Consider the following 56,527-nt stretch of genomic DNA (forward strand, 5'->3'; position numbering starts at 1 on the left):
AGATCCTCGGGGTGGACGAGGGGCGCAGGCTGGATCTGCTGTTCAACATGAAGGCTCCCGGGGTGGGGCGGCTGGAGTTCAACATCTTGCCGGAGGAGTCCGGCCTGACCCGGCTCAAGGTGACCGCCCACTGGCATCCGCAGGGCGCCTGGGGGCTGGCCTACTGGCTCGCCATGCTGCCGTTCCACCTGTTCATCTTCCAGGGGATGACGGAGGCCATCGCCCGTCAGGCGGAGGCGCGGGCCGGCATACCCGTGATGGACTGAAACCATATCTATAACTAAATGGGTATTTGTAGTTGGTGTGACATGCTAGTAACTGGCATGTCAGTGGCTCGTGGCAATATTTTCTACTGTGAAAGCCCGCTGGTTTTCTTTATGATCCCCAGCCCTCGCCGTCGGCGAGCCATGCACCACTACATTCATTTCCGTATCGGGGTCCCCCATGTCCGATCTGCGTCAGCAAGCGCTCGATTACCACGCCCAGCCCGTTCCCGGCAAGATTGCCATCGCCCTCACCAAGCCTGCCGAAACCGCCCATGATCTGGCGCTGGCCTACAGCCCGGGCGTCGCCGAGCCGGTGCGCGAGATCGCCGCCAACCCGGAAGATGCCTACCGCTACACCGGCAAGGGCAATCTGGTGGCCGTCATCTCCAACGGCACCGCCATCCTGGGGCTGGGCAATCTGGGCCCGCTGGCCTCCAAGCCGGTGATGGAGGGCAAGGCCCTGCTGTTCAAGCGCTTCGCCGGCATCGACGCCATCGACATCGAGGTCAAGCACGAGACCAGCGCGCAGTTCATCGACACTGTGGCTGCCATCGCCGACACCTTCGGCGGCATCAACCTGGAAGACATCAAGGCGCCGGAGTGCTTCGAGATCGAGCAGGCGCTGATCGCCCGTTGCGACATCCCGGTGTTCCACGATGATCAACACGGCACCGCCATCGTCACCGCCGCCGGCCTGCTCAACGCGCTGGAAGTGCAGGGCAAGCGCATCGAGCAGAGCCGCATCGTCTGCATGGGCGCCGGCGCGGCCGCCACCGCCTGCATGGATCTGCTGATCAAGTGCGGCGCCCGCCCCGAGCACATCTTCATGCTGGATCGGCAGGGGGTGATCCACAGTGGTCGCACCGATCTGAACCAGTACAAGCAACGTTTCGCCAACGACACCCCACTGCGCACCCTGATGGAGGCGATCGAGGGGGCCGATGTGTTCGTCGGCGTCTCGGGCCCGGACGTGCTGCCGGCCGAGGCGGTGGCCCTGATGGCGCCGCGCCCGGTGATCTTCGCCTGCTCCAACCCGGATCCCGAGATCAAGCCGTCGCTGGCGCACTCGGTGCGCGATGACCTCATCATGGGCACGGGCCGCTCCGATTATCCGAACCAGATCAACAACGTGCTCTGCTTCCCCTTCATCTTCCGCGGCGCGCTGGACGCCCGCGCCAGCCGCATCAACGACGCCATGAAGATCGCCGCGGTGGAGGCCATTCGCGGCCTGGTCAAGGAGCCGGTGCCGGCCGAGGTGCTGACTGCCGCCGGGGTGAGCGAGCTGTGCTTCGGCAAGGATTACGTCATTCCCAAGCCGATGGATGCCCGCCTGTTGCCGCGGGTGGCCCGCGCCGTGGCGCTGGCCGCGGTCGAGTCGGGGGTGGCGCGCGTCGCGCTGCCGGCGGACTACATGCTGGACTGAATCGCGAAGCGGGCCCCAGGCTCGCCAGCGGTAACAACAGAAGGGGCCCCGTATTGGGGCCCCTTCTCGTTAAGGCAAAGCCGAACTGTTGTTATCAGGCCTTGGGTGCAGCAGCAGTGGGTTTGGCCTTGGCGGTAGGTGCGACGGCGGTGTGGGCTGCCTTGTGGTGGTGTTTTTTCACGACCTTGGTCTGAGTCGCATGGGTGGCCGGCGTCGCCGGGGTGGCGGTGGCGGCCATGGTGAAGCCGGAGGTCAGGGCGAAGACAGCGGCCAGACTCAGGGGGATCAGCTTGTTCATATTCCAGTTCCTCGTTCGGGTTGATGGTATGGAGCTTTTCTCCATGGCTTCATCCTAGGGCTGTTCCCGATCCGCTTCAGTGAGTGGCTGGTGACGGTTTGTATCCAAATGTACCGGCAGCCGCAGGCAGAAGCAGGTGCCGCTCGCCGCAGGCAACAGCTGCACCTCGCCGCCGTGGTGGCGGGCTATGCTGCGCACTATGGCGAGCCCGAGCCCGGCCCCGCCGGTGCGCCTGTCCCGGCTCTGATCCAGTCGCACGAAGGGCTCGAAGATCTGGGGCGCGAGCGCGGGCTCTATGCCGGGGCCGTCGTCGCTCACCATCAGCAGATAGTCATCCTGTTGCCGCGCCATGCTCAGGCTCACCCGGCCGGCCGCGTGGCGCAGGGCATTGCCGATGAGGTTCTCCAGCGCCCGCTCCAGCAGCCTGGCATCCCCCCGCCAGGGCAGTGGCCCCGGGGGGATAGCGAAGTCGAGTCGCTTGTCCGGCCGCAGGGCCTGCCAGTCCCCCAGCCGCTCCCGGGCCCAGCCACCCAGCTCCAGCGCGCTGCACTGCAGCGGCAGGGACGGGCGATCGAGGCGGGCGTAGGTGAGCATCTCCTCGATGAGGGAGTCCAGCGCCCCGAGGTCGCGCTCCAGCCCCTGCCGATCCACCTCGCTCGGCGGTGGCTCCAGCATGGCGAGCCGGTAGCGCAGCCTGACCAGGGGGGTGCGCAGCTCGTGGGCGATGGCGTCGGTCAGCTGCTTGCGGCTGGCCAGCATGGCCTGCAACTGCTCGGCCATCTGATCGAAGGTGCGACCGACCCTGGCCAGGCTGCTGCCGGCGGACAGACCGGTGCGGCTGGAGAGATCGCCGTCGCCGACCCGGCGCGCGGTCTGCTCCAGCTGCTGCAGGCCGCGCCAGTGGGGCCGCAGCCAGAGCAGGATGGGCAGGCCGAGGGAGAGGCCGATGAGCAGCAGCAGGCCTACATCGACCCAGTGCAGCTCGTGCAGGTAGGAGAGGTAGGGCACCGGGCCGACGATCAGCACCTGATCGGTCTTGGGAATGCGCTGCAGGAAGGTGTCGTCCTCCTCGACGATGACGATGTTGCCCGCCTCGAGGAAGGCCTGATCGTCGCTGGCCAGCGGCTGGTTGGCGAGGGGGCCTATCTGCAGCGGCAGGTTGAGCTGACGGCTCTGCTCCGCCATGCGGGCGGGCCAGTGCTCGGCCGGCAGCCGTGCCAGCTCGCCGGTGAGCAGGCCAAGGGAGCCTTGCATCATGTGTTCAAGATAGCGGTCACCGGCCCGCTCGGCGCTGACCTGATAGACCAGGCCGATCAGCAGGATGGCGAGGCCGAAGCAGCCGATCAGCAACAGGTAGAACTGGATAAACAGGCGACGCATTGGCGCTCTCCCTGTGGGCAGAAGTGGGGGCTGGCCGTCGGCACTGGGCCGCCAGGCGCTCGATCAGTCCCAGGCCTGGGGGACCAGCAGATAACCCTTCTGGCGCACCGTCTTGATCCGGGTCGGGTTGTTGGGGTCATCCCCCAGCCGGCGCCGCAGGCGGGAGATGGCGACGTCCATGCTGCGATCCTGACCGTCGTAGTCGCGCCCTCGCAGGCTGCGAAACAGCGCCTCCCGCCCCAGGATCTGGCCGGCGTGGCAGGCCAGCTCCCACAGCAGATCGAAGTCGGCGGTGGAGAGCGGGATGCTGTCGCCAGCCAGCCGCACGTCCCGGCCCGGGCCGTCGATCTGCAGGCGGCCGAACTGCAGGCGCTGGGGCGGCGCGCTGGGCACGGCCGCGGCTGGCGCCCCCTGCTGGCGGAACTGGACCCGCAGCCGGGCCAGCAGCACGGGCGGTGGCGTGGTCTTGAGGATGTAGTCGTTGGCCCCCAGCTCCAGGCTGAGGATCTGGTTCATGTCGCTGTCGAGCGAAGTGAGCATGACGATGGGGCCCTGGAAGCGCGGCCGCAGATCCCGGCACAGGGAGAGCCCGTCCTGACCTGGCAGCATGATGTCGAGCAGCACCAGATCCGGCTGCTCGGCCAGGACTCTGGCCAGCGCCAGATCGCCTCGGGTCTCCAGCAGGACCTCGATATCGTGGCGGCCCAGCCAGCTGCTGATGAGCTGGCCTATCTCGGGATCATCTTCAACAAAGAGAACGCGTGGCATGGTGGCGTGACACCCCGGCAATGGCGCGGATGCGCGTGCCGCCAGCATAACGGCTCCCCCCGCTCTCTGCACCGGGATAAATAATCAAACAGGGCCCTTGGGCCCTGTCGTCATATTGGTTGCTGCCGCCTGCGTTAGCTCGCCTTGCGGCGCAGGTAGACCCCGGCTTCCATATGGTGGGTCCAGGGGGTCGGCTTGAACCGGGCGAAGCGGCCTGCCAACGGGATTAGCTCGCCTTGCGCTTCAAGTAGACCCCGGCTTCCATATGGTGAGTCCAGGGGAACTGGTCGAACAGCGCGAAGCGGGCGATCTCGTGGGTCTCGCCGAGGACCTGCATGTTGGCCTGCAGGGTCTCGGGGTTGCAGGAGATGTAGAGGATGTTGTCGTACTCCTGCACCAGCTTGACCGTGGCGTCGTCGAGCCCGGCACGGGGCGGGTCGACGAAGATGGTGTTGCACTGGTAGCTCGCGAGATCGACCCCCTTGAGGCGGTTGAACTCCCGCTCGCCGCGCATCGCCATGGTGAACTCCTCCGCCGACATGCGCAGTATGATGACGTTGTCCACCCCGTTGGCGGCGATGTTGAACTGGGCGGAATCCACGCTCGGCTTGGCGATCTCGGTGGCCAGCACCTTGCGGAAGTTCTGGGCCAGGGCGATGGAGAAGTTGCCGTTGCCGCAGTAGAGCTCCAGCAGGTCACCCTCGCTCCCCCTGGTCACGTCCAGCGCCCAGCCCAGCATCTGCTGGTTAATCTCGGCGTTGGGCTGGGTGAAGCTGTTCTCCACCTGCTGGTAGATGAGTTGGCGGCCCTGCACCGTCAGCTGCTCGATGACGAACTCCTCCCCCAGGCAGATCTTCTGCTTGTGGGCGCGGCCGATCAGTCGCAGATCGAAGCCCTTGGCGCGCAGCTCGGCCTGCAGCGCCGCGGCGGCCGGTTGCCACTCCGCCTCGAGCCGACGGTGATAGAGCAGGCTGACGCACAGCTGGCCGGAGAGGGTGGAGAGGTAATCGATCTGGAACAGCTTCTTGCGCAGCACCGGGTGCGGGCGCAGGCCCTCGAGCAGCACCGGCATCAGCTGGTTGATGAGGCGGCTGGCGGTGGGGAACTGCTCGACCCGGATGATCTCCTTGGTGGCCGGGGCATACATGCAGTGGAAGAGGTCATCTCCCTCGTGCCAGATGCGGAACTCGGCGCGCATCCGGTAGTGCTCGGCGGGCGAGGCATGCACCTCCAGCGCGGGCGGATTGCAAGCGGCGAACAGCTCGGTGAGGCGGGCGCTCTTCTCGTCGAGCTGGGCCTGGTAGTCGGCGGGAGTCCGCTGGGATTGGGTCATTGATACCTCGCATGCACCGGGCAGGGCCGGACAGAAACCGGGGGAAGGCCAGAGGCCATCCAAAGGGGCCAGATTGTAAAAGCCAGCCGCAGATTCTCCAAGTTTTTATGGTCAAGAAGTGTGCAGTCAGGCCGATAACCGATCCACCACCATGGCGGGAGGAAGGATTATGCAGATAGATGGCGTGGGCGCGGCCCAACCCAAGGGAGTGGGGGCCTCCCCCAAGGCACCTCAGCAGGCGGCGGCAAAGCAGGTGGAGGAGGGGGAGGCGGTCACCCTGAACCGGCCGCCCAAGTGGGCGCAGGTGCTGATCCAGCAGGCGCTGCAGTTCACGCTTGAGCTGCATGGCCAGCGCTATCAGGCGCCCAAGAATCAGGAGTTCAAGCTGAGCCCGCCGGAGCCGATCACCCCGGAGACCCTGTTCGACTTCCAGTCGGTGGCGGACAACGTGCTGCAATTTGTCAGCGGGCGGCTGGGGGCGGCGCGCTCGGATGGCAAGAGCGATGACGAGCTGGCCGAGATGATGGCGCAGGCGCGCAAGGGAGTCGACATGGGCTTCAGCGGCGCCAGGGAGCAGCTCGGCGACTGGGCCACCGACAACGAGGAGATCAAGAGCGGCATCGATAAGAGCTACAAGCTGATCCAGGATGGGCTGGAGTCCTTCGAGCAGGAGTTCTTCGGCGAGGTCTCGACCACGGATCTGGGGGCGGCCAAGATGGCCAGCCGGCAGCAGGCCTTCCTCGAGATAGAGACCCGGGACGGGGACCAGCTGATGCTGCGCTTCAGCGACAGCTGGCAGTTCAAGTCCCGCCGTGAGGAGGGCTTCAGCCTGAAGTCGAGCCAGAGCTTCGACTTCTCGCTGCAAGGGGCGCTCGGCGGCGACGAGATGGAGGCCATCGGCAAGCTGGTCAAGGGGCTGGACGATCTGGCCGGCCAGTTCTTCGGCGGGGATGACAAGACGCTGGCGGACAGGCTGAACGCGCTGCAGCTGGATGACAGCCAGCTGGCCTCTTACTCGCTCAAGTTCAAGCAGAGCAGCAAGCTGAGCCAGGCCTATCAGGGGGCACACTCGCTGCAGGAGAGCCTGAAGCCGCTGGCGGACTATCTGCCCCTGCTGAGCCAGTGGCAGCGAGGGGCCGATGCCGCGCTGCCGGCTTCCTCCCAGCAGGCGCTGACGCCGGCGGTGCTGGCGGCGCGGGGTCAGGTCGATCCGGCCCAGAGCGCGGGCTTTCTCGGCTTCAACCAGCGGATGCTGGAGGCCATGAGGCTGCTCGGCCAGCAGATGACGACGAGCTAGCCTGGCGCCGTCGCCCCTGCCGACCCTGGGTACGGGTCGTTTGCCAGTCCGGGCCCGGGCTGGCAAACTGCCCTTTTCCCCAGCCAGAAGATGCCATGAACCCCAAGAAACCGAGAGACAAGCGCGAGCTCTGCTACCCCTTCATCTTCGAGACCCAGTTCCAGTGCGACTACGAGATCGCCACCGACGAGCTCTGCTGTCAGGTGGGGGCCGTGCTGGCGCAGCTGGCACCCAAGGCCGATACCGAGGCCATGCTGGCCGATCTGGGGGCCCTGCAGCGGCTCATCTACAACCTCAACGGCTCGGTGCGCGGCAAGCTGGGGATCTTCGAGGCGGATCTGGACTGGTTGAAGGGGCGTTACGATCACTACAACGAGGCGAGTCGTGGCCGGGTCACCGGCTTCGTGCTGCCCCAGGGGCCGCAACCCATCCCCACCCTGCACCTGTGCCGTTGCGGCAGCAAGAAGGTGGTGCGGCTGCTGGTGCGCCTGGAGGAGAGCGGCGTGCGCTTCGATCCCATCCTCTACCGCTTCGCCAACCTGCTCGCGAACTTCTTCTTCGTGCTGACCGTCTACCTCAAGCAGGCCTGGGACGTGCCGGAAGTGCCCTACGTCAGCATCAACTACTGAGCCTGAGCGCCAACAAAAACCGGAGCATCTGCTCCGGTTTTTTTATCTCAGCTCGAGAGCAGCACCCTGGCCGAGTTGGCCGGGATGGTGAGTTGCAGCTGGCCCTGCACCACCTCGAACTTGTCGCCGTTGAAGGCGTCGGTGAAGCGGCTGGCGGGGCTGGCGGTCTGCCACAGGGGCAGGCTGATGGTACGCGGCTCGGTGGGGTGGCGGTTGCAGGCCACCACCACCTGATCGCTCTGCAGGGTGCGGGCGAACACATAGCTGTGGGGGCCGGCGTAGAGGGTCTGGATGTCACCCCGGCGCAGGGCGGGCCGCTGCTTGCGCAGCTGGATCAGGCGCCGATAGTGATCGTGCAGCACATGATCCCAGTCGGTGGTCTCCCAGGGGAAGCAGCGACGGCAGTCCGGATCGTTGCCGCCGGAGAGCCCCACCTCGTCGCCGTAGTAGATGGACGGTACGCCTATGTAGGTGAGCAGCAGGGTGGCAGCCAGCCGCATGCGCTGCTTGTCCTCCCCCAGCAGGTAGAGGAAACGGGCGGTGTCGTGGCTGTCCAGCAGGTTGAACTGGGCCAGCTGGTTCTTGAACGGGATGTGGGCCCGCGCCAGCTTGAGCCAGCTGTCCAGCTCCTCGGCGCTGATCCTGATGGGGTGGTAGGCGATGTCTTGCCCCGCCAGGAAGGCGCGCACCGGGTGGGCGAAGCCGTAGTAGTTCATGGCGCCGTCTTCCTGATCCCCCTGCAGCCACTGGCTCGCCTCGAAGAAGTGCTCGCCGAGCACGTAAGCATCCGGGTTCTCCTGCTTCACCGCGCCGCGAATGGCGCGCACGTGGCCGCTGTTACCCATGGCTGTGCCACGCTCCCCCAGCATGTGGATGACGTCGAAGCGCCAGCCGTCGATCTGGTAGGGGGCGCGCATCCAGTAGCGCAGAATGGCGTTGTCTGCGCGATAGACGGCGTCCTGCACCTTGGCGCTGGCGAAGTCGAGCTTGGGCAGGCTGCGGATCCCCTTCCAGCTGACGTAATCCCCCTCCTGATCGAAGGTGTAGAAGCTGCGCCAGGGGGAATCCGGGTTGCTCTTGGCCCCCTGCGGCGGGCAGAACCAGGGGTGCTCGGTCGAGGTGTGGTTGACCACGGCATCCAGGATGATCCTCATGCCGCGCTGGTGCAGGTTGCGGGTCAGCTCGGCGAACTGCTCATTGCTGCCGAGGTGCGGGTCGACGCCGTAGTAATCCTGGGTGTCGTACTTGTGGTTGCTCGGCGAGTCGAAGATGGGGTTGAGGTAGAGCGCCGTGATGCCGAGGGACTGCAGGTAGTGCAGCTTGGCATCGATTCCCGCCAGATCGCCGCCGTAGAATTCACAGGCGGCATGGCCCTCCTCGTGCCGGCTGACCGGCTCTCCCCAGGCCTTGCTGATGACGGCCTTGCCCCGGTATTCGTACTCGTGATGACGCACGCTGAGGGAGGGATCGCCGTTGCAGAAGCGGTCGGGGAAGATCTGGTAGAACACCTGATCCTGTACCCAGGCCGGCGGCTGATGCAGGCTGTTGAAGCGGAAATGCTGCTCGCGCGGCGGCATGGCGGCGCTGACACCGGCCCCGTGCAGCCACCACTGCTGCTCATCGGTGAGGCACTTGAAGCAGTAGAGGTGGATGTCCTGCCCCCTGGCCAGCGGCAGCTCGACCTGCCAGACCTGTAGCCGGTCCCGGGTCGAGACCGGGGTCATGGCCAGCAGGTACTCCTCGTTGTCCGGCTCGTGGCGCAGCCACACCTCCCGGATCGGGCTGTCCAGCTCGCTGAACAGGGTGAGCAACAGGGCATCGGCACGCTCTTTGAACCAGGGTGCCACCTGGGGGTGAAACAGGAAGGGAGGAGTCATGATGTCTACTGCGTCAGAAGGTCGGCGAGGGCCATATTACTACCCTGTTCGTGAAGTTGTGGGTGTTGACCGACCAGAGTGAGGCGGGGATCGGACCCGCTCTGGTCGGCCACCGTGGATCTACTGGGTCAGCAGCTCGGCGAGGGCATTGCCCTGTTCATGGAGCTGTTCGAGCTGGTCCGCCAGGGTGCTGGGATCCAGCCCGAGCTGGTCGGCGAGCGGCGTGGGGAAGCGGGCTATGATGGCCTGGGCCGGCACCCCGGCATGCCAGGCGAAGGAGACGAAGACGGCGAGCCGGATCAGCACCGCCTCCTTGCTGACCGGCTGATAGGAGAGCGGGTCCAACTGCTGGGAGATGGCATCGACGAAGGATTCCGACAGGTTCCAGCGCCGCGCCAGCTCGGCGCCGAGCTGGGCGTAGTCGTAGCCCAGCATCTCCCGCTGGGCCTCGACCCGGCTGCTGCCCTTCTCGATGGCCAGGCTGATGAGCTCGGCCTCCTCCGGCAGGGTGCTCTGGATGAGCAGCTCGCCGATGTTGTGGATCAGCGCGCAGGTGAAGGCGGTCTCCGCATCCACCACCTTGGTCTGCAGGGCCAGGGTGCGGGCTATGGTGGCCACCTGGAAGGTCTGGGTCCAGAAGCGGTGCTTGTCGAAGCTGGGGGGAGCCTTGAAGCTGCTGATGATGCCGGAGGCGACCACCACGGAGCGCAGCCGGTTGAAGCCGAGCCGGATCACCGCCTGCTCGATGGAGGTGACCTCGTTGCCCCGGCGCAGGGCGGCCGAGTTGGCCATCCGCAGCACCTTGACGCTGATGACCTGGTCCATGGCGATCTTGGCCGCGATCTCGTCGATGCGGGCATTCTCGTCGCTGAAACTCAGCATCAGTTCGTGCAGTAGCTGCGGGATTGTGGGCAGTTGCTTGATCTTGCCAAACAGGCGATCCATCGACATGGCTGAGGCAGCCTCCATTGCGAACAGTGCCTCATAGTGTGCCACAGGCTGGCCAGTTGTTCCTGTCGGCGAGTGGTTTTGTGAGCCCTAGTACACCCAATCGCGCAGCTGGTATTCCAAACGGTGCCGTTTCCCCTGCAGGATCAGGGTCTGGGGAGTCCCGCTCAGGCTGGCTCCCTCCATCAGGGTAACGATGACCGCCTGTTCTATGCTGTCGAGCTGGGGCTGGCAGGCCATGGCCGTGCTGCCGAGGCTGGTGACCCAGAATCTGTTGCCCTCGAGGTGGCCCTGGCCGAAGTAGCGGTTGCAACCGGCGATGCCGTTGACGGTGAAGTGCTCACCTATCTCGATATCGGGCGGATTGACGCGGGCGCTGGCGATGGGCTGACCATCCAGCTTGTCGAGCACCCAGTGGTGGTGCTGCAGATCTTGCTGGACGAAGACGGGAGTACTGCTGCAGGCGCTGAGCAGAAGCAGGGCGAGCAGCAGTAGCAGAAATCTGGGCATCGAAGGGGCTCCGGTGATGGGAGCGACAAGCATACCCTCGGCGCCGCCTGCGGGGCAGGGCGGCGAAGGGGGAGCCCGACTGCTTCTGTCGCCCTCATGGCCGGGGGGGTGTCGGCAAATGGCAACACCCGGTCCCGCTGAGCCTCGAATTCGGCAGCAGGGGCCCCAGCGGGCCCTCAGTCGGCGAACAGCCGCTCGGCATGACGGGCGAGGCCCGCGACCACAGAGCCGACGTCTCCCCCTTCCAGCGCGTATGACAGGCAACTGCTGGAGGGCAGACTCGTTAGTTGGCGAACAGCCGCTCGGCGTAACGGGCTAGCCCCGCGGCCACCGAGCCGAAGTCATCCCCCCCTTCCAGCGGGATAGTGGGCAACTTCTGGCGGATGAAGGCGGCGATCAGCGGCGAACGGGCGCTGCCGCCGGTGACGAAGATCCGATCCGGCTGCACGCCGGCGGCGGCAATGGCCTGATCCATCAGCTCGCCGATCTTCTCCAGCAAGGGTGCCGAGGCGCTGGCCAGCTGCTCGCGGCTGAGTTCCGCTTCCAGCCCCTTCTCCAGCTCGCTCAGGGATTGCCGATTGAGCTCGTGGTCGGACAGCGCGATCTTGCCCTGCTCGGCGCGCCACACCAGCTGGTGGCTCAGCTTGTGGGCGCGCAGGCAGGCGAGCCGCGCCAGCTTGCTGCCGGGCTGGCTGTCGAGCTGCAAGTCCTGCAGCTGGCGGGCGGTATCCAGGCTGTAGAAGCGGCTCTGGGCGCTGACGTCGTTGATGGCGGCCGCATCCCAGAACAGCGGATGGGGCAGCGGCTTGCCGGTCTTGAGGGTCTCGTGCATGCCGAGCAGCGGCATCATGCCCTCCACCGTCAGGCGGATGTCGAAGTCGTTGCCACCGACCCGCTGGCCGCTGTGGCCGAGCAGGTCGCCGCTGCGATCCAGCCGATCGCGATGGCTGGGGCCCATGCGCAGCATGGAGCAGTCGGTGGTGCCGCCGCCGATGTCCACCACCAGCACCACGGCATCCTCGCTGAGGCGGGCCTCGAACTCGAAGCCGGCCGCCACCGGCTCATAGAGAAACTCCACCTGCTCGAAGCCGGCCAGCCGGGCCGCCTCGGTCAGGATGGCGATGGCCTGGCGGTTGCTCTCCTCCCCCGCCAGCCCCTGGAAGTTGACCGGGCGGCCGATCACGGCGCCGCGCACCGGTTGACCGAGCTGCTGCTCCGCCTCCTCGCGGACCCGCAGCATCATGGCACAGACGATGTCCTCGAACAGGGCGATCTGGGGGGCCTTGAGGCCGTAGGCGCCGAGGAAGGACTTGGGCGACTTGATGTAGTAACCGTCGTCCGGCTCCTCCAGGTAGCGCTCCAGCGCCGCATTGCCGAAGCTGAGCTCGTCGATGAGCCCCTCCTCGCGCATCTGGCGCCGCACCGCCTGGGCCCGGGTCACCACGGGGCCGCGCAGCTTGAGGTACTCGGTCTGCCGGGCAGGGGTCAGCCGTTCGGCCAACAGGCCGGCGATGGCATCCCTGTGGGGGGCGTGCAGGGTGGAGGGGAGGTAGCGGGAGCCTGACAGGGTCAGCAGCCGGGGGCTGCCTTGTTCCATCACGGCGACGGCGCAGTTGGAGGTACCGTAATCAAATCCGATAAACATGGGCGGCCAGGCTCCTGCATAAAAAAGGGCTGGTAGCCTACCCGAAGGCGCCGGGTCTCACAACCCGGCGCGCCTGAATGACGGACTAAATGCGAGGAATGCTTACTCCACCTCGTTGTCGCTGCGGCCCTGCTGCTCGATGGCCTGGATGTTGCTGAGGGTGGTATCGGCGATGGCGTGCAGCGCCTCCCGGGTCAGGAAGGCCTGGTGACCGGTGAACAGCACGTTGTGGCAGGCGGAGAGGCGGCGGAACACATCGTCGGTGATCACCTCGTTGGACTTGTCGGAGAAGAAGAGATCTTCCTCCTCCTCGTACACGTCCAGCCCCAGGGCGCCGATGCGGGCGGTCTTGAGCGCCTCGATGGCGGCGTTGGAGTCGAGCAGGCCGCCGCGGCTGGTGTTGATGATCATCACCCCGTCCTTCATCTTGGCGAAGGCCTCCTTGTTCAGCAGGTGATAGTTCTCCTTGAACAGCGGGCAGTGCAGGCTGATGACGTCGGACTGGCGGAACAGGGTGTCGAGATCCACGTACTCGGCGCCGAGATCCAGCGCGGCCTGGTTCGGATAGGGGTCGCTCACCAGCAGGCGCATGCCGAAGCCCTTGAGGATGCGCAGGGTGGCGATGCCTATCTTGCCGGTGCCGACGATGCCGGCGGTGCGGCCGTGCATGTTGAAACCGACCAGCCCTTCCAGCGAGAAGTTGGCGTCGCGGGTGCGCTGGTAGGCCTTATGGATGCGGCGGTTGAGGGTCATCATCAGGCCGACCGCGTGCTCGGCCACCGCCTCCGGGGAGTAGGCGGGCACCCGCACCACCTTGAGCCCCAGCTCCTTGGCGGCGACCAGATCCACGTTGTTGTAACCGGCGCAGCGCAGGGCGATCACCCTGGTGCCGTTGGCGGCCAGTTCGGTCAGCACCGCCCGGTCGGCGTCATCGTTGACGAACAGGCAGACCACGGGGAAGTGGTGGGCGAGGCGGGCGGTCTTGGCTTCCAGCCGTACGTCGAAGAACTCCAGCTCGAAGCCGTACTGGCTGTTGGCCTGATTGAAGTGTTCCTTGTCATAGCTCTTGGTACTGAAAACGGCGACTTTCATGATGCGCTCTCCGCAGATATCGATGTAGTTAAATTACAACAGCTTGAGGTGTTGAGCACGGGATAAATGGTGGGGGATCAGCCCCAGGGCATGATGGGAACCGCACTCACCGCGCTCTTGTAAGAACCATCTACCAATTTGGTGCTGTAAGTCAGGTAGACCAGGGCGTTGCGCTTTTTGTCGTAAAAACGCACCACTTTCTGCTCCTTGAACACCAGGGAGGTGCTGACATCGAACACCTCTTCCCCCGCCTTCAACTTGGCGGGCAGGGTGATGGGGCCAATCTGGTGGCAGGAGAGGGAGGCATGGGAGGGATCCTCCGCCAGCCCCAGCCCGCCCTTGACGCCGCCGGTCTTGGGGCGCGCCAGATAGCAGGCGACGCCATCGATGCGGGGATCGTCGAACGCCTCCACCAGGATCTTGTGGTTGGGGCCGACCAGCTTGAAGGCGGTGCTCACCTCGCCGACGGGATCGGCCTTGTCCGCGAGGGCGGGGCCGGCGAGCAGGGCGACGAGCAGCAGCAGGGGACGACGGTACGACATTGAGACTCCTCCCGGCCTATCGGTAAGACAGGCCCAAACGACTGTAGAGACTGGCCAGCACCCAGGCGGGGCCGATCAGCAAGAATTGCAGGTCGGCGAGGAAGGAGGGGCGCTTGCCCTCGATCCTGTGGCCGACAAACTGGGCTATCCAGAGCAGCACGAACGCGACCAGCGCCGGCAGCAGCAGGGGCCCCTGCCACAAGGCGCAGGCCACCAGCCCCAGGGCGGTGAACCCCGCCATGCCCCAGAACAGCGGGCGTGACAGGCGCAGGTAGAACAGCAGCACCGGGATGGCCGCCAGTATTGCCCAGTTGAGCCCGAATGGCAGGGGCCCCCTCGGCAGGCACCACAGCAGGGCGAGCCCGCACAGGTAGATGCCGGGGACCGCCACCTTGTGGATCGCCACATTGGTGGGGTGGCGGTGGCTCTGACCATAGTCGCCGAACCAGTCATCGAGTCGTTTCATGGCACCTCCCTGGTGCTGTAAGTGAAACTCATGGCCCGCCTCTCCCTGGCGGGCACCAGATCTGTAGTGGCCTCATGGGGCCCCAGGCTGTGATCGTGCTGCCTTACTGCCCTTGCCGGGGCGGATATTCCCAATATTGGGCCGGGATGCTCCTGAGCAAGGGGGTCATGTCCGGATTGACCAGCGGAATGGTCAGGCGTTGCTCCAGGTTCGCGCTGGCCAGGGCCTCGCGGACCTTGGGATTCTCCCGGAAGAACTGCATGAAGCTGCCGTCGGCGTAGGCGCGCTCCAACCCGGTCTGGATCGCCTTGGCCAGCTTGGGGGACTCGGGGCTGACAAAGAAGAACTCGGCGAAGGGGTAGCGCAGCAACAGGTGTTGCTCGATGGTGAGGTTGGGGTATTGGGCCAGCAGCTCATGGCTCTCGGCGAAGACCTCCACCAGGCCGCGGGGGAAGAAGTCGAGCTTGTCGCCGTCGTTGATGAGGCGGAACAGGTTGCTGTAACGGCCCGCGTAGGTCGGGATGCCCGCCAGCTCCAGGATCTTGTTGTCTGCCCAGCCGACGCCCTGAGCCGCCTTCATGACCTTGAGGTCGGCCAGCGAGCCCACCTGATTGAACTTCTCCTGGGCATCGCGATGGATGAAGGCGATCCTCAACCCTTCCAGGCCACGGAACAGCGGGATGGGGATGGGGATGAGGGCGGATTCGAGGGTGCTGGAGGTACCCATCCAGAACACGTTGATGGTTTTGCCCTTGCGTAGCTCTTGCTGCAGGCTGTACTGATTGAGATTGAGTTCGACCCGCTCCAGCTTGAACGGCTGACCGGCGTGGTTGAGTGCCAGTTCCAGCAGCTTGAGCTGGTATTCGTTATCGAGGTCGTTGATCGGCCGGCTGGGGACCTTGACGGTGAGAGTCTGTGCTTGTGCCAGCAACGGCAGGCACAAACACAGCTTGATGAGCCATTTCACTCTCTGCTCTCCTGATAGATTCCGGGACTTGCCCGGAGTCTATCAGAAGAATCAGGCGACGCGACGGAACACGTGGGTATCGTTGAATTCCTTGGTGCTCTGGCATTCGACGCAGAAACGGGACTCAGGACGAGCCTGCAGTCGCTTGAGGGAAATTTCGTCACCGCAGGATTCGCAGTAGCCAAATTCCCCTTCATTGATGCGTTTCAACGCCCCTTTCAGCTTGCGCAGATGCAACTTGTCGTGCTCGATGCGGTTCAGCTCCAGACGGCGGGCTTCCTCGATGCTGGCACGGTCAATTTCATCAGCCATCTCGTTGGTATCGGTGGCGATGGCCTGGCTGGCTTGGGAGTTGAGACGATCTTCGAGTTCGACGATTTGTCGCTCGATCTGACCCTTGTAAAAGGCCAGTTGGTCTTCAGTCATGAAATCACACATAGCGTTTACTACCAGTCAGTTTCCCAATTTTCCCTATTTATGGGGGCTGTCTGCTTGCAGACCAAGCCCCTGTATCCCGATTTGCACCAAATCCATGCAGGAGAGTGCAAATCAGGGCGGGCCTTGTACCAAAAAAATGCAGGCATGCAAAGCAGATTGGATAAGGACTGTGCGCCCTTGCAAGAAAATGACCCTTTTCGGACAGGCCCTGACGGAGCCTGGCCCCCTGAGCGACCCGCCGTTGGCACTGGGCTTGCAGTGAGCTGATGGTGATACAAGGTGTTTAGTATTTGGTGCCGGCCTGGTCATTATATAGGCCATTAATTATAGTTTTTTAAACACCACCGCTTGACAAAGGCCATTATCACGGGCTTTTATGGTGCTGTTGATTACATTTTTTTAACATGGGTGTTCCATATATTAGACACCCTTGCCAATGACAACCGTAGAGTCGGGGTTTAACATGGACAGTATCAAGGGCTGGATGGAGAGTAATCGCATCACGGAAGTGGAGTGCCTGTTTCCGGACTTCACCGGCAATGCCCGAGGCAAAATCATTCCAGCCAATAAATTTCTGCGCGAGGGGGGCATGCGGCTACCCGAGATCATCTTCACCCAGACGGTGACCGGCGAGTATCCGGATGACGACAGCATGATAGACCCGCTGGAGCGGGACATGCAGCTCTACCCCGATCCCAACACCATTCGTTTCGTGCCCTGGGCGCTGGAGCCCACCGCTCAGGTGATCCACGATTGCTTCGATATCAATGGCAAGCTGATCGACATCGCGCCGCGCTCCGTGCTGCGCCGGGTCCTGTCATTCTATGAGAAGCAGGGCTGGAAGCCGGTGGTGGCCCCCGAGCTCGAATTCTACCTGGTCAAGCGCAACGAAGACCCCGACTATCCGCTGGTGCCGCCCGTGGGTCGCAACGGCCGCCCCGAGACTGCCCGCCAGTCGTTCAGTATCGATGCGGTCAACGAATTCGACCCCATCTTCGAGGACATGTACGACTACTGCGAGGCGCAGGAGCTGGAGGTGGACACCCTGATCCACGAGTCCGGTGCCGCCCAGATGGAGATCAACTTCCTGCACGGTGACGCCATCGACCTGGCGGATCAGGTGTTCCTGTTCAAGCGCACCATGCGTGAGGCGGCGCACAAGCACGGCATCTACGCCACCTTCATGGCCAAGCCCATGAGTGAAGAGCCGGGCTCCGCCATGCACATCCACCAGAGCCTGGAGGATGCCGAGGGGCGCAACCTGTTCGGCACGGACAATGGCGGCAACACCGAGCTGTTCATGCACTTCATCGCCGGACTGCAGAAATATACCCCGGCCGTGACCGCGCTGCTGGCGCCGAACGTCAACTCCTACCGCCGCCTCACCTTCGGTGAGAGTGCGCCGCGCAACGTGCAGTGGGGCGTGGAGAACCGCACCTGCGGCCTGCGGGTGCCCTTCTCCGAGGCCAGCGCGCGTCGGGTGGAGAACCGCTTCGCCGGCGCCGATGCCAACCCCTATCTGGCACTGGCCGCGACCCTGGCCTGTGGCTACCTCGGCATGATGGAGAAGCTGGAGCCGATGCAGGAGATGAAGGCGAGCGCCTACGACCTGCCCTACAGCCTGCCCCGCTCGCTGGAGGAGTCGCTGAGCCACCTGGAACAGTGCGAGCCCATCAAGGAGATGCTGGGCGAGCGTTTCATCCGCGCCTTCGTCGCGGTCAAGCGCAAGGAATACGAGACCTACTTCGGGGTCATCAGTCGTTGGGAACGGGAATTCCTGCTGCTGAACGTGTGATGTCGGTGCGTGCAAGGCGCACGCAACCCCGACAGGGGGAGGTCGATGCCGGCCTCTCCCGCCGAGAGTGAAAGCACCAAACAGCAACAAACCGGGTCGCACGCTGCTCATTATGAGTGGCAGTGCAGGGCGACGAGTACCCGCCGCTCCCGTATGGCGATAGTACCAAGCAGCAGCAAACTGGGTCGCACATCACTCGAGGGTGGTAGTGCATGGAGGCTGATACCGGCCTTTCCCGCTCATATCGAAGGAACCGAGGAGCAAGCAATGCAGCACACCACTCGTGAGTGGCAACAACTGGATGCCAGCCATCACCTGCATCCCTTTACCGATTTTCAGGCGCTGAACAACAAGGGCAGCCGCATCATCACCAAGGCCGAGGGGGTCTATCTGGAAGACTCCGACGGGCGCCGCATCCTGGACGGGATGGCGGGCCTGTGGTGCGTCAACATGGGTTACGGTCGCCAGGAGCTGGTGGATGCCGCCACCAAACAGATGCAACAACTGCCCTATTACAACCTCTTCTTCCAGACCAGCCATCCGCCCGCTGCCGAGCTGGCGACCCTGCTGGCCGAGATCACGCCGTCTCATCTCAACCATGTCTTCTTCACCGGCTCGGGTTCAGAGTGCAACGACACCGTGCTGCGCATGGTGCGCCACTACTGGGCCAGCAAGGGGCAGCCGGACAAGCAGGTGATCATCAGCCGCCACAACGCCTACCACGGTTCCACCGTGGCGGGGGCCAGCCTGGGTGGGATGAAAGGCATGCACGCCCAGGGCGGGCTGCCGATCCCCGGCATAGTCCACATCGATCAGCCTTACCACTTCGGTGAGGGGCAGGGGGTGAGCGCCCATGAGTTCGGGCTGGAGCGCGCCCGTCAGCTGGAGCTGAAGATCCTGGAGCTGGGGGTGGACAAGGTCGCCGCCTTCATCGGCGAGCCCATCCAGGGGGCCGGCGGCGTCATCATCCCGCCCGACAGCTACTGGCCCGAGATCCAGCGCATCTGTGACAAGTACGGCATCCTGCTGATCGCCGACGAGGTGATCTGCGGTTTCGGTCGCACCGGCCACTGGTTCGCCAGCGAAGACTTTGGCATCAAGCCGGACCTGATGTGCCTGGCCAAGGGCATCACCTCGGGCTATCTGCCGATGGGGGCCGTGATGGTCGGCGACAGAGTCGCCAAGGTGCTGGTGGAAGAGGGGGGCGAGTTCAACCACGGCTTCACCTATTCCGGTCACCCGGTGGCCTGCGCCGTGGCCATCGCCAACATCCAGCTTATGCAGAGGGAGAGCATAGTTAAGCGAATTCATGATAGCATTGGCCCCTATTTGCAACGTCGCTGGAGCGAGCTGGCCGATCACCCGCTGGTGGGAGAAACCCGGGGTAAAGGCCTGGTCGCCGCGTTGGAAATAGTCCAGGACAAGCAGACCAAGCGTCGCTTCCCAGCCCAGCAGCAGGCGGGGATGACCTGTCGGGAGTTCTGCTTTAACAATGGCTTGGTGATGAGGGCGGTCGGCGATACCATGATCATATCGCCCCCCTTGGTGATCACCGAGGAACAGGTAGATGAATTGGTCAAACTGGCCAGGCTCAGTCTGGATCTGACGGCTGCGAAGCTGCAGGAATAGGCTGTACCCGAGCAGGTTGGCTTACGCATACAATTTGCTTAGGAGACAAGGACTATGTCTTTTAAAACGGGAATGCTGGCCGCCTCAGTGGCGCTGGTCATGGTCAGTACTGGGGCGATGGCCGATGACAAGGTACTGCACGTCTACAACTGGAGCGACTATATCGCGCCAAATACCCTGGAAGATTTCCAGAAAGAGACGGGCATCAAGGTCATCTATGACGTGTTCGACAGCAACGAGGTGCTGGAAGCCAAGTTGCTGGCAGGGAGTTCGGGCTATGACATCGTCGTGCCGTCCAACCCCTTCCTGGCCAAGCAGATCAAGGCCGGGGTGTTCCAGAAGCTGGACCGCGCCAAGCTGTCGAACTGGAAGAACCTGGACACTACCTTGCTCAAGGCGCTCGAGCCGAGTGACCCGGGCAACTTGTACTCCATCCCCTACCTGTGGGGCACCATCGGCTACGCCTACAACATCGACAAGGTGAAGGCGGTGCTGGGTGCCGATGCGCCGGTGAACTCCTGGGATCTGGTGTTCAAGCCGGAAAATATGGCCAAGTTGAAGGAGTGCGGTGTCTCCTTCCTCGACTCACCGACCGAAATGCTGCCGGCGGCCCTGCAATATCTGGGCTTCAAACCGGATAGCCAGAAGCCGGATGAGTTGAAGAAGGCGGAGGAGTTGTTCCTCTCCATCCGTCCCTATACCGCCTATTTCCACTCTTCGAAATACATTTCGGATCTGGCCAACGGCAACCTGTGCGTGGCGGTCGGTTACTCCGGGGACTTGCAGCAATCCAAGTCCAGGGCGATCGAGGCCAAGAATGGTGTCAATCTGACCTATGTGATCCCGAAAGAGGGGGCAGGCAGCTTCTTCGACATGCTGGCCATCCCGGCCGATGCGAAGAACGTGGAAGAGGCCCATGTCTTCCTCAACTATCTGATGAAGCCTGAGGTGATTGCCAAGATCTCGGATGCGGTCAGCTATCCGAGCGGGAACAAGGCCTCGGTGCCGCTGGTCTCGGAGGCGATCCGCAACGACCCGGGTATCTACCCGAGCGATGAGGTCCTGGCGAAGCTGTACGTCTTCCCGGATCTGCCGGCCAAGGTGCAGCGTCTGATGACCCGCAGCTGGACCAAGATCAAATCAGGCAAGTAAGTGACGAGTGCCCCTCCCGGTCCGCAGTTCGGCCGGGAGGGTAGTGACCACCCGAACAGGTTGGACGGCGTGTATGGATGCGCGACTGGCAAAATCACAATATGAGGACTGATCAAAGTGCACATGACCAAGATAGCAACGCTGGCCCTGACCCTGGGGTTTGCAAATCTGACCCAGGCCGCCCCTGTGGTTCATTTTTACAACTGGTCCGATTATATCGGCGAGACCACCCTCAGTGACTTTCAGCAGAAGACCGGGATCAAGACCGTCTACGACGTGTTCGATTCCAATGAGACGCTAGAGGGCAAGCTGCTGACCGGGCGTACCGGTTATGATCTGGTCGTGCCTTCCAACAATTTCCTGGCCAAGCAGATCCAGGCGGGGGCATTCCAGAAGCTGGATCCCGCCCTGCTGCCCAACATGGTCAACCTGGATCCCCTGCTGCTCAAGCAGCTCGACAAGGTGGATCCCGGCCATCAGTACGCCGTGCCCTACCTGTGGGGTACCAACGGCATCGGTTACAACGTCGACAAGGTCAAGGCGGTGCTGGGGGTCGACAAGATCGATTCCTGGGCGATCATCTTCGAGCCGGGCAACATGGAGAAGCTGTCCCATTGTGGCGTCGCCTTCCTCGATTCGGCCGATGAGATGATCCCGGCCGCCCTGAACTACCTCGGCCTCAACCCCAACAGCCATGATCCGGCCGATCTCAAGCGTGCCGAGGAGCAGCTGCTGAAGGTGCGCCCCTATGTGGCCTACTTCCACTCCTCCAAGTACATCGGCGATCTGGCCAACGGCGACATCTGCGTGGCGGCCGGCTTCTCCGGTGACATCCTGCAGGCGGCGGCCCGGGCCAACGAGGCAGGCAAGGGGATCAATATTGCCTACAGCATCCCCAAGGAAGGCGGCAATCTCTGGTTCGACATGATGGCGATCCCGGCCGATGCCACCAATGTCAAAGAGGCACACGCCCTGATCAACTATATTCTCGAGCCGCAGGTGATCGCCAAGGTGAGCGACTATGTGGGGTATGCGAACCCCAACACCAAGGCGGGAGAGTACATGGAGAAGCGCGTGCGCGATGACGAATCCGTCTATCCCCCCCAGGCGGTGCTGGAGCGGTTGTATGTGCAGGAGTCACATCCCCGTTCGGTACAGCGCCTGATCACCCGGAGTTGGACCAAGATCAAGTCCGGAACCTAACCTTGGCGCCCACCCCGGGGCGCCAGATTGTCTTTATGGATCGGCCCCGGCCGGTATCACGTGTGGGAGTTTGGTAATGGCGATAGCCTCCAGTGCCTATAAAAAAGCCCTCGAGGGCAGCCAGCAGCGTAAAGAAGTGCTGGTCAAAATAGATCGGGTAAGCAAGCAGTTCGACGAAACGCTGGCGGTCGATAACGTGTCTCTCAACATCCATAAAGGCGAGATCTTCGCCTTGCTGGGTGGCTCCGGCTCCGGCAAGTCGACCCTGCTGCGGATGCTGGCCGGGTTCGAGCGCCCCACCGAGGGACGGCTGTTCCTGGATGGCGTCGACATTACCGACATGCCGCCCTATGAACGTCCGATCAACATGATGTTTCAGTCCTACGCCCTGTTTCCCCATATGACGGTGGCGCAGAACATCGCCTTCGGCCTCAAGCAGGACGGTCTGCCCAAGGCAGAGGTCGATGCCCAGGTCGAGGAGATGCTCAAGCTGGTGCAGATGACCCAGTATGCCCGTCGCAAGCCCCATCAGCTCTCCGGTGGCCAGCGTCAGCGGGTGGCCCTGGCCCGTTCCCTGGCCAAGCGTCCCAAGTTGCTGTTGCTGGACGAACCCATGGGGGCGCTGGACAAGAAGCTGCGCTCGCGGATGCAGCTCGAGCTGGTGGAGATCATCGAGCGGGTCGGCGTGACCTGCGTCATGGTGACCCACGATCAGGAAGAAGCCATGACCATGGCCGAGCGGATCGCCATCATGCACCTGGGCTGCATCGAGCAGATCGGCAGCCCGATGGATATCTACGAGACCCCGGCCAGCCGGCTGGTGTGCGAGTTCATCGGCAACGTCAACCTGTTTGACGGCCTGCTGGTGGAGGACGAACAGGACCACGCCACCATCGCCTGTGCGGATCTGGAGCAGCCCATCTACGTGGGTCACGGCATCAGCTCTCGCGCCGAGAACAAGAAGGTGAGTTATGCCCTGCGGCCGGAGAAGCTGCTGATGAGCACTCAGAAGCCGAGCGATCTGGAGCACCCCGACTTCAACTGGACCAAGGGGCTGGTCTACGACATCGCCTATCTGGGCGGCCACTCCGTTTATCACATCCAGCTGCCCTCGGGCAAAATCGTTCAGGCTTTCATCGCCAACGCCGAACGCCACGGCAAGCGGCCAACCTGGGATGACCAGGTGTTCCTCTACTGGGAAGATGACAGCGGCGTGGTGTTGCAATCATGAAGGCATTGAGACGACTGAAGCGACTGGGCGGGCGCCAGCTGGTGATCGGCATCCCGTTCTTCTGGCTGTTCCTGTTCTTCCTGCTGCCCTTCATCATAGTGGTGAAGATCAGCTTCGCCGAAGCGGACGTGGCCATCCCGCCCTACACCGACGTGGTGAGCTGGGCCGATGACCAGCTCACCATCCTGCTCCACCTGGGCAACTACCTGCTGCTGCAGGAGGATGATCTCTACATCGCGGCCTATCTGGGCTCCCTCAAGATGGCCCTCATCAGCACCATTCTCTGCCTGCTGATCGGTTATCCCATGGCCTATTCCATCGCCCGGGCCAACAAGGAGACCCAGACCGTTCTGCTGCTGCTCATCATGATGCCGACCTGGACCGCAATCCTGATCCGGGTCTACGCCTGGATGGGGATCCTCAGCAACAACGGCCTGCTCAACAGCCTGCTGATGGGCATAGGCCTGGTCGACGAGCCGGTGCAGATCCTCAACACCAACCTGGCGGTCTATATCGGCATCGTTTACTCCTACCTGCCGTTCATGGTGCTGCCGCTCTATGCCAACCTGGTCAAACATGATCAGAGCCTGCTGGAGGCGGCCTCGGATCTCGGTGCCCGCAACCTGACCCGGTTCTGGCGGATCACGGTGCCGCTCTCCAAGAACGGCATCATCGCCGGCTGCATGCTGGTGTTCATTCCCGTGGTGGGCGAGTTCGTCATCCCCGAGCTGCTCGGCGGCCCCGAGACCCTGATGATCGGCAAGGTGCTGTGGCAGGAGTTCTTCAACAACCGCGACTGGCCGGTGGCCTCCGCCCTGGCGGTGGTGATGCTGGCGGTGCTGATCGTGCCGATCATTCTGTTCAACCGTAACCAGGCCAAGGAATTGGAGGGGAAAGTATGAAGCGCTTCGGTTTTGCCAAGCTGATGCTGTGGCTGGGGCTGCTGTTCATCTACCTGCCCATGGTCATCATGGTGATCTACTCCTTCAACGCCTCCAAGCTGGTGACGGTGTGGGGAGGCTGGTCGCTGAAGTGGTACTTCGGCCTGCTCGAGAACAAGCAGCTGATAGGCTCGGTGCTGCGCTCCCTGGAGATCGCCTGCTACACCGCCATCGCCGCGGTGGCGCTGGGGACCACGGCCGCCTTCGTGCTGACCCGGATACCGCACTTCCGTGGCCGGACCCTGTTCGGTGGCCTGGTGACGGCGCCCCTGGTCATGCCGGAGGTGATCACCGGTCTGTCGCTGCTGCTGCTGTTCGTGGCCATGGCCCAGCTGATTGGCTGGCCGGCCGAGCGGGGCATGCTGACCATCTGGATAGCCCACACCACCTTCTGTACCGCCTATGTGGCGATAGTGGTGTCGGCCCGGCTGCGGGAGCTGGATCTCTCCATCGAGGAGGCGGCCATGGATCTGGGGGCCAAGCCCTGGAAGGTGTTCTTCCTGATCACCATCCCGATGATTGCGCCTTCGCTGGCGGCGGGCGGCATGATGTCGTTCGCCCTGTCGCTGGATGATCTGGTGCTGGCGAGCTTTGTCTCAGGCCCGGGCTCAACCACCCTGCCGATGGAGGTGTTCTCGGCGGTGCGACTCGGCGTGAAACCCGAGATCAACGCGGTGGCCAGCCTGATCCTGCTGTCGGTGTCGCTGTTTACCTTCGGCAGCTGGTATCTGATGGCCAAGGCGGAGAAACGCCGTCGTGCCGAGATTGCAATGACCACCCAGATGCAGGCAGTCGCCTGACGTCATTTGATGCAGCAACGCGGCTTGCGCCACAGCATCGACAGCCCCTAAGATCCGCATTCTCTCATCCAGCAGGAGGACAGAATGCGGATCTCCCTCTTTATCGGCCAGAGTGCCGAGTTGAACGCCGAACTGGTTCCCGGCCTGGTATCGGCCATCCACAAGCAAGCAGCGGACAGACCCCTGTGGTGCAGCTTCTCGGGTCTGGACGGTGATGAACAGAGCGACCAGCGCCATCACGGTGGCCCGGATCGGGCGCTGCATTACTATCCCGCCGATCACTATCCCTGGTGGCAGACCTGGCAAACCGCGCTGGGCTTGCCCGCACCCCGTACCCCCTGGCAACCGGCGGCCTTTGGCGAGAACCTCTCCGGCCTCGGCCTGACCGAGGCGCAGGCCTGCATCGGCGATGTCTACCGGCTCGGCGAGGCGCTTGTTCAGGTAAGCCAACCGAGATCCCCCTGTTTCAAGCTGAACCAGCGTTTTGGCTATCCGCACCTCTCGCTGGTGATGCAACTCAACGGCCGCTGCGGCTGGTTGCTCAGGGTGCTGGAGGAGGGGTGGGTTGCCCAGGACGAGGAGCTACTGCTGGTCGACCGGCCCTATCCCGAGCTGACGGTGAAGCGCACCGCCGACATCCTGTTCAACCAGGTCCGCAACGAGGGGGAGCTGCAGCTGTTGCTGGACAATCCGGCCCTCTCCCCCAACTGGCGCCAGCATGCGGCCCACTGGCTGGAGCACGGGGTGGTGGCCGATTGGCGAAAACGGCTGCTGGGGCCGGTCGAATTCCAGCTGCCGACGAAAGGGGTATGACACCGCGCCATGTGGCGCCGCTTGCCACGTTTTGCGCAAAGCGCTGCATTGTTGAGCGGAAAGCGGCTTTTTTTCATCAGAAACAAAAAAAGGCTTGTGTCATGTCGGGGCTTTCGGTAAATTCTCGCCCCGCAGACATCGGTGTGTAGCGCAGCTTGGTAGCGCACTTCGTTCGGGACGAAGGGGTCGGAGGTTCGAATCCTCTCACACCGACCACATTAGAAAAGGCCGCTCCATGAGCGGCCTTTTCGCATTTGATATACCCCGGTTCTGTGGGGCATCTCTTCTGGATAGCCTCTTCAAATTGCCCTCCCTCTCTCAGTGCATTCCCCCTCATGCAACGACATATCCCTCGGGATGGTCACGGGCATCTGGTCCCATCCCCTTGCGCCAGGCACTCTGCTCTTCCACGGCCTTCGCCAGCGCCAGACCCTCGTCGGCGGTCTGCTGGACCTTTCACTGGGCGTCCGCATCATAGCTTCGACCCACATCGACCTAGACGCTGCCATCGAGGTGGGCGATTCCGCGAGGCGCCGTATGACCGCCTGATTTCTATGGCCTGCCAGTCGACGATACTGGCCAGCTCGAAATTCCGCGCACCGGCCGCTCGACGAGCGGCATGGGGCAGACTCGCAAGCCGAATCTAGGGCCGGTGCCGCCTCAGGCACCGGAACCCGCTGTACCAATAGCGAGACAGTGTGCGCCAGGCTCGGTTGGTTCAGTTATCAACGACTTGCGGTCAGCCACGACCAGTCGGGCGTGTCAGCTGTCTCATCCCTGTGACAGGTCCTCGTTTCAGTGGCTCGTAAGTCCTTGTTTTTACACACCACACCCATCGGCACAGGGCTTGCTATCAAGGTCTCGTCATGACGACCGGCGGTTGCAGATGATCGTGTCGATCGGCGCCACCCGGCCACACAAGGAAAGACGTCAAAGGAGACATCGATATGTTAGTCAATAAACGATGGATGACGACGCTGGGAGCCCTGCTCACGCTAGGGCTGCTCGGCGCGACGCCGGTGCAAGCCGCTGACCCCGTTGGGGTGCAGACCACCTTGGAGGGATGCCGCAAAGACGCGGGCTTCACCTTCCCCGATGGCGGTCCCTACATTTGCCCCGACACTGACTACACCACCGGCAACCTCGGCAAGACGTGGAACGAACTCGACCTCGTTCCTTACCGCATCACGCTGCAGGCCGGCAACTCAGCCCCTGCCAACCAGACATACACCCTTGGCGTGGTGCTGGACAACGAGGATGCAAGCCGCCCCGGATATGACATCCTGTCGACCCCGGTGCTGAACCTGGCCAAGTCGAGCGCGTCCTGCCAAGCCGTCCAGTCGACGGCGCAAACACCTAAGGTGCCCGGCGTCGGTGGAACCGACGTCTCCATTTACCGGCTGATCACGGTCACACAGGCGGAAAACACCACCTGCGTCTACGACTACTACGGCCGACTGGCCCTGGGTTCGCATCTGTTCCCGGGCTCGTCGCTGCACGCCAACCTCCTGGCCGAAGACCTCGGTACGGGCGGCGCTGGCGCACGGGACGTTTCGATCCCCGTCAAGGAGATCGAGCCGCAGGAAATCTCCAAGACGATGACCGCGCACCAGGGGTCGGAGCAGACCTGGAATATCTCCAAGGGAACCGAAGATACGTTGGACTTCGGCAACGTCTGCCGCAGTGACGCGCCAGAGTCTCTTCCCGTCCAGATCACTGTCACCTGGACCAAGGCGGAGGTCATCGGCGGTAAGGTTGCGGTCAACATAGTGCTGAACGCGAAGAATCCGGCCGCACGTACCATCACCATCGACTTGACGGACAAGCTGTACAAGGGCTCGAACAACTCTGGAGCCTTGCTCGGCACCTTCAACAAGGGTCCGTTCGATCTCGCTGCCGGCTTCAACGGCATGGTCGCCGAATTCACAGAGGAATTCGATGCGGCGACGGCGGGCAAGGTCGGTGACTGGCTGCACAACGAGGTGTCAGGGACCTATACGGATAAGGCAACTGGCATCCCGGTCCCGGGCACGACGACGGCGGTTGCGGACGCACAGATCCAGCAGGGTGCGGTCACTAATGCCTCGACGACCATCAAGGACGTGGAGGACATCGACGGCGTGGGCCTGATGTATGCAGTCGGGGCTCCGTCGTTTGGCGGCTTCCTGGATGGCTACCTCGCGGATACGCAGACTGACGGCGTGGTCACCTGGGAGGCGACCGGCCTGACAGACGGTGGCTCCATCACCTTCGACAAGGAGGTTTACCTCGACGATCCGAAGCGCGTCACGACGGGCATGCTGAGCGATATCGCCTATCTGTCCGCCTCGGACGGGTTCATTGCCCAGACCGATCAATTGCAGATACCCATCGCCTCGTCGGTGAAGGCCAAGCTCACTATCCAGAAGAGCATCCCGAGCTTCCTGGATACGGGCGAAAAACTCGAGGTGACGTTCCACATCACCCGCGCGGATGATCCGACGTTCAGCAAGACGAAGGTCATCACCTTTACCGGTGGTGGCGCGACGACAGAGTCCGTCACGGCGTGGGGCCTGGTGCCCGATCTCTACTACGTCGAGGAGCAGGGCAACATGTTCTTCGCCGCAGGCAGCGACACGGGTGAGCCCGCCAATCTGGTCGACAAGCGCGATCCAGCCGTGTACCCGAACCCCAGGCCGGTAGATCTCCGTCTCGAGGAGGGCATTGCCACGCATTGCGCGGCGACTGCCGACTTCCAGAATGAACCAGGGGATCGCCTTGCCTTGGCGCAGGTGCAGAAGACCACCGAGCCGCTACTCGAAAGCTCGGACGACGACTATGACTGGACCTTCAGTCTGTACGGTCCGGGCGGTGGCTTGCTGAGCACGCAAGTGGTTGGCGCCGGTGCAGGCTACGGCATGTTCCAGGGGGCGGGCGGCGACTTGGAGCTGCTGGCCGAGGGCACCTACACAGTCGTGGAGACGACCAAGACGGGTTGGGACCTGATCTCGGCCGATCCGGACTCGGTTCCGAAGGACCAGATCTGCGACTTTACGGTTGACTACCCCGAGGATATTGGCAAGACGTTTTCTTGCTCTTTCCTGAACCGCAAGCTCGGCAGGGCGCAGGTCCTCAAGACCATGAACGGCCTCCCCGACCTGGGCAGCTACTCGTTCATCTTCGTGCTGCGGCAGGGTGCCACACCCTCGGTTAACGGCCTGACCCTCGAGTCTATGTCGGCCAATACCGGGAACGGCGGCACTCTGGCGTTTACAACGGCGCTCGTCCCGAACCAGATCTATCAGATCTGCGAGATCATGCTGCCGGGGTGGCTCAGCAACTTCGGGACCTTCGTTCCGAATGCGTTCATGCCGCCGGATGGAGTGGTCATCAACCCGAATGTCGACAACAGTATTCTCTGTGGCAATTTCTCGGTTGGCCCGGGCGAGACGAAGGTGTTCACGATCGACAACACCCAGCCCCCGGGTGGCCGCGCGTTGACCATCGGCTACTGGAGGAACTGGGCGTCCTGTTCCAAATCCAACGGCAAGCAAGAACCCGTGCTCGATCAGACGCTGGCATCCTTTGCCGGTGGTGGCGTCTACATCGGCAAGCTGTTCGTGGATACCTGCCAGGAAGCGGTACGCATCCTGAGCAAGCAGGACGTCGGGACCGGCAAGCAGAAATCGAGTGATCCGGCGTTCAACATGGCAGCGCAACTGCTTGCAGCCAAGCTGAACGTGCAAGCCGGGGCCGGCCAGTGCCCGAACGCGGTCACGGCTATGGTCGCGGGCCAGGCCATTCTCGATGGACCGCCGCCTAGCTATGCGGTGAACTTCACCGGGACGGGTGATTATCCGAAGAAGGGCCAGTTCGCGACCGAGGCGAACAACCTCGGCACGACGTTGGATCAGTACAACAACAACTACCTGTGCACAGGACCGTAACGGCGTAACACCGTTGCATCCAACTGAAGGGCCCGGCGCAAGCCGGGCCCTCTTCTTATGTCTGCCGACGTGGAATCCTCAGCGAAGGTCACTTGCGCTTGGCTGCAAAGCCGGCGGTGACTCAGCCGCTCGCACTCGAGTCATTGCCCACCCTGTCCACCGCACTAGTCGGCATGGACCAGCGAGTCAGCCACGCCTGCGTAGGTGGCAGCCGTGGTGCCAATCAGCACACAGTCGCACTCCGGGGTGCAGTATTCCAGTGGTAGCCACCTTGAATGGTGTTCCCTGATTTTTGCGGTCATGCTGCTCTCTTCTGTTCACTGCCTGTGTCGTTGTTAGTTCAGTGAGTCGGCTCTTCCCGCTTGCGACGGGCTGTTCCCGTCAACAGCCATCCTCGTTTGGCCATTGGCAGGGGTGTTACCTTGTTACCGGCAAAGAGAGAGCTGATGCTTTTCACCCACAGGGCCATGGCTGGGCGGATCCTGGCTAGCTAGTCGTAGCGGGCCTGGACCCCGCATACTGCTGATGCCCCGACACCCCGATGCTGATGGTGTGGCTGGTGGCAAGCTCTGCGACGTGCTAGTCCGAAGGCAAGCATTGGCGTCATGGCGGTGCGGTGCAGATCGTGCGGAGTCCAATGGGGGATGATGTAGTCGTCACGCCAGGACTCGTGCAGGTTTTGTTCGGGACTGAGAGGACTAAGGTGCGGATACTCTCACACCGACCAGATTAGAGAAGGCCGCTCCATAAGCGGCCTTTTCGTATCTGAAGTTTGCCTGATGCCTTCGGCAGGATGGGGGCTCAGGCCCTGAACGCCGGCCATTAAAAGGGCCACCGCTCGGTGGCCCAGGGGTGGAGTCTGATCCTGACTCCGGCACTCTAGATTGTGGCAATCTCGTTGTGGGTCTTGTCGATGCTGCCCTCCTTGCGCCCGGGGCGCTTAATCAGATATGCCAGTGTTGATGGCGCAATGCCTTGAAGCCGTGCTGAGTTTGCAGAGCCGCATGCTTGGGGTACTCACTAATGAAATGTTCGATTCCCTCCATCAGTTGTAGACGCAACGAAGACACGGGCTCATGCCAGGCTTGCAGGCAGAGATGGCCGGGGATCAACTGCTCTTGATACTCTTCCAGCAGTTGTTCTGGCCAAGGTTCGATACCGGAATCGTGTCGCAGTAGATAATGGGCGGCGGGCTCACGGGCATAGATGAACTGAACTTGGGCCAAGTCGCGTTGGCTTAGCGTTTGACTGCCGATGTGGCAAGTCAGATATTTTCCCGTCTTCAGATCCAAGAAGTGACCGCGTTGCCGACAGGCTATGATGCGATACCAAGGCAAGGGCGAACAGAGAGAATACCCTTCCAGCTCCTGTTCCAACCAGTGGCGACACTCGGGCGTATGTACCTCGTCGAGCAGGAGCTCGATCTGTGTCAGCAAGGCTCTGGATGGTTTGGTAGCCAGCATCGCGCTCATCGTCTGCACTCCTCCCTCTGCACACAATCCCGACTTTCAGTATGGACCCTGGGTGGCGGCGGGGGTAACAATTCTAATGATTAAAATCGGCTTAGAAGTGCAGTTTTTATGCAATAACGGCCATTAGCCGACCAGGTAGGTGCCGGTGCCAAAGGCGATGTGGGTGCCTTCCTCGTTGTGCAGCTCCATGCGGGCAACGGCCACCTTGCTGCCGGCGCGGATGATGTGGGCGGTGGCGATGAACTCGTTGCCGCGGCCGGGCCGCAGATAGTCGACCCGCAGATCTATGGTGCCGAGACGGGAGAAGCGCTCCTTGAGGTAGCTGGGGGAGAAGTCTTCCAGTTCGTCGATGCAGGAGGCCGCGACTATCATGCCACCCGCCACGTCCAGCAGGCTGGCGGTGACGCCGCCGTGCAAGATGTTGTGGAAGGGGTTGCCGATCAGTTTGTCCTCCATCTTGATGCGCAGCTCCACCTTGTCGAAGTCGTAGTGGGTCACCTGCATGCCGATCAGCTTGTTGAAGGGCATCCGTTCGGCGAACAGGTTGGCGATACCACTGAGCGCCATCTTCTTCAGCATCTGTTTCATTCCCTGATCCCAATCCCTGGCGCTAAAGCCGAGTAAAAACTCCAGCCAGTCTGCAACACTTCCTTAACAGTCGCAATGGCAGGTTTATTGTGAGCGGCGGCTGCTTTAGAATGGCGACCCCAAAGGAGAGCCCATGACCGCTGTTGCCGACACCCAGCCCGACTTTCAACCAGAGAGTCCGCTTGCCCTGCTGCAGGCGGTCTTCGGCTACCAGCAGTTTCGGCCGGGCCAGCTGGAGATCATCGAGCAGATAGTGGCGGGGCGCGATGCCCTGGTGCTCAAGCCCACCGGTGGCGGCAAGTCGCTCTGCTTCCAGATCCCGGCGCTGCTGCGCCCTGGCTTGGGCGTGGTCGTATCCCCGCTCATCTCCCTGATGAAGGATCAGGTCGACAGCCTGCGCGCCAACGGTGTGGCAGCGGTCTACATCAACTCGGCCCTGAGCCGGGAGGAGATGATCCAGAACTTCGCCGCCATGCGCCGCGGCGAGATCAAGCTGGTCTATGTCTCGCCGGAGCGGCTGCTGCAGCACGAGTTTCTGGATCGGCTGGCGGAGCTGCCGCTCGGTCTGTTCGCCATCGACGAGGCGCACTGCGTCTCCCAGTGGGGCCACGACTTTCGGCCGGAATACGCGGCGCTGGGGCGGCTCAAGCAGTGGTTCCCCCAGGTGCCCGTGGTGGCGCTCACCGCCACCGCCGACGAGGCGACCCGCAGCGACATGCTGCACCGCCTCGAATTGCACGATCCCTTCATCCACACCGCCAGCTTCGATCGCCCCAACATCCGCTACAGCCTGGTGGAGAAGTTCAAGGCGGCGGAGCAGCTGCTGCGCTACGTGCAGAGCCAGAAGGGCAACTGCGGCATCGTCTATTGCTCCAGCCGCAACCGGGTGGAGGAGATGGCCGAGCGGCTCTCCCGTCACGGCTGCAAGGCGGCCCCTTATCATGCGGGCCTGCCGCTGGAGCAGCGGCTGCGCACCCAGGATGCCTTCCTCAAGGACGACGTCGAGATAGTGGTGGCGACGGTGGCGTTCGGCATGGGCATCGACAAGCCGAACGTGCGCTTCGTGGTGCACTACGACATCCCCAAGAACATCGAATCCTACTATCAGGAGACGGGGCGGGCCGGCCGTGACGGCACCCCGGCCGAGGCGCTGCTGCTGTACGATCCCGCCGACATCGGCCGGGTGCGGCGGCTGCTCGACAACATCGAGAACCCGCAGCAGCTGCAGGTCGAGCAGTACAAGCTGAACGTGATGGCGGCCTTCGCCGAGGCCCAGACCTGCCGTCGTCAGGTGCTGCTCAACTACTTCGGCGAGTACAACGACAAGCCGTGCGGCAACTGCGACATCTGCCTGGATCCCCCCAAGAGCTACGATGGCACCGAAGACGCCCAGAAGGCGCTCTCCTGCGTCTGGCGGGTGGGGCAGAACTTCGGGGTAGGTTATGTGGTCGAGGTGCTGCGCGGCTCGCTGAACCAGCGCATCAAGGATCACGGCCACGACAAGCTGTCGACCTACGGCATCGGCAAGGATCAGAGCCACGAGTACTGGATGAGCGTCATTCGCCAGCTGATCCACAAGGGCTTGCTGACCCAGAACATCACCCGCAACCTGGTGCTGCAACTGACCGAGGCGGCCCGCCCGGTGCTGCGCGGCGAGGTGCCGCTGGAACTGGCGGTGCCACGGCTGCAGCCCATCTCCAGTCGCAAGGAGAAGCGCAATGGCCTGCTCGACAGCGCGAACTACGACAAGCGGCTGTTCAAGGAGCTGCGCAACCTGCGCAAGCAGATCGCCGAAGAGGAAGAGGTGCCGCCCTACGTGGTGTTCAACGACGCGACCCTGGTGGAGATGGCCCAGCTGATGCCGATGACGGAAGACGAGATGCTGGCCGTCAACGGGGTGGGGCATCGCAAGCTGGAGCGCTTCGGTGAGGCCTTCATGGATCTCATCATCGAGTATTGCCGGCGCTAGGGCCGATTAGCGCAGCGCAATCGACCGCCGCAGACTCGGGCCCGGATGACGGCGCACCAGGGTCTAGGTGCTCGTCAGCCGGGCGCCACAGGGTTATTTCAGGCTGGCGTAGTAGGCCGCCAGGTTGTCCATGTCCGCCTCGGTGAGCGCCGCCATGAAGGGGGCCATCATGGGATCCTGGCGCTTGCCCTCCTTGAAGGCCTTCAGCTGCTTGACCAGATAGGGGGCATTCTGGCCCGCCAGATTGGGATAGATAGGCACGCTGGCCTTGCCCTCAGGCCCGTGGCAGGCGGCGCACAGGGCGGCCTTCGCCTTGCCCGCGTCCACATCGGCCGCCCTGGCGTGCTGACCCCAGGCCAGCGCCAGCAGGGGCAGGACATACAGCCATTTTTGCATCTTCTTTTCCTCGATTTGAAATAGAACACAGTCCCGTTGGCCTGACGCAGGCCAACGGCGGTATAAAAGAGTGACACGAGCATACGCAGGGATGAACCACGCCACCATGAAGCTGATCAACACTTTCGCCACCGAACTGCCCTGGGCCTGCGAGCCGGTGGCCCCCCAGCCCCTGCACAACGCCAGGCTGCTGCACCTCAACCAGGATCTGCTGCGCGAGCTGGGGTTGGCGGACGTCAGCGCGGCCGACTGGCTCGCCTGCTGCGGCCAGGGCCGGCCGCTGCCGGGCATGATGCCGGTGGCCCAGGTCTATGCGGGTCATCAGTTCGGCGGTTATAGCCCGCGCCTCGGTGATGGCCGTGCCCTGCTGCTGGGTGAGCAACAGGCGCCGGACGGTCAGCGCTGGGATCTGCACCTGAAAGGGGCTGGCAAGACCCCCTTCTCCCGCTTCGGCGACGGTCGCGCCGTGCTGCGCTCCAGCATCCGCGAGTATCTGGCATCTGAGGCGCTGCATGCCCTCGGCATCCCCACCACCCGCGCCCTGGTGCTGGTGGGCAGCGACGAGCCCATCTACCGGGAGCAGACCGAGAGCGGAGCGACCGTGTTGCGCACCGCACCGAGCCACCTGCGTTTCGGCCACTTCGAGTACTTCGCCTGGAGCGGCCAGGGGGAGAAGATCCCGCAGCTCATCGACTATCTGCTGCGCCACCACTTCCCGGAGCTCAGCAACGGGGCCGAGCTGTTCGCCGAGGTGGTGCGCCGCACCGCGCGGCTCATCGCCAAGTGGCAGGCCGCCGGCTTCTGCCACGGGGTGATGAACACCGACAACATGTCCCTGCTCGGGCTGACCCTGGATTACGGCCCCTACGGCTTCATCGACGCCTATGTGCCCGACTTTGTCTGCAACCACTCGGATCCGGGGGGCCGCTATGCGCTGGATCAGCAGCCGGCGGTCGGTTACTGGAACCTGCAGAAGCTGGCCCAGGCGCTGGCGGATCAGGTGGACGGCGACGCCCTGGCGGCGGCCCTGGCCCAGTACGAGCATCAGCTGATGCTGCACTACTCGGAGCTGATGCGGGCCCGACTCGGGCTGGAAAGCTGGGAGGAGGAAGACCCGGCCCTGTTCCGCCAGCTGTTCCAGCTGCTGGCGAGCCAGGGAGTGGACTATCACCTCTTCCTGCGCCGTCTGGGTGGCTTGACTCAACAGGGGGAGTGGCCTCTCCCTCTGCTGGCGCTGCTGCCGGATCCCGCGCTCTGGCAGGGGTGGCTCGAACTCTATCGGGCGCGGCTGGTCCGCGAAGGCAGTGACGATGGGACCCGCAAACTGCAAATGGAGGCCGTCAATCCCAAGTATGTGCTGCGCAACGCCCTGGCCCAGCAGGCGATAGACGCCGCCGAGGCGGGCGACATGGCTCCGTTCGAGCGGCTGTTTGCGGCCCTGCGGCACCCTTATGATGAGCAGCCTGAATACGAGGATCTGGCGACCCCGGCTCCCCAGTGGTATTGCGGTGGCGAGCTCTCCTGCAGCAGTTGAGGAGTACCTGATGAGTTGGCGTATCACGCAGATAGACACAGAGTCGGCGGTGCTGATGCTGGCCTGCCCCGGTCTCTGCTGGGACAACTTTCCCAGCCTGGCCGACGCCTTGCTGCAGGAGTGGGAGCTCGATGTGCTGGAGCGGGAGTGGGGGGCGGATCGCCACAGCTGGCTGCTGACATTCGAGGGAAGCCAGCTCAGGCTGGAGTTCGATCACCACGGCGGCTGCTGGTTGGAGGCGCTGCGCCCGTCCGATCGGGAGGTGGTGCTCTGGCTGGGTCGGCAACATAGGGTCTGAGCCCAAGACGCCCAGTGCCTCGGTTGTCGCATCAGGATTGAACTGTCGGCCTGGGGTGCATGACGTTGTCCTTTGATGAGCGTTGCCGCAGGCCGAACCCATAGCATAAGGATTGAACTATCACGCCGGGGGCGTATAATCTCGCCCCTCAATTATCGCCAATGGTGGCGGTATGGGTTCCCTAACCCCATTAACCAAAAAGGTCACAACATGAATCTGACCCCTGCTCAGCACCATACGGCGCTGGTGCGCCTCTCTTTGTTCCACATTCTGATCATTGCCAGCAGCAACTATCTGGTGCAGCTGCCGATCACCGTCTTTGGCTTCCACACCACCTGGGGCGCCTTCAGCTTCCCGTTCATCTTCCTGGCCACCGATCTGACGGTGCGGATCTTCGGCGCCGGGCTGGCCCGCAAGATCATCCAGACCGTGATGCTGCCAGCGCTGGCCATCTCCTATGCGCTCTCGGTGTTGTTCTTCGAGGGCAGCTACCAGGGGATCGGCAACCTGGCCGAGTTCAACCTGTTCGTGGCGCGCATCGCCCTGGCCAGCTTTATGGCCTATCTGGTGGGCCAGTTCATGGACGTGGTGGTATTCAACCGCCTGCGGCTGCTCAGGGCCTGGTGGGTGGCACCGGCCGCCTCGACCCTGTTTGGCAACCTGGTGGATACCATCGCCTTCTTCAGCATCGCCTTCTGGCGCAGCACTGATCCCTTCATGGCCGAGCACTGGGTCGAGATAGCCACCGTGGATTATGTCTTCAAACTGCTGATAAGCTTGGGGTTGTTCGTACCGCTCTACGGCGTGCTGCTGCGCTACCTCAGCCGCAAACTGGTGGGGGAAGCCGGCCTTGCTGGTTTGCAACCGGCGAGCCGTCAGGCCTGACGAGAATGACCACCGCATGGGTGGTCATTTTTTTTGCACTTCTCGCAAATAAGGCTTGCACAGTTAAATGAGAATGATTATTGTTACCTTGTTTTCCGGGAAAGACTTCATTCGTTCCAACATGATGGACTTCTTGTGAAGGCACGACATTGCTCACATTGCTTCCAGTTAAGGGGCCAGTTTTTTACTGGCCCTCTTTTTTTGGCTGTTTTTCAGCAAGTTGTAGTCATAAAAAATGGGAGCCTTGGCTCCCATCTTCAGTCTGTGTCGGCTCACTCTATATCGAGTGCATCGGGGGAGAGGATCACCCCCGTGGTGTCCGCGTAGAGGTGATCGTCCGGCAGGAAGGTGACGCCGCCGAAGTTGACCGGCAGATCGGTCTCACCCACGTCCTTGTGGTCGGCGCCGACCGGGATGGCGGCCAGGGCCTGGATGCCGATATCCAGATCTTCCAGGATGTCGACCTCGCGCACGCAGCCGTAGCAGACGATGCCTTCCCACTCGTTCTCCGCCGCCGTGGTGGCGATCTCGCTGTCGATCAGGGCCCGACGCATGGAGCCGCCGCCATCGATCAGCAACACGCGACCGACGCCGTTCTCCTTGACCAGTTCACGGATCAGGCCGTTCGATTCGAAGCATTTGACCGTGGTGATGACGCCGCCGAAAGAGGCACGGCCGCCGAAGGAGCAGAGCATGGGTTCGAGTACATCCACCATGTCCTGATAGATGTCGCACAGTTCTGAAGTGTTGTATTCCATTGAGTCAAATCCACCGCTGGAAACAGGTGGATCCAGTATAAGGAGTGGGACTGGCATTTCAATGAATATTCCTTGAACAAGCATGGGGATAAGAGGCAGCGCATCGATTCCCCGCAGCCCATGGCCTGGTCGCCGAGAGGCTCAGAGTACCGAGCTGCCATGGGGGATTTTCATCACCCGCCTTGCGGGTCAGGGGGCATGAGCCCGTCCTCCCGGCCGAAAAAACAAAGGGACCATGAGGCCCCTTCATATTGGCGCCGATCCGGCACTAGAGCAGGAACAGGGTCGCCAGCCCGAGGAAGATGAAGAAGCCACCGGTGTCGGTGATGGCGGTGATCATCACGCTGGCCCCCACCGCCGGATCCCGGCCGAGGCGGGTCATGGTCATGGGGATGATGACCCCCATCAGGGCCGCGACCAGCAGGTTGAGTATCATGGCCAGGGTCATCACGGCGCCCAGCGCCGCATCCTGATAGAGGAAGTAGGTGGCGACCCCCATGGTGCCGCCCCACACCAGGCCGTTGATCAGCGCCACCCCCAGCTCGCGCCACAGCAGGAAGGAGACGTTGCCCGGCTGGATGTGCTGCAGCGCCAGCGCCCGCACTATCATGGTGATGGTCTGGTTGCCGGTGTTGCCACCTATGCCCGCGACTATGGGCATCAGGGCCGCCAGCGCCACCAGCTGCGAGATGCTGTGCTCGAACAGGCCGATGACGCGCGAGGCCATGAAGGCGGTGCAGAGGTTGAGGGCGAGCCAGGCCCAGCGGGTCTTGACCGCCTTGCTGACCGGGGCGAAGACGTCTTCATCCTCGCTGATGCCCCCCATGCGGCGCAGATCGGTGTCGCTCTCCTCATAGACCAGATCCACCACCTCGGCGACGGTGAGCCGGCCCATCAGCTTGCCCTTGCCATCCACCACGGCGGCGGAGATGAGATCGTCCCGCTCGAAGGTGCGGGCCGCGGCCTCGTCGTTGTCTTCCGGATCGAAGGTGACGGGGTTGCGCTCCATCACGTCCCCCACCTTGGTATCCGGCTTGTGCAGCAGCACTGTGGTGAGCGGCAGCTCCCCCTGCAGCCGGTTGCGCCTGTCGGTGACGAACAGCTTGTCGGTGTTGGTGGGGATCTTGCCGAGCTGGCGCAGGTAACGCTGCACCGTCGCCAGGCTTATGTCGGCCCGCACCGTGATCAGCTCGAAGTCCATCATGGCGCCGACCGTGTGCTTGCCGTAGCGGATCACCTCCCGCACCCGGTCGCGCTGGTCGGGGGCCATGGAGGTGAGCAGCCGTCCCATCAGGTTGCGGGGCAAGTATTGGCCGAGGTAGATCTGATCGTCGATGTCGAGGGTGCGCAGGGCATGCAGCAGCGCCTTGTCGCTCATGCCGCTGATCAGGCTGTCCCACACCGTCTCCGACGCCTCGACCAGGATCTGGCCATGCCTCTCCGGGTCCACCTGCTGCCAGAGCACGTGGCGCTCGTCCGGCGGCAGGGATTCCAGCGCATCGGCGACGTCGGCGGCCGGCAGGCTGTTGACCAGGCGCGTCAGCTCGCTGGTCTGATCCCGCAGCTCGGCGTCCTGCACCCCCTGAGGATCCAGCAGGCTGTCGGTGAGGGCATCGTCGGCCAGCAGCAGCGTGAGGATGCGGGATCTGTCGTGTTCACGCTGCTTGGCGCTGTTCTTGGGGGGGAGAGACATGCAACAAGATTCCTGAATTCGGTTGGCCGGATGGCCGTGCCCCATAGGATACCAGACCCAAAACAATAGGTTATGACTGTAAATGCAGTAAAAAAACGCCACCCTCAGGGTGGCGCTTGCAATACAGGGGCGTTGGGCACCGGATCAGGCGGAGGCCACCGTCTGCTGGGGGTCGCTGGCCTGACCGAACCAGGCAAGCTTGCCGGCCAGGATCACCACAGAGCCGACCATGATGAGGGCCGGACTCTCGACCCCGACCGCCAGCTCGGGCAGCTGGTCCAGGGTGCCACGAATGACCCGCTGGTTCGGCTGGGTGCCGCGCTCGATCAGCGCCACCGGGGTGTCGCCGGCCTTGCCGTGCGCTATCAGTCGCTCACGGATCACCCCACAGGACGAAAGCCCCATATAGAACACCAGGGTCTGTCGATCCCGGGCCAGCAGGGGCCAGTCGAGATCCTGGGCGCCGCCCTTGCCGTGGGCGGTGACGAAGCGCACGCTCTGGGCGTGATCGCGGTGGGTGAGGGGGATGCCAGCATAGGCGGCGCAGCCGCTCGCCGCCGTGATCCCCGGCACCACCTGGAAGCCCACGCCGCTGCCGACTAGCGTCTCCAGCTCCTCGCCACCCCGGCCGAAGATGAAGGGGTCGCCGCCCTTCAGCCGCACCACCCGCTGTCCCTTCTTCGCCTCCTCCAGCAAGAGCTGGTTGATCCCCTCCTGCGGCACGCAGTGGTTGCCCGCCTGCTTGCCGACGAAGATGCGTTTGGCATCCCGGCGCACCAGCGCCATTACCTCGTCGGAGACCAGCCGGTCATAGACCACCACGTCCGCCTGCTGCATCTGGCGCAGGGCGTGCAGGGTGAGCAGACCCGGATCGCCGGGGCCCGCTCCCACCAGTACCACCTCGCCACCGGTGTGGCTTTCGTCGGCAAACAGGTTGTCGGCCAGCTGATTGGCCGAGGCGCTATCGCCCCGCGCCAGCGCCTGCCCGAGCCGGTCAGCCCCGAGCAGCCTTTCCCAGAAGCGGCGCCGCTCCCCCATGCTGGCAAAGCGGGCCTTGACCCTGTCTCTCAGGCCGCCGGCAAAGGTCGCCACCGCGCCGAGGTGCTGGGGCAGCAGGGCCTCCAGCTTCTCGCGCAGCAAGCGGGCCAGCACCGGGGCCTTGCCGCCGGAGGAGATGGCCACCATCAGCGGCGATCTGTCGATGATCGACGGCATGATGAAGCTGGAGCGCTTGGGATCGTCTACCACGTTGGCAAATATCCCCGCCTGGTTCGCGCTCTGGTAGACCAGGGCGTTGACCTCACGCCTGTCGGTGGCGGCCACCACCAGCCACTTGCCCGTCAGCTGCGCCGGCTCGAATTCACCGGCCAGCCAATCGATGGTCCCGCCGGCGGCCAGCCCCGCCAGCTCGGAGTCGAGCGCGGGGGAGACCACCGTCAGTCGGGCGCCGGCGTCCAGCAGCAGGCGCGCCTTGCGCTCCGCCACCTCGCCGCCACCGACCAGCAGCACGGGTTTGTTGTCGAGTCGGCAAAAGATGGGCAAGTAGTCCATGGGGCCTCCGGATCAGGCGGTTTGGGTCTGGCTGGCGGTGCTGGTGGCGTCGGTCACCGCGACCGGGCGCTCAGCTTTCGGGGTGGCATACCAGTAACCGAGGCCCATAAAGAGGACGCCGGAGACTGTGTTGCCCAGGGTCACCCACAGCAGGTTGTGGCCGATGCCGCCCAGGGTGTAGGCATCGGAATGGGCACCAAACCAGGAGAGGGCAAACAAGGTCATGTTGGCGATGGAGTGTTCGTAGCCGGAGGCGATAAAGGCCAGCAGGCACCACCAGATGGCGATGAAGCGGGCGGCCCCTTCGGTGCGCAGCGCCATCCAGATGGCGAGACAGACCAGCCAGTTGCAGAGGATCCCCTTCATAAACAGGGTCAGGGCCGGTGCCTGGGTCTTGGCCAGCGCCACCTTGTGGGCCAGGCTGCCCGCGTCCGGCAGCAGGCTGCCGCCGTAGGAGTAGATGAGCGCCACCACGACGGAGCCGAGCAGGTTGCCGGCCCAGGTCTGGGGCAGGATGCGCAGCAGATCGCCCATGGAGATCTTGCCCGCCTTCACCCCTAGGGTGAGGAACATGGTGTGGCCGGTGAACAGCTCGGAGCCGGCGATGATCACCAGGGTCAGGGCGATGCCGAAGGTGGCCCCCATCACCAGCGGACGAATGCTGGGATCCACCAGGTTGCCCAGGGTAAAGATGAGGATGATGCCGAGGCCCACATAGGCCCCCGCCATGGCAGAGCTCAGCCAGAAGCCCAGCTTGTCGCTGCGCTCGAAGCGGTTGATGCGGGCCGCGTTGGCGGCGCACTTGTTGATGGTGTCGGTATACATGCTGGTTCTCTCTAAACGGGCCGCCCGCAGGCCGCCCTGATGTGTATGGGATTAGACGGCGACCCAGACCTGCTGGTCACGCACTTCAACGGCATAGGCCGCAATCGACATGGCCGGATTCTCGAAGCAGTGGCCGTCGCTCAGGCGAAAGCGCTGCTTCTTGAGCGGGCTGGCGACCCAGAGCGCGCCGTCGTGTTCACAGATGATGCCGCGTGACAGCACGTTGGCGGCGAAGAAGGGATCCCGGTTGTCGATGGCGAACACCTCGGCCGTCTCGCTCGGGCGGAACAGGGCGATCTGGCGCCCTTCAATGAGTGCGCACACGCCGGTTCCCGGCAGGATGTCGTTGAGTTGGCAGGCAAGTTTCATCATTTGGTCTCCACCTCGATCTGGTAGACGGGAATGCGCTCGGCCGGAGTGGCGGGCCTGTGCTGGTCACGCTCGCTGACGAACTGCACGTCAGGGTCGCGTTTGCCGCTGTTGATGAAGTGGCTGAAGCGCTTGAGGGCTTCCTCTTCATTCAGGGTGCGGGACCACTCGCACTCGTAGCCGTCGATCAGCACCTGGATGTCACGTTCCAGGGTCTCATTCAGTCCCAGCTTGTCGTCGACTATCACCTCGCGCAGGTAGTCGACGCCCCCTTCCAGGTTGCCGAGCCAGACCGAGGTGCGCTGCAGTTTGTCGGCGCTGGTGACGTAGAACATCATGAAGCGGTCGATCAGCTTGATCAGCGTCTCGCGGTCGAGGTCTGAGGCCAGCAGATCGGCGTGGCGCGGTTTCATGCCACCGTTGCCGCCCACATAGAGGTTCCAGCCCGCGTCGGTGGCGATGATGCCGACGTCCTTGCCCTGGGCTTCCGCACATTCGCGGGTACAGCCGGAGACCCCGAACTTCATCTTGTGCGGGGTGCGAATGCCCTTGTAGCGATTCTCGAGGAAGACCCCGAGGCCGACGCTGTCCTGCACGCCGAAGCGGCACCAGGTGCTGCCGACGCAGGTCTTGGCCATGCGCAGCGCCTTGGCGTAGGCTTGGCCGGTCTCGAAGCCGGCGGCCAGCAATTTCCGCCAGATGGCGGGCAGATCGTCTTTCTGGGCACCGAACAGGCCGATGCGCTGGGCGCCGGTGATCTTGGTGTAGAGCCGGTAGTCGCGGGCCACCTCGGCCACCGCCAGCAGCCCTGCTGGGGTCACTTCACCACCGGCCATGCGCGGGATGACGGAGTAGCTGCCGTCCTTCTGCATGTTGCCGAGGAAGATGTCGTTGGTGTCCTGCAGCTGGGTGTTCTGCGGGCTCAGCACATGGCCGTTCCAGCAGGAGGCGAGGATGGAGCCGACCGTGGGTTTGCACACCTCGCAGCCATAGCCCTGACCGTGCCTGGTCAGCAGCTCGTCGAAGCTCTTGATCCCTTCCACCTTGACCAGGTGGAACAGCTCCTGGCGGGAGTGGGGGAAGTGGGCACAGAGGTGGTTGTTGACCTCGATGCCCTGCTTCACCAGCTCGGCGTTGAGCACCTGGCTGATGAGCGGCACGCAGCCGCCGCAGCCGGTGCCGGCCTTGGTGTGCTGCTTGATGGCGGCCAGCGTGGTGTGACCCTCGGCCACCGCCTGGGCGATGTCGCCCTTGGAGACGTCGAAGCAGGAGCAGATCTGGGCGGTCGACGGCAGGGCATCTACCCCCAGGGTCGGCTTGGCACCGGCATAGGCGGGCAGGATCAGGGTGTCCGGGTGGGATGGCAGCGGCATGGCGTTGAGCATCAGCTGCAGCAGGTTGCCGTAGTCATCCACGTCACCGACCAGTACGGCGCCGAGCAGGCGGCTGTTGTTTTCGCTCACCACTATCCGCTTGTAGACCCCGGCCTGATCGTCCTGGAACACATAGCTGTGGCTGCCGGGGGTGCGGCCGTGGGCATCGCCGATGGAGCCGACGGAGACGCCGAGCAGCTTGAGCTTGGCGCTCATGTCCGCCCCCTCGAAGCGGCTGTCGCCGCCGAGCAGGTGATCCACCGTGATCTGGGCCATCTTGTAACCCGGCGCCACCAGGCCGAAGAAGCGGCCTTGCCAGGCGGCGCACTCGCCGATGGCATAGATGTCGGGGTCGGAGGTGAGGCAGTGATCGTCGACCGCGACGCCGCCGCGCTCGGCTATGGCCAGTTCACAGTAGCGGCCAAGGGTGTCCTGCGGACGTATGCCGGTGGAGAAGACCACCACATCCACGTCAAGCGCGCTGCCGTCGGCGAAGGCGAGGCGGTGTTTGGCCTCCTTGCCGCCGTGCATCAGGATCTCGCTGGTGCTCTTGCTGGTGTGCACCTGCACCCCCATGGACTCGATCTTGCGGCGCAGCAGCTGGCCGCCCTGGCCATCGAGCTGCTCCGCCATCAGCACGGGGGCGAACTCCACCACGTGGGTCTCGAGGCCCAGCGCCTTGAGGGCTCCGGCCGCCTCCAGCCCGAGCAGACCACCACCCACCACCACGCCGCTCTTGCCGCTCTTGGCGGCGCTGCGGATGGCCTTCAGATCCTCGATGGTGCGATAGACGAAGCACTCGTGGTGCTGGCTGCCCTGAATGGGCGGCACCCAGGGGTAGGAGCCGGTGGCCAGCACCAGCTTGTCATAGCCGACCACTGTGCCCTTGTTGGAGTGCACCTCGCGGGCCGCCCTGTCGATTTTTTTCACCGCCTCGCCGAGCAGCAGACGGATGCCGTGCTTCTCGTAGAAACCGGGTTTGACGAGGGAGAGATCTTCGCTGGTGTGGTGGGAGAAGTAGGAGGAGAGATGGACACGATCGTAGGCGGGACGGGGTTCTGCACCGAAGACGGTGATCTCGAACCGGCCCGGATCGGCCCGCTCGATCAACTCTTCGATGAAGCGGTGCCCCACCATGCCGTTCCCTATGACGGCCAGTCTGACTTTGCTCATGATTGCCTCTGATTTGGAGTAATAAAACGTCATTCTGGCGTTAGGCTACCCAGTCACGGGGGGCGGGCAATTGATGTAAATCAAGTGTCTATTTATATATCCCCTCAGAGGTAAGTTGGTGAAATAGAAAGCTATGCATAAATAGGTATACCAGTGGTGCAATTAGGCTGGTTGCGTGTCAAATGGCAATAGGGGGCTGCGGCCACCGTCGGTGGGTCGGCGGTCAGGCGGGGAGGGTGGCGATAGACCGGCGGCTCGTTCGTGGGCCGCAGCTCGTTCACTTTCATCATTCGGCTGGGTGGCCTAGGGCGGCCTGGCTCGCCAACCATGATGAAAAAACACCTCGGCGAGGAGGTGTTTATCGCACGCTCCCACGCGGGGAGCGGCCCCGGGATCAGCGCATTGGCTGTGGCGTTTGATAGGGCGCGCGGGCGCAGGTCTCGCGGATGAGATGGCGCAGCCAGCGGTGGGCCGGATCGGCATCCAGCCTGGGATGCCAGAGCAGGGCCAGGGTGATTTTGGGCAAGGGGAAGGGCAGGGGCAGGGTCACCAGATCGGCGTGCAGGGCGGCGCAGTGCAGCGCGGGCACGGTGGCCACCAGATCGCTGCCCCGCACCAGCGCCAGCGCAGTGGCAAATCCCGGCACCAGGGTGGTGATGGTGCGCTCCAGCTTGAAGACGGCGAGCGCCTCATCGACGGGGCCGTGCTCCTGCCCGCGGCGTGACACCATGATGTGGCGGGCGGCGGCATAGCGGGCGGCGGTCAGGGGGCCTTCGCACAGGGGATGACCGGGGCGCACCACGGCGACGAAGCGATCCTGGAACAGCGCCTGGGTGTGCAGCTCGGGCGCCGTGTTGGCGCCGATCACCCCGGTCTCGAAATCCAGCTCCCCGCCGCGCAGGGCGTGGCTCTCCTTGTCGGGCTTGGCCATGAAATGCAGCCGCACTCCGGGCGCCTCTGCGGCGAGCCGGGTCAGCAGGGCCGCCCCGACGCTCTCCACGAAACCGTCGCTGGCCCTCAGCCGGAAGGTGCGCATCAGGCTGGCCGGATCCACCTCCTGCTGGGGGCGCAGCACGGCCTCTGCCTCCTGCACCAGCTGGCTGACCTGCTCGCGCAGGACCAGGGCGCGCGGGGTGGGCACCACCCCCCGGCCGGCCCGCACCAGCAGAGGATCCCCCGTGGTCGCGCGCAGCCGGGCCAGCGCCCGGCTCATGGCGGAGGGGCTGAGCCGCAGCCGTCTGGCGGCGCCGGCCACGCTGCCCTCATCGAGCAGCGCCTCCAGGGTTAGCAGCAGATTGAAATCGGGTGTGCTCATGATCTTTGCCTCGCCGAGCCTTCAGGGTGACCGCCTCATGGCGACGCCTCTCGCCTCATCATACGCGAGAATGGGCGCCTTCATATGGCGTGCCGTGCAGCTATAAGCTGCAAGTCGTGCGTCTTCCGCCGGTTCAGCTTGCTGGCTAGCCTTGTCGGCATCCTAGTCCGCCGGAGCTCATGCCCATGCCACACAATATCGTTCTTTCGCCCCCTCTGACTCGCCGCCTCGGCCTGCTGGCGCTCGGGCTCGCCACCCTGCTGCCCATGCTGGCGGGGAGCATGGCCAACATGGTGCTGCCGGCGTTGGAGCAGGCGTTTGCCGTGCCCTTTGCCGGCGTGCAGTGGGTGCTGGTGGCCTACCTGCTGGGGCTCACCTGCCTGACGGTGGTGGCCGGGCGGCTCGGTGACCGGCTCGGCCGGCGTCGCCTGCTGCTCTGGGGCCTTGGACTGTTTGCGCTGGCCTCCCTGCTGTGCGCCCTGGCGCCCTCCCTCGGCTGGCTGATCGCGGCGCGGGCCCTGCAGGGGGCCGGGGCGGCCTGCATGCTGGTGCTCGCGCTGGCCATGGTGGGGCAGCTGGTGGGGCCGGCGCGCCGTGGCTGGGGCATGGGGCTGCTCGGTACCCTGTCGGCCTGTGGCACTGCCCTTGGCCCCTCGTTCGGCGGCCTGTTGATAGGTACGTTCGGCTGGCAGGCGCCCTTCCTGCTGCTGGTGCCCGTCAGCCTGCTGGCGCTGGGGGCTGGCCTGCTCGGCCTGCCTGCGGAGGGGGCACCGCCGAAAAAGGAAAGCATCGCCCTCGCGCGCCTGCTGATGCTGGTGATGGCGCTGCTCTGCTACGGGCTGGCGCTGACCTCGGGGGGCGTGCTGGCGCTCTGCTGGGGAGCGGGGGCACTGCTCGTCGCCGCGCTGTTCGTGCGCCGCGAGCGACTCGCTTGCTCCCCCCTGTTGCCGCTGGCGCTGCTGGCCGAGCCCCACCTGCGCGGCGGCCTGCTCGCCAGTGCCCTGGTGGCCAGCGTGATGGTGGCGAGCCTGCTGATCGGCCCCTTCTACCTGCGGGGGGTGTTCGGCCTCGATCTGGGGACGGTCGGGCTCATGATCTCGGGCGGGCCGCTGTTGGCGGCCCTGACGGGGATGCCCGCTGGCTGGCTGGTGGACAGGGTAGGTGCGCGGCGGGTGGTGCGGCTGGGGCTGATGGCCATGGCGAGCGCGGCCCTCGGGCTGGCGACCCTGAGCAGCGGGCTGGGCCCGCTCGGTTATCTGCTGCCCATACTGCTGCTGACCTCCGGCTATGCCCTGTTCCAGACTGCCAACAACAGTGCCCTGGTGGGGGCGGCGAGCGAGCAGACGAGGGGGGCCGTGGCCGGCTTGCTGACCCTGTCGCGCAATCTGGGCCAGCTGACGGGGGCCGCCGGGCTCGGTGGCCTGTTTGCCAGCCTGGCCGGCACGCACCGCCTGGCTACGGCCATGGCGGCGGATCTGGCGTTCGCCATGCAGGCCAGCTTTGCCCTGGCTGGCTTGTTGATCGGCGGGGCACTCTGGCTGGTCGGACGCCGCCGCGAGGGGGCACTGGCGGTGAGCTGAGGGGGAAACCATGAGGCATAAAAAACGCCTCCATCGGGAGGCGTTTTTAGAGCGTCATAGAGCTGGCCTTACAGGATAAAGCGGCTCAGATCCTCGTCCTCGATCAGCTTGCCGAGGTGGGCGTTGACGTAGTCGGCATCGATCACGAAGGTCGCGCCTGACTGCTCGGAGGCATCGTAGGAGATGTCTTCCATCAGTCGCTCCATCACTGTGTGCAGGCGGCGGGCGCCGATGTTCTCGGTGCGCTCGTTGACCTGCCAGGCGGCCTCGGCCAGGCGGCGGATGCCGTCCTTGGTGAACTCGATCTTGACCCCTTCGGTCGCCATCAGCGCCTGGTACTGGTCGGTGAGAGAGGCGTTAGGCTCGGTCAGGATGCGCTCGAAGTCTTCGGTGGTCAGCGCGGTCAGCTCGACCCGGATCGGCAGACGGCCCTGCAGCTCGGGGATGAGATCCGACGGGCGTGCCACCTGGAAGGCGCCGGAGGCGACGAACAGTATGTGGTCTGTCTTCACCATGCCGTGCTTGGTGTTGACGGTGCAGCCCTCGACCAGCGGCAGCAGGTCCCGCTGTACCCCCTCGCGGGAGACGTCGGGGCCGGAGGATTCACCGCGCTTGCAGATCTTGTCGATCTCGTCGAGGAAGACGATGCCGTTGTTCTCGACCGCGTGGATCGCCTTCTGCTTCAACTCTTCCGGGTTGACCAGACGGGTGGCCTCCTCCTCGATCAGCACCTTCATGGCCTCCTTGACCTTGATCTTGCGCTTCTTCTTCTGCTGCTGACCCAGGTTCTGGAACAGCCCCTGCAGCTGGTTCGCCATCTCTTCCATGCCTGGCGGGGTCATGATGTCGACCCCCATGGGGCTGGCGGAGAGCTCGAGTTCGATCTCCTTGTCATCCAGCTGGCCTTCCCGCAGTTTTTTGCGGAACACCTGGCGGGTGTTGGAGTTGTCGGCCTTCTCCTCCTCGCCCCAGCTGTTGCGCGGGTTGGGCAGCAGGGCGTCGAGGATGCGCTCCTCGGCGGCTTCCTCGGCGCGGTATTTCATCTTCTCCATCTCGGTCTCGCGCACCAGCTTGATGGCGACATCGGTCAGATCGCGGATGATGCTGTCCACTTCCTTGCCCACGTAGCCCACCTCGGTGAACTTGGTCGCTTCGACCTTGATGAAGGGGGCGTTGGCCAGCTTGGCGAGGCGGCGGGCGATCTCGGTCTTGCCGACGCCGGTCGGGCCTATCATCAGGATGTTCTTCGGCGTCACCTCGTGGCGCATCTCCTCGCTGAGCTGCATCCGGCGCCAGCGGTTACGCAGGGCGACGGCCACCGCCCGCTTGGCATCGGCCTGGCCGATGATGTGGCGGTCCAGCTCGTGAACGATTTCTCTCGGGGTCATCTCGGACATGATGGCATTCCTGTATCCGGGGCGGGCAGGGCCCACCCCTTGCAAATTGGCAAAGAGGGGCCTTACTTCGGCTCGGTCTCTTTGGGTGCGTACTCCAGCACTTCAACCGTGTGATGCTGGTTGGTGAAGACGCAGATGTCACCGGCGATCTTGAGGGACTTCTCGACGATGCTCTTGGCATCCAGCTCGGTGTTCTCCAGCAAGGCGGTGGCCGCCGACTGGGCGAAGTTGCCGCCCGAGCCGATGGCGATGAGATCATGCTCCGGCTGCACCACGTCACCGTTGCCGGTGATGATGAAGGACTTGTGCTCATCGGCGACCGCCAGCAGGGCCTCGAGGCGGCGCAGGGCGCGATCGGTGCGCCAGTCTTTGGCCAACGCCACGGCGGCGCGCTCCAGATTGCCCTGATGGGCCTGCAGCTTGGCCTCGAAGCGCTCGAGCAGGGTGAAGGCATCGGCGGTACCGCCGGCGAAGCCCGCCAGCACCTTGCCGTTATAGAGACGATGAACCTTGCGGGCGTTGCCCTTCATGACGGTGTTGCCGAGGGATACCTGGCCATCCCCCCCGATCACGACTTGGCCGTTGCGGCGGACTGAAACTATGGTAGTCACTTTACTTACCTCGCTTGAGCCGAAAAACGGCCTGACTGTGCATGGCAAGAAAGATGGGGGTCAGGCCGGAGTTTTTCAACCCTGCCGATGGCGCGGATAAGAGAGGGCGTCATATGGCCTGCAGGCCAAACGGCGGATAAAAAGAAGGCAGGGTGTTGAGCCCTGCCTGCTGTCTGGAGCGAACGACTATCAGCCCTTCTTGGGGATACAGCCGCTGATACCGGCGCCTTGCAGCTTGCGGTTGGCGGCATCGACGGCGGGCTTGCCGCTGAAGGGACCGACCATCACCTTGTAGACGGTGCCGTTGGCGCCATTCACCACCTGCAGGCTGGAGGAGAGGCCGGCGCCGAAGGCGATGCGCGCCTTGAGCGATTCGGCGGAATCCTGTGAGCGCAGGGCGGCGCACTGCATCATGTAGCGACCACTGTCTGCCGCCGCAGTCTGCTGCGCCGCGGCCGCCTTGGCCTTCTCCTGCTCGGCCCGCAGCCCCTTCTCCATGCGCGCGAGCTCGGCCTTGCGGTCGATCACCTGCTCCTGGGCGCTGGTCACGGGGGCTGGCTTGGCGGGCTGAACCGGTTGCGGCTGGTACGGCTGCACCTGGCCGATGGGCGTCCCCGGCTGGGGGATGTCGGTCGGCACCGGCTGCGGCAGTTTCTCGGGCTGCAGGGTGAGGGTGGGCGCCGGTGGCGGCACCCCCGGCTGGGGCGGCGGCTCCATGATGTCCACCTGCTTGTTCTCCAGCCGCTCGATGTAGCTCCACTTCTCCTGTGGCAGGCCATTGCCCTGCGCCTTCGGCTTGTTGGCCTTGACCTGCTCCTCTATGGTCGGGGCATCGGCGCCCTTGCCATTGATCAGGTAGAGGAAGGCGCCGAAGCCGACGAGCAGGGCCCCGGCCAGCAGTGCCGGGATAACAGGAAAGCGGCGAGGTGCCGCTTTCTTGGTGTTACGACCACCGGCCCGTCTTCTCGGGCTGTTGCCGACGTAATCCCGGGTTGCCATCTATTACATGCGCTCCAGGGTATGGATGCCCAGCACGCCCAGACCCAGTTTCAGGACCTTGGCGGTGGCGGCGCACAGCAACAGACGGCTCTGGCGGCTGACCTCGTCGACGCCGTCCTTGTTGATCGGGCAGGCTTCGTAGAAGGTCATGAAGTTGCCGGACAGCTCGTATAGGTAGGTGCAGAGCAGGTGCGGCATCCCCTTGTCCGCCACGCCGTTGATGGCATCGGAGAACTGGATCAGCTTCTGGGCCAGCACCTCTTCCGCCTCTTCGTTCAGCACCACCTTGCCGCCCAGGGTCTCGGCGTCGACGCCGGCCTTGCGGAAGATGGACTGGATGCGGGTGTAGGCGTACTGCAGGTAAGGGGCCGTGTTGCCCTCAAACGACAGCATCATGTCCCAGTCGAAGATGTAGTCGGTGGTGCGGTTCTTGGACAGATCCGCATACTTGACCGCCCCCATGGCGATGGCGTGCACCACCTGGGCCTTCTCCTCGGCGCTGAGGTCGCTGTTGCGGCTCTCCAGCAGGGCGGCGGCGCGCTCCTCGGCCTCGTTCAGCAGATCGACCAGCTTGACGGTGCCGCCGGAGCGGGTCTTGTAGGGACGGCCATCCTTGCCCAGCATCATGCCGAAGGCGTGGTGCTCGAGGGGAACGGACTCCGGCACATAGCCCGCCTTGCGGGTGATGGTCCAGGCCTGCATCAGGTGCTGGTGCTGACGGGAGTCGATGAAGTACATCACCCGGTCGGCGCCCAGGGTCTCGTAACGGTACTTGGCACAGGCGATGTCGGTGGTGGTGTAGAGGAAGCCGCCATCGCTCTTCTGGATGATGACGCCCATGGGCTCGCCATCCTTGTTCTTGAATTCGTCGAGGAACACCACGGTGGCGCCTTCGCTCTCGACCGCCAGCCCCTTGGCTTTCAGGTCGGTGACGATGGCGGGCAGCATGTCGTTGTACATGGACTCGCCCATGATGTCCTTGTTGGTCAGGGAGACATTCAGGCGGTCGTAGTTGATCTGGTTCTGTTCCATGGTCATGTCGACCAGCTTCTTCCACATGGTGCGGCAGTACTCATCGCCACCCTGCAGCTTGACCACGTAGTTGCGGGCGCGCTCGGCGAAGGCTTCGTCTTCGTCGTAGCAACGCTTGGCCTGGGTGTAGAAGGCTTCCAGATCCTTGAGCGCCATGTCGCTGGCGTGCTCGTTGGCCATCTTCTCCAGATAGGCGATCAGCATGCCGAACTGGGTGCCCCAGTCGCCGATGTGGTTGGCGCGCACCACCTTGTGGCCGAGGAACTCCAGGGCGCGGGCCGCCACGTCACCGAGCACGGTGGAACGGATGTGGTGCACCGCCATCTCCTTGGCCACGTTGGGGGCGGAGTAGTCCACCACCACTGTCTGCGGGGTCGGCAGCTTCACGTTGGCGTTGGCGGAGGTCACCATGGCCTCGACCTGGCCGGCCAGCCAGCGCTGGTCGAAGAAGAAGTTGATGAAGCCGGGGCCGGCGATCTCGACCTTGGCGATCAGGTCGGAGGCGGGCAGGTGCTCGATGATGGCGGTGGCCAGCTCGCGGGGATTCTTGCGGGCCGGTTTGGCCAGCAGCATGGCCAGGTTGGTGGCCAGGTCACCGTGAGCCTTCTCCTTGCATCGGTCTACTTGCACCCGGGCTTCCAGGTCGGCCGGCAACACGCCCGCGGACTTGAGATTGGCTACCGTTTGTTCAAGTAGATGATGAATATGCTCTTTCATAACTGACCACCGAGGTTGCGCGTCGAAAAATGACTGACTAGATAAGGGCGTGAATTTTACCCGCATCGGGCCGAGAAAACTATAGGAATGGCCCGCCCGTATTGGCACGGCGGATATTTCACTGCGTTTTCCACCACAATACAGAATATTGATTGGAATAAGTGGTGGTTATCCATTTCTACTGCATATCGAAGCGGCTTGTCCAGGCTATTTTCCCCTGATTGTTAACGGGTTTTTTATTCCATCTCGATCTGAATGATCCCGCCCCGTGCCACGGTCGTATCATCAGAGGAAGTCGTTGGAGGATGATCCTGATGAAACTGGCGCTGTTTCCGCTCTCCGCTCACCTGCTGCCCGGTGGCATCATGCCGCTGCGCATCTTCGAGCCCAGGTATCAGCGCATGGTCGCCGAGGCGCAGACGCGGGAGTTTGCCATCTGCATGCTGGATCCCCGTCAGCCGGAGGCGCTGCGCAACATGTACCCCATCGCCACCCGGGTGCGGATCATCGATTTCGATCTGCTGCCGGACGGCCTGCTCGGCATCACCGTGCTCGGGGTGGCGCGGGTCAGGATAGTCGATCTGTGGCAGGAGTCCGATGGTCTGCGGGTGGGCGAGGTGGAGCCGCTGCCCCCCTGGCAGACCAGCCGGCTCAATGCGGATCAGCACTCCCTGGTCAAGGCGTTGCAGGATGTGTTCAACGATTACCCCGAATACGCGGCGCTCTACCCCACCCCCGACTGGGACGACGCCAGCTGGGTGGCGCAGCGCTGGCTCGAGGTGCTGCCCATCCCGGTGGAGCAGAAGCAGTGGCTGGTGGCGGCCGAGAACAACCAGCCGGCGCTCTCGCTGCTGAGCGGGCTGCTGGTGGCGAGCCATTGACGGCATGGGGAGGAATGATCTTTTTTCACTGGCCGTCGTACTGGCAAGGGCGATAGCCATCAAGGTAGGGCGCGATGACATATACTAGCCACCCATCATTTATCCGTCACAGGACCTCGACCCGCATGGATAACCCAGATGGTGACCTGAAGGCGAACCTGCTGCGCGTGGCGGAGCAGGCCGACAAGGCTGCCTTCGCCACCCTGTTTCACCACTTCGCCCCCCGCATCCGCGGCTATGGCCTGCGCCATCTCGGCAGCGAAGCCAATGCGCTGGAGCTGGTGCAGGAGACCATGCTGCTGGTCTGGCAGAAGGCGCGGCTCTATCACCCCGAGCGGGGCGCCCCCACCACCTGGATCTACACGGTGATGCGCAACCAGTGTTTCGACATGCTGCGCCGGCGCCGGGCCAGCAAGGAGGATCTCTGCGCCGAGGAGCTGTGGCCCGTGCTGGAGTTCAGGGCAGAAGAGGATCGACTGAGCGAGGGGGAAGGGGCCGTGCTGACGAGCCAGATGGCGCACCATCTGGACGCCCTGCCCCAGGCCCAGCAGCAGGTGGTACGCGGCATCTACCTGCAGGAACTCTCCCAGCAGGAGCTGGCGGATCTGCTCGGGGTCCCGCTCGGTACCATCAAGTCCAGGCTGCGGCTGGCATTGCAGAAGCTGAAAGAGCATGTGGAGCAAGAGCATGATTAAAGCCCATCCCACCCACGTCATGCTGCGCGCCTTTGCCGCCGGCGAATTGCCACTGCCGCTGACGGTCGGCGTCTCGGCCCACTGCGAACTCTGTGCCGATTGTGGCGCCTGGCTGCACGCCTGTGAGGAGGAGCTGGCGGCCCGCCATCTCGAGACCCCGGCTCCCGAAGAGGCCATGGTGCCGGTGCTGGATGCCATGCTGGCGGAGATACTGCAGCAACCCCTGCTACCCGTGGTGAGCGCCGCCGACCCCGTCCCCGAGCTGCGGGTGGCCGGCCGGGAGTATCCCCTGCCCAGGGCCCTGGCCCGTTACCATGAGGCCGACTGGCGCCATGTCGGCGCCATCCGTCAGCACCGGCTGCCGTTGGTGGAGCAGGGGGCGCGGGCCAGCCTGCTGCACATAGAGGCGGGCGGGCGCATCCCGGAGCACACCCATCAGGGCTACGAACTGACCCTGCTGCTGGCGGGCAACATCCAGGATGGCGAGGTCCGCTATCAGGCGGGGGACTTCATCTGGCGCGATGCCAGCCACTCCCACAGCCCGCACACCCCGGACGGCTGCCTCTGCTACACGGTGCTGGATGCCCCGGTCCGCTTCACCAGGGGGCTGTCACGGCTGCTGAACGGCCTCAGGGATCGGCTCTACTGAGGCCGGTCGCAGGCATAAAAAAAGGGACCCGTCGGGTCCCTTTTTTCGTGTGGCGAGCAAGGGCTCAGGCCACGAACACCAGATAGACGGCGAAGGCCACCACGAAGCGGTAGATGGCGAACGGGATGAAGTCGAGCCGGCGGATCAGCGCGAGGAAGGTCTTGATGGCGATCATGGCCACCACGAAGGCGGTGACGAAACCCACCGCGAACATGGGGAAGTCGGCCATGGAGAGGAAGTCGCGGCTCTTGTAGAGATCCAGTCCGCTGGCGGCCACCATCATGGGCACCGCCAGGATGAAGGAGAACTCGGCCGCCGCCTGACGGCTGATCCCCATCAGCATGCCGCCGCTGATGGTGGCGCCGGAGCGGGAGAAGCCGGGCCAGAGCGCCAGGCACTGGAACAGGCCTATGCCGAGCGCCTGCTGGTAACTGATGTCATCCAGGGTCTCGGAGCGCACCGCAGGGCGGAACTTCTCGGCGATGATCAGCAGGATGCCGCCGGCGACCAGGGCATACATCACGGTCTCGGGGCCGAACAGGTTGGCCTTGATCCAGCTGTGAATGGCCAGGCCTATGACCACGGCGGGCAGCATGCCGAGGATGATGTGGATCAGCGACAGGGTGGCGTGGCCCTTGGCTGGCTTCTGGCCGAAATGGATGCCAATCAGCCCGAACAGCCGGCGCCAGAACACGGCCACGACCGCCAGTATGGAGCCCATCTGAATGACCACCTCGAAGGTGGCGGCCTTGGGGCCTTCGAAACCGAGCAGGTGGCCGACGATGATCATGTGGCCGGTGGATGAAACGGGCAGAAACTCGGTCAGGCCTTCCACTATGCCCAGCACAAAGGCGACAAACAGGGCGTAGGACTCTGTCATGATTCAGATCTCTTGGTTGATTGGTCCGGATAAAAGCAGCCCCGAGCGGAGTCGGGGCGACCAATGATGGCGGAAAATAACCCGGGCAACCAGAGAATATTGCGCCGCAGTCAGCGGAGCACCGCCAGGATTTTTTGCTGCCACTCGGCATCCAACGGCGGCAGGTTGAGGGCATCGACCGCGCTGGCTATCTGCTGCGGATTGCTGGCGCCGATCAGGGCGCAGCTCACCACGGGATCGCGCAGCACCCATTGCAGTGCCAGCTGTGACAACTCCTGCCCCCGCTGCTGTGCCAGGGCATGCAGGGCCCGGATCCTGACCAGTTTCTCCGGGGTGATCTGATCGGGCTGGAGGAAGGGGCTGGCGCTGGCGGCGCGGGAATCCGCTGGGATCCCGGCCAGGTAGCGATCGCTGAGCAGGCCGCCGGCCAGGGGGGAGAAGGCCACGACCCCCACCCCCTGCTCGCGGCAGACCGGCAGGGTCTCGGCCTCGATTTCCCGCTGGAACAGGGAGTATTTGAGCTGATTGACCAGGCAGGGGGTGCCGAGTTCCGCCAGCCGGGTCGCCGCCCTGGCGGCCAGTTCGGCCGGGTAGTTGGAAAGGCCGACGTAGAGCGCCTTGCCCTGGCGCACCATCAGCGCCAGCGCCTGGCAGGTCTCCTCCAGCGGGGTGCGGGAGTCCGGCCTGTGGTGGTAGAAGATGTCGACGTAGTCGAGGCCGAGTCGGCGCAGGCTCTGGTGCAGGCTGGCAAACAGGTACTTGGCGCTGCCGCCGTCCCCATAGGGGCCATCCCACATCACGTAGCCCGCCTTGCTGGCGATGATCAGCTCGTCTCTATAGGGGGCCAGGCTGCGCTTGAGCACGGTGCCGAAGGTGGTCTCGGCGGAGCCGGGGGGCGGCCCGTAGTTGTTGGCCAGATCGAAGTGGGTGATGCCCAGATCGAACGCCTGATGCACCATGGCCTTCACCTTGGCGGGATCGCTGCCCTCGCCGAAGTTGTGCCAGAGCCCCAGCCCTATGCTGGGCAGGCGCAGGCCGTGGCGGCCCACGGCGCGATAGGGTTGGCGCTGGTAACGGTCGGGTGCCGCTAGGTAGTTGTCATCCATAAAAACTCCTGGGTTGGGGCTGGTTCACGATATTGGATTTGAGCGGTCAGATATTCCCTGCATTCCCCACCCTGCTCCCGCGAGGGGAGAAGGGGACTGGCAGCCGCCATCACCCAACGGTGACGACGGCAGCGCAACCCTAATCCCTTCTCCCTCCCTTTGGGAGAGAGGGCGGGGCTTAGCGCGCGGGGATCAGGCGGTAACGGGTGACGTGGCGGTAGGTCTCGCCCGGCTGCAACCAGGGATCCCCCAGCTCGGGGCGGTTGGGGCTGTCCGGCAGCTGTTGCGCCTCCAGGCAGAGTCCCTGATGGTTCTGCCACTCGCCGCCGCCTCTGGCCGGGGTGCCCGCCAGCCAGTTGCCAGTGTAGAGCTGCACGCCAGGCTGGTCGGTATACATTTCCATGCGAAGGCG

General features: G+C 63.8%; 51 protein-coding genes and 1 tRNA gene (2 of these 52 cut by a window edge). 22 read left to right on the forward strand and 30 right to left on the reverse strand.

Annotated features, from left to right (window positions below; translation table 11 throughout):
- Both KW825_RS14705 and KW825_RS14710 read left to right on the forward strand, forming a co-directional pair.
- A protein-coding gene (locus KW825_RS14705) for a DUF2867 domain-containing protein (protein ID WP_218329633.1) crosses the window boundary here: on the forward strand, nt 1-266 show its 3' end. The gene continues 1,168 nt to the left of window position 1, outside the view; the window shows 266 of its 1,434 coding nt (coding positions 1,169-1,434); the start codon falls outside the window, past its left edge; its stop codon occupies nt 264-266.
- 178 nt (nt 267-444) lie between these two features.
- On the forward strand, nt 445-1,689 hold the full coding sequence (locus KW825_RS14710) for a malic enzyme-like NAD(P)-binding protein (RefSeq protein WP_218329634.1): 1,245 nt from the start codon (nt 445-447) through the stop codon (nt 1,687-1,689).
- 94 nt (nt 1,690-1,783) lie between these two features.
- Here KW825_RS14710 and KW825_RS14715 read toward each other — a convergent pair whose 3' ends face one another.
- From KW825_RS14715 to trmA, 4 genes are all read right to left on the reverse strand, one after another.
- A complete protein-coding gene (locus KW825_RS14715) occupies nt 1,784-1,987 on the reverse strand; it encodes a hypothetical protein (protein WP_218292070.1) in 204 nt (67 codons plus the stop codon).
- 54 nt (nt 1,988-2,041) lie between these two features.
- On the reverse strand, nt 2,042-3,367 hold the full coding sequence (gene rstB / locus KW825_RS14720; RefSeq protein WP_218329635.1) for a two-component system sensor histidine kinase RstB: 1,326 nt from the start codon (nt 3,365-3,367) through the stop codon (nt 2,042-2,044).
- Between the two features lie 63 nt (nt 3,368-3,430).
- On the reverse strand, nt 3,431-4,135 hold the full coding sequence (rstA, locus tag KW825_RS14725; RefSeq protein ID WP_218329636.1) for a two-component system response regulator RstA: 705 nt from the start codon (nt 4,133-4,135) through the stop codon (nt 3,431-3,433).
- 226 nt (nt 4,136-4,361) lie between these two features.
- Nucleotides 4,362-5,468: a tRNA (uridine(54)-C5)-methyltransferase TrmA gene (trmA, locus tag KW825_RS14730; RefSeq protein WP_218329637.1), complete on the reverse strand. Its 1,107-nt coding sequence runs from the start codon at nt 5,466-5,468 to the stop codon at nt 4,362-4,364.
- Nucleotides 5,469-5,637: 169 nt separating this feature from the next.
- Here trmA and KW825_RS14735 point away from each other — a divergent pair, with 169 nt between their 5' ends.
- Both KW825_RS14735 and KW825_RS14740 read left to right on the forward strand, forming a co-directional pair.
- A complete protein-coding gene (locus KW825_RS14735) occupies nt 5,638-6,765 on the forward strand; it encodes a DUF5610 domain-containing protein (RefSeq protein WP_218329638.1) in 1,128 nt (375 codons plus the stop codon).
- A gap of 95 nt (nt 6,766-6,860) precedes the next feature.
- Complete coding sequence (locus KW825_RS14740; protein ID WP_042654422.1) at nt 6,861-7,394, forward strand: ATP--cob(I)alamin adenosyltransferase; 534 nt, start codon at nt 6,861-6,863, stop codon at nt 7,392-7,394.
- 47 nt (nt 7,395-7,441) lie between these two features.
- On the opposite strand, the gene malZ is transcribed toward KW825_RS14740, so the two are convergent.
- From malZ to KW825_RS14785, 9 genes are all read right to left on the reverse strand, one after another.
- Complete coding sequence (gene malZ / locus KW825_RS14745; protein WP_218329639.1) at nt 7,442-9,271, reverse strand: maltodextrin glucosidase; 1,830 nt, start codon at nt 9,269-9,271, stop codon at nt 7,442-7,444.
- 120 nt (nt 9,272-9,391) lie between these two features.
- Nucleotides 9,392-10,240, reverse strand: coding sequence for an HDOD domain-containing protein (locus KW825_RS14750; protein WP_218329640.1), 849 nt, complete (start codon nt 10,238-10,240; stop codon nt 9,392-9,394).
- 69 nt (nt 10,241-10,309) lie between these two features.
- Nucleotides 10,310-10,729: an META domain-containing protein gene (locus KW825_RS14755; RefSeq protein ID WP_218292062.1), complete on the reverse strand. Its 420-nt coding sequence runs from the start codon at nt 10,727-10,729 to the stop codon at nt 10,310-10,312.
- 283 nt (nt 10,730-11,012) lie between these two features.
- Entirely contained in the window at nt 11,013-12,374 is a 1,362-nt protein-coding gene (yegD, locus tag KW825_RS14760; RefSeq protein ID WP_218329641.1) for a molecular chaperone, read from the reverse strand.
- 102 nt (nt 12,375-12,476) lie between these two features.
- Nucleotides 12,477-13,466: a 2-hydroxyacid dehydrogenase gene (locus KW825_RS14765; RefSeq protein WP_218329642.1), complete on the reverse strand. Its 990-nt coding sequence runs from the start codon at nt 13,464-13,466 to the stop codon at nt 12,477-12,479.
- A 77-nt stretch (nt 13,467-13,543) separates the two neighbouring features.
- Nucleotides 13,544-14,008, reverse strand: coding sequence for a CreA family protein (locus KW825_RS14770; RefSeq protein ID WP_218329643.1), 465 nt, complete (start codon nt 14,006-14,008; stop codon nt 13,544-13,546).
- Nucleotides 14,009-14,024: 16 nt separating this feature from the next.
- A complete protein-coding gene (locus tag KW825_RS14775; protein WP_042654415.1) occupies nt 14,025-14,474 on the reverse strand; it encodes a DUF962 domain-containing protein in 450 nt (149 codons plus the stop codon).
- Nucleotides 14,475-14,577: 103 nt separating this feature from the next.
- The gene (locus tag KW825_RS14780) at nt 14,578-15,441 is read right to left on the reverse strand and encodes a hypothetical protein (protein ID WP_218329644.1); all 864 of its coding nucleotides are present in this window, start codon (nt 15,439-15,441) and stop codon (nt 14,578-14,580) included.
- A 51-nt stretch (nt 15,442-15,492) separates the two neighbouring features.
- Nucleotides 15,493-15,879, reverse strand: coding sequence for a TraR/DksA C4-type zinc finger protein (locus KW825_RS14785; RefSeq protein ID WP_042654413.1), 387 nt, complete (start codon nt 15,877-15,879; stop codon nt 15,493-15,495).
- A 463-nt stretch (nt 15,880-16,342) separates the two neighbouring features.
- Between KW825_RS14785 and KW825_RS14790 the strand changes: the two genes are divergently transcribed.
- From KW825_RS14790 to KW825_RS14835, 10 genes are all read left to right on the forward strand, one after another.
- On the forward strand, nt 16,343-17,674 hold the full coding sequence (locus KW825_RS14790; RefSeq protein WP_218292058.1) for a glutamine synthetase family protein: 1,332 nt from the start codon (nt 16,343-16,345) through the stop codon (nt 17,672-17,674).
- 267 nt (nt 17,675-17,941) lie between these two features.
- Entirely contained in the window at nt 17,942-19,303 is a 1,362-nt protein-coding gene (locus tag KW825_RS14795) for an aspartate aminotransferase family protein (protein ID WP_042654411.1), read from the forward strand.
- 54 nt (nt 19,304-19,357) lie between these two features.
- Nucleotides 19,358-20,455 (forward strand): extracellular solute-binding protein, encoded by a 1,098-nt coding sequence (locus KW825_RS14800; protein ID WP_042644596.1) that lies wholly within the window; start codon nt 19,358-19,360, stop codon nt 20,453-20,455.
- A gap of 123 nt (nt 20,456-20,578) precedes the next feature.
- On the forward strand, nt 20,579-21,658 hold the full coding sequence (locus KW825_RS14805; protein ID WP_256353871.1) for a polyamine ABC transporter substrate-binding protein: 1,080 nt from the start codon (nt 20,579-20,581) through the stop codon (nt 21,656-21,658).
- Between the two features lie 76 nt (nt 21,659-21,734).
- Nucleotides 21,735-22,889 carry a polyamine ABC transporter ATP-binding protein gene (gene potA, locus KW825_RS14810; protein ID WP_033129005.1) on the forward strand — a complete coding sequence of 385 codons (1,155 nt, stop codon included), beginning with the start codon at nt 21,735-21,737 and terminating at the stop codon, nt 22,887-22,889.
- Nucleotides 22,886-23,791, forward strand: coding sequence for an ABC transporter permease subunit (locus tag KW825_RS14815; protein ID WP_042654408.1), 906 nt, complete (start codon nt 22,886-22,888; stop codon nt 23,789-23,791). Before potA ends, KW825_RS14815 begins: the two co-directional genes overlap by 4 nt.
- Entirely contained in the window at nt 23,788-24,630 is an 843-nt protein-coding gene (locus KW825_RS14820) for an ABC transporter permease subunit (RefSeq protein WP_042654407.1), read from the forward strand. Before KW825_RS14815 ends, KW825_RS14820 begins: the two co-directional genes overlap by 4 nt.
- 84 nt (nt 24,631-24,714) lie before the next feature.
- Nucleotides 24,715-25,443, forward strand: a complete 729-nt coding sequence (locus tag KW825_RS14825) for an MOSC domain-containing protein (protein ID WP_218329646.1) — start codon at nt 24,715-24,717, stop codon at nt 25,441-25,443.
- A gap of 139 nt (nt 25,444-25,582) precedes the next feature.
- Nucleotides 25,583-25,659: transfer RNA gene (locus tag KW825_RS14830), tRNA-Pro, on the forward strand.
- Nucleotides 25,660-26,390: 731 nt separating this feature from the next.
- A complete protein-coding gene (locus KW825_RS14835; protein ID WP_218329647.1) occupies nt 26,391-29,369 on the forward strand; it encodes a hypothetical protein in 2,979 nt (992 codons plus the stop codon).
- Nucleotides 29,370-30,313: 944 nt separating this feature from the next.
- On the opposite strand, the gene KW825_RS14840 is transcribed toward KW825_RS14835, so the two are convergent.
- On the reverse strand, nt 30,314-30,841 hold the full coding sequence (locus KW825_RS14840; protein ID WP_042654404.1) for a hypothetical protein: 528 nt from the start codon (nt 30,839-30,841) through the stop codon (nt 30,314-30,316).
- A 123-nt stretch (nt 30,842-30,964) separates the two neighbouring features.
- On the reverse strand, nt 30,965-31,429 hold the full coding sequence (locus KW825_RS14845; RefSeq protein WP_042654403.1) for a thioesterase family protein: 465 nt from the start codon (nt 31,427-31,429) through the stop codon (nt 30,965-30,967).
- 133 nt (nt 31,430-31,562) lie between these two features.
- Here KW825_RS14845 and recQ point away from each other — a divergent pair, with 133 nt between their 5' ends.
- Complete coding sequence (gene recQ, locus KW825_RS14850) at nt 31,563-33,398, forward strand: ATP-dependent DNA helicase RecQ (protein WP_218329648.1); 1,836 nt, start codon at nt 31,563-31,565, stop codon at nt 33,396-33,398.
- Between the two features lie 93 nt (nt 33,399-33,491).
- On the opposite strand, the gene KW825_RS14855 is transcribed toward recQ, so the two are convergent.
- A complete protein-coding gene (locus KW825_RS14855) occupies nt 33,492-33,794 on the reverse strand; it encodes a c-type cytochrome (RefSeq protein ID WP_218292052.1) in 303 nt (100 codons plus the stop codon).
- Nucleotides 33,795-33,900: 106 nt separating this feature from the next.
- Between KW825_RS14855 and KW825_RS14860 the strand changes: the two genes are divergently transcribed.
- The 3 genes from KW825_RS14860 (at nt 33,901) to KW825_RS14870 (ending at nt 36,511) form a co-directional block, all read left to right on the forward strand.
- A complete protein-coding gene (locus KW825_RS14860; RefSeq protein ID WP_218329690.1) occupies nt 33,901-35,328 on the forward strand; it encodes a YdiU family protein in 1,428 nt (475 codons plus the stop codon).
- A 10-nt stretch (nt 35,329-35,338) separates the two neighbouring features.
- Nucleotides 35,339-35,626, forward strand: coding sequence for a DUF3630 family protein (locus KW825_RS14865; RefSeq protein ID WP_218329649.1), 288 nt, complete (start codon nt 35,339-35,341; stop codon nt 35,624-35,626).
- A 210-nt stretch (nt 35,627-35,836) separates the two neighbouring features.
- Nucleotides 35,837-36,511, forward strand: a complete 675-nt coding sequence (locus KW825_RS14870; RefSeq protein ID WP_042654399.1) for a 7-cyano-7-deazaguanine/7-aminomethyl-7-deazaguanine transporter — start codon at nt 35,837-35,839, stop codon at nt 36,509-36,511.
- A 272-nt stretch (nt 36,512-36,783) separates the two neighbouring features.
- Here the strand turns inward: KW825_RS14870 and rraA are convergent, their stop codons facing one another.
- From rraA to KW825_RS14905, 7 genes are all read right to left on the reverse strand, one after another.
- Nucleotides 36,784-37,269, reverse strand: coding sequence for a ribonuclease E activity regulator RraA (gene rraA / locus KW825_RS14875; RefSeq protein ID WP_042654398.1), 486 nt, complete (start codon nt 37,267-37,269; stop codon nt 36,784-36,786).
- Nucleotides 37,270-37,537: 268 nt separating this feature from the next.
- Nucleotides 37,538-38,962, reverse strand: a complete 1,425-nt coding sequence (gene mgtE / locus KW825_RS14880; protein WP_042654397.1) for a magnesium transporter — start codon at nt 38,960-38,962, stop codon at nt 37,538-37,540.
- A gap of 144 nt (nt 38,963-39,106) precedes the next feature.
- Nucleotides 39,107-40,513, reverse strand: coding sequence for a siroheme synthase CysG (cysG, locus tag KW825_RS14885; RefSeq protein ID WP_218329650.1), 1,407 nt, complete (start codon nt 40,511-40,513; stop codon nt 39,107-39,109).
- 12 nt (nt 40,514-40,525) lie between these two features.
- Complete coding sequence (gene nirC, locus KW825_RS14890; protein ID WP_218329651.1) at nt 40,526-41,338, reverse strand: nitrite transporter NirC; 813 nt, start codon at nt 41,336-41,338, stop codon at nt 40,526-40,528.
- A gap of 51 nt (nt 41,339-41,389) precedes the next feature.
- Nucleotides 41,390-41,707 (reverse strand): nitrite reductase small subunit NirD, encoded by a 318-nt coding sequence (nirD, locus tag KW825_RS14895; RefSeq protein ID WP_218329691.1) that lies wholly within the window; start codon nt 41,705-41,707, stop codon nt 41,390-41,392.
- Nucleotides 41,707-44,253 carry a nitrite reductase large subunit NirB gene (gene nirB, locus KW825_RS14900; RefSeq protein WP_218329652.1) on the reverse strand — a complete coding sequence of 849 codons (2,547 nt, stop codon included), beginning with the start codon at nt 44,251-44,253 and terminating at the stop codon, nt 41,707-41,709. The genes nirD and nirB overlap by 1 nt, the downstream gene beginning before the upstream one ends.
- 394 nt (nt 44,254-44,647) lie before the next feature.
- Entirely contained in the window at nt 44,648-45,568 is a 921-nt protein-coding gene (locus tag KW825_RS14905) for a LysR family transcriptional regulator (protein WP_218329653.1), read from the reverse strand.
- 179 nt (nt 45,569-45,747) lie between these two features.
- Here KW825_RS14905 and KW825_RS14910 point away from each other — a divergent pair, with 179 nt between their 5' ends.
- Nucleotides 45,748-47,148: an MFS transporter gene (locus KW825_RS14910; protein ID WP_371315815.1), complete on the forward strand. Its 1,401-nt coding sequence runs from the start codon at nt 45,748-45,750 to the stop codon at nt 47,146-47,148.
- A gap of 68 nt (nt 47,149-47,216) precedes the next feature.
- Here the strand turns inward: KW825_RS14910 and hslU are convergent, their stop codons facing one another.
- The 4 genes from hslU to argS form a co-directional block, all read right to left on the reverse strand.
- Nucleotides 47,217-48,545, reverse strand: a complete 1,329-nt coding sequence (hslU, locus tag KW825_RS14915; protein ID WP_218329655.1) for an HslU--HslV peptidase ATPase subunit — start codon at nt 48,543-48,545, stop codon at nt 47,217-47,219.
- A gap of 62 nt (nt 48,546-48,607) precedes the next feature.
- Entirely contained in the window at nt 48,608-49,156 is a 549-nt protein-coding gene (gene hslV / locus KW825_RS14920; RefSeq protein WP_042654390.1) for an ATP-dependent protease subunit HslV, read from the reverse strand.
- Nucleotides 49,157-49,345: 189 nt separating this feature from the next.
- Complete coding sequence (locus tag KW825_RS14925; RefSeq protein ID WP_218292042.1) at nt 49,346-50,155, reverse strand: SPOR domain-containing protein; 810 nt, start codon at nt 50,153-50,155, stop codon at nt 49,346-49,348.
- A gap of 3 nt (nt 50,156-50,158) precedes the next feature.
- Nucleotides 50,159-51,904, reverse strand: coding sequence for an arginine--tRNA ligase (argS, locus tag KW825_RS14930; protein ID WP_042654388.1), 1,746 nt, complete (start codon nt 51,902-51,904; stop codon nt 50,159-50,161).
- Between the two features lie 314 nt (nt 51,905-52,218).
- Between argS and KW825_RS14935 the strand changes: the two genes are divergently transcribed.
- From KW825_RS14935 to KW825_RS14945, 3 genes are all read left to right on the forward strand, one after another.
- Complete coding sequence (locus KW825_RS14935) at nt 52,219-52,785, forward strand: LON peptidase substrate-binding domain-containing protein (protein ID WP_042654474.1); 567 nt, start codon at nt 52,219-52,221, stop codon at nt 52,783-52,785.
- Nucleotides 52,786-52,910: 125 nt separating this feature from the next.
- Nucleotides 52,911-53,480 carry a sigma-70 family RNA polymerase sigma factor gene (locus tag KW825_RS14940; protein ID WP_218292041.1) on the forward strand — a complete coding sequence of 190 codons (570 nt, stop codon included), beginning with the start codon at nt 52,911-52,913 and terminating at the stop codon, nt 53,478-53,480.
- Nucleotides 53,473-54,129, forward strand: coding sequence for a ChrR family anti-sigma-E factor (locus KW825_RS14945; protein ID WP_218292040.1), 657 nt, complete (start codon nt 53,473-53,475; stop codon nt 54,127-54,129). Before KW825_RS14940 ends, KW825_RS14945 begins: the two co-directional genes overlap by 8 nt.
- A 64-nt stretch (nt 54,130-54,193) precedes the next feature.
- On the opposite strand, the gene bacA is transcribed toward KW825_RS14945, so the two are convergent.
- The 3 genes from bacA to KW825_RS14960 all read right to left on the reverse strand — a co-directional run.
- The gene (bacA, locus tag KW825_RS14950; protein WP_218329656.1) at nt 54,194-55,009 is read right to left on the reverse strand and encodes an undecaprenyl-diphosphate phosphatase; all 816 of its coding nucleotides are present in this window, start codon (nt 55,007-55,009) and stop codon (nt 54,194-54,196) included.
- A gap of 110 nt (nt 55,010-55,119) precedes the next feature.
- Nucleotides 55,120-56,115: an aldo/keto reductase gene (locus KW825_RS14955; RefSeq protein ID WP_042654384.1), complete on the reverse strand. Its 996-nt coding sequence runs from the start codon at nt 56,113-56,115 to the stop codon at nt 55,120-55,122.
- Nucleotides 56,116-56,293: 178 nt separating this feature from the next.
- Nucleotides 56,294-56,527, reverse strand: partial view of an aldose epimerase family protein gene (locus KW825_RS14960; protein WP_218329657.1) — the final stretch only. It continues 735 nt past the right edge of the window; 234 of the gene's 969 nt are visible here — the last part of the coding sequence; the start codon falls outside the window, past its right edge; the stop codon is at nt 56,294-56,296.

Source organism: Aeromonas sp. sif2433 (assembly GCF_019218705.1).
GTDB lineage: Bacteria > Pseudomonadota > Gammaproteobacteria > Enterobacterales > Aeromonadaceae > Aeromonas > Aeromonas encheleia.

What these genes read in the sequence shown, in the direction of transcription:
- KW825_RS14755 (WP_218292062.1), bottom strand. Translation starts at nt 10,729, where the DNA reads ATGCCCAGATTTCTGCTACTGCTGCTCGCCCTGCTTCTGCTCAGCGCC.
- potA (WP_033129005.1), top strand. Translation starts at nt 21,735, where the DNA reads ATGGCGATAGCCTCCAGTGCCTATAAAAAAGCCCTCGAGGGCAGCCAG.
- malZ (WP_218329639.1), bottom strand. Translation starts at nt 9,271, where the DNA reads ATGACTCCTCCCTTCCTGTTTCACCCCCAGGTGGCACCCTGGTTCAAA.
- nirD (WP_218329691.1), bottom strand. Translation starts at nt 41,707, where the DNA reads ATGAAACTTGCCTGCCAACTCAACGACATCCTGCCGGGAACCGGCGTG.
- KW825_RS14825 (WP_218329646.1), top strand. Translation starts at nt 24,715, where the DNA reads ATGCGGATCTCCCTCTTTATCGGCCAGAGTGCCGAGTTGAACGCCGAA.
- KW825_RS14800 (WP_042644596.1), top strand. Translation starts at nt 19,358, where the DNA reads ATGTCTTTTAAAACGGGAATGCTGGCCGCCTCAGTGGCGCTGGTCATG.
- KW825_RS14785 (WP_042654413.1), bottom strand. Translation starts at nt 15,879, where the DNA reads ATGTGTGATTTCATGACTGAAGACCAACTGGCCTTTTACAAGGGTCAG.
- KW825_RS14770 (WP_218329643.1), bottom strand. Translation starts at nt 14,008, where the DNA reads ATGTCGTACCGTCGTCCCCTGCTGCTGCTCGTCGCCCTGCTCGCCGGC.
- KW825_RS14870 (WP_042654399.1), top strand. Translation starts at nt 35,837, where the DNA reads ATGAATCTGACCCCTGCTCAGCACCATACGGCGCTGGTGCGCCTCTCT.
- rstA (WP_218329636.1), bottom strand. Translation starts at nt 4,135, where the DNA reads ATGCCACGCGTTCTCTTTGTTGAAGATGATCCCGAGATAGGCCAGCTC.
- KW825_RS14940 (WP_218292041.1), top strand. Translation starts at nt 52,911, where the DNA reads ATGGATAACCCAGATGGTGACCTGAAGGCGAACCTGCTGCGCGTGGCG.
- KW825_RS14955 (WP_042654384.1), bottom strand. Translation starts at nt 56,115, where the DNA reads ATGGATGACAACTACCTAGCGGCACCCGACCGTTACCAGCGCCAACCC.
- KW825_RS14740 (WP_042654422.1), top strand. Translation starts at nt 6,861, where the DNA reads ATGAACCCCAAGAAACCGAGAGACAAGCGCGAGCTCTGCTACCCCTTC.
- KW825_RS14795 (WP_042654411.1), top strand. Translation starts at nt 17,942, where the DNA reads ATGCAGCACACCACTCGTGAGTGGCAACAACTGGATGCCAGCCATCAC.
- KW825_RS14820 (WP_042654407.1), top strand. Translation starts at nt 23,788, where the DNA reads ATGAAGCGCTTCGGTTTTGCCAAGCTGATGCTGTGGCTGGGGCTGCTG.
- yegD (WP_218329641.1), bottom strand. Translation starts at nt 12,374, where the DNA reads ATGTTTATCGGATTTGATTACGGTACCTCCAACTGCGCCGTCGCCGTG.
- trmA (WP_218329637.1), bottom strand. Translation starts at nt 5,468, where the DNA reads ATGACCCAATCCCAGCGGACTCCCGCCGACTACCAGGCCCAGCTCGAC.
- KW825_RS14715 (WP_218292070.1), bottom strand. Translation starts at nt 1,987, where the DNA reads ATGAACAAGCTGATCCCCCTGAGTCTGGCCGCTGTCTTCGCCCTGACC.
- KW825_RS14835 (WP_218329647.1), top strand. Translation starts at nt 26,391, where the DNA reads ATGTTAGTCAATAAACGATGGATGACGACGCTGGGAGCCCTGCTCACG.
- argS (WP_042654388.1), bottom strand. Translation starts at nt 51,904, where the DNA reads ATGAAAGAGCATATTCATCATCTACTTGAACAAACGGTAGCCAATCTC.
- KW825_RS14815 (WP_042654408.1), top strand. Translation starts at nt 22,886, where the DNA reads ATGAAGGCATTGAGACGACTGAAGCGACTGGGCGGGCGCCAGCTGGTG.
- KW825_RS14860 (WP_218329690.1), top strand. Translation starts at nt 33,901, where the DNA reads ATGAAGCTGATCAACACTTTCGCCACCGAACTGCCCTGGGCCTGCGAG.
- KW825_RS14905 (WP_218329653.1), bottom strand. Translation starts at nt 45,568, where the DNA reads ATGAGCACACCCGATTTCAATCTGCTGCTAACCCTGGAGGCGCTGCTC.
- hslU (WP_218329655.1), bottom strand. Translation starts at nt 48,545, where the DNA reads ATGTCCGAGATGACCCCGAGAGAAATCGTTCACGAGCTGGACCGCCAC.
- KW825_RS14845 (WP_042654403.1), bottom strand. Translation starts at nt 31,429, where the DNA reads ATGAAACAGATGCTGAAGAAGATGGCGCTCAGTGGTATCGCCAACCTG.
- recQ (WP_218329648.1), top strand. Translation starts at nt 31,563, where the DNA reads ATGACCGCTGTTGCCGACACCCAGCCCGACTTTCAACCAGAGAGTCCG.
- KW825_RS14865 (WP_218329649.1), top strand. Translation starts at nt 35,339, where the DNA reads ATGAGTTGGCGTATCACGCAGATAGACACAGAGTCGGCGGTGCTGATG.
- cysG (WP_218329650.1), bottom strand. Translation starts at nt 40,513, where the DNA reads ATGGACTACTTGCCCATCTTTTGCCGACTCGACAACAAACCCGTGCTG.
- KW825_RS14710 (WP_218329634.1), top strand. Translation starts at nt 445, where the DNA reads ATGTCCGATCTGCGTCAGCAAGCGCTCGATTACCACGCCCAGCCCGTT.
- KW825_RS14735 (WP_218329638.1), top strand. Translation starts at nt 5,638, where the DNA reads ATGCAGATAGATGGCGTGGGCGCGGCCCAACCCAAGGGAGTGGGGGCC.
- KW825_RS14790 (WP_218292058.1), top strand. Translation starts at nt 16,343, where the DNA reads ATGGACAGTATCAAGGGCTGGATGGAGAGTAATCGCATCACGGAAGTG.
- KW825_RS14945 (WP_218292040.1), top strand. Translation starts at nt 53,473, where the DNA reads ATGATTAAAGCCCATCCCACCCACGTCATGCTGCGCGCCTTTGCCGCC.
- KW825_RS14750 (WP_218329640.1), bottom strand. Translation starts at nt 10,240, where the DNA reads ATGGAGGCTGCCTCAGCCATGTCGATGGATCGCCTGTTTGGCAAGATC.
- rraA (WP_042654398.1), bottom strand. Translation starts at nt 37,269, where the DNA reads ATGGAATACAACACTTCAGAACTGTGCGACATCTATCAGGACATGGTG.
- KW825_RS14935 (WP_042654474.1), top strand. Translation starts at nt 52,219, where the DNA reads ATGAAACTGGCGCTGTTTCCGCTCTCCGCTCACCTGCTGCCCGGTGGC.
- nirC (WP_218329651.1), bottom strand. Translation starts at nt 41,338, where the DNA reads ATGTATACCGACACCATCAACAAGTGCGCCGCCAACGCGGCCCGCATC.
- KW825_RS14775 (WP_042654415.1), bottom strand. Translation starts at nt 14,474, where the DNA reads ATGAAACGACTCGATGACTGGTTCGGCGACTATGGTCAGAGCCACCGC.
- KW825_RS14840 (WP_042654404.1), bottom strand. Translation starts at nt 30,841, where the DNA reads ATGAGCGCGATGCTGGCTACCAAACCATCCAGAGCCTTGCTGACACAG.
- KW825_RS14855 (WP_218292052.1), bottom strand. Translation starts at nt 33,794, where the DNA reads ATGCAAAAATGGCTGTATGTCCTGCCCCTGCTGGCGCTGGCCTGGGGT.
- KW825_RS14765 (WP_218329642.1), bottom strand. Translation starts at nt 13,466, where the DNA reads ATGAAAGTCGCCGTTTTCAGTACCAAGAGCTATGACAAGGAACACTTC.
- mgtE (WP_042654397.1), bottom strand. Translation starts at nt 38,962, where the DNA reads ATGTCTCTCCCCCCCAAGAACAGCGCCAAGCAGCGTGAACACGACAGA.
- KW825_RS14805 (WP_256353871.1), top strand. Translation starts at nt 20,579, where the DNA reads ATGACCAAGATAGCAACGCTGGCCCTGACCCTGGGGTTTGCAAATCTG.
- KW825_RS14910 (WP_371315815.1), top strand. Translation starts at nt 45,748, where the DNA reads ATGCCCATGCCACACAATATCGTTCTTTCGCCCCCTCTGACTCGCCGC.
- rstB (WP_218329635.1), bottom strand. Translation starts at nt 3,367, where the DNA reads ATGCGTCGCCTGTTTATCCAGTTCTACCTGTTGCTGATCGGCTGCTTC.
- KW825_RS14925 (WP_218292042.1), bottom strand. Translation starts at nt 50,155, where the DNA reads ATGGCAACCCGGGATTACGTCGGCAACAGCCCGAGAAGACGGGCCGGT.
- nirB (WP_218329652.1), bottom strand. Translation starts at nt 44,253, where the DNA reads ATGAGCAAAGTCAGACTGGCCGTCATAGGGAACGGCATGGTGGGGCAC.
- bacA (WP_218329656.1), bottom strand. Translation starts at nt 55,009, where the DNA reads ATGACAGAGTCCTACGCCCTGTTTGTCGCCTTTGTGCTGGGCATAGTG.